Annotated in this window: 53 protein-coding genes, 2 riboswitches and 1 other annotated feature (2 of these 56 cut by a window edge); of the genes, 39 read left to right on the plus strand and 14 right to left on the minus strand. The window is 28.9% G+C overall.

The genetic code is table 11. The features are described 5' to 3' along the window. The 5 genes from BLS77_RS11695 to BLS77_RS11715 form a co-directional block, all read left to right on the plus strand. Positions 1–500, plus strand: the 3' portion of a protein-coding gene (locus BLS77_RS11695; protein ID WP_089969863.1) for a hypothetical protein. 784 nt of this gene lie to the left of the window's left edge; 500 of the gene's 1284 nt are visible here — the last part of the coding sequence; its start codon lies beyond the left edge, outside the window; the stop codon is at positions 498–500. A 55-nt stretch (positions 501–555) separates the two neighbouring features. Beyond that, on the plus strand, positions 556–1095 hold the full coding sequence (locus tag BLS77_RS11700) for a hypothetical protein (protein WP_089969864.1): 540 nt from the start codon (positions 556–558) through the stop codon (positions 1093–1095). Between the two features lie 124 nt (positions 1096–1219). Then, positions 1220–2062 carry a YhfM domain-containing protein gene (locus BLS77_RS11705; protein WP_089969867.1) on the plus strand — a complete coding sequence of 281 codons (843 nt, stop codon included), beginning with the start codon at positions 1220–1222 and terminating at the stop codon, positions 2060–2062. A gap of 3 nt (positions 2063–2065) precedes the next feature. Further along, positions 2066–2908, plus strand: coding sequence for an Mrp/NBP35 family ATP-binding protein (locus BLS77_RS11710; protein ID WP_089969869.1), 843 nt, complete (start codon positions 2066–2068; stop codon positions 2906–2908). Positions 2909–3033: 125 nt separating this feature from the next. After that, the gene (locus tag BLS77_RS11715) at positions 3034–3219 is read left to right on the plus strand and encodes a ferredoxin (protein ID WP_089969872.1); all 186 of its coding nucleotides are present in this window, start codon (positions 3034–3036) and stop codon (positions 3217–3219) included. A 55-nt stretch (positions 3220–3274) separates the two neighbouring features. On the opposite strand, the gene thiT is transcribed toward BLS77_RS11715, so the two are convergent. The 6 genes from thiT to BLS77_RS11745 form a co-directional block, all read right to left on the minus strand. Continuing rightward, complete coding sequence (gene thiT, locus BLS77_RS11720; RefSeq protein WP_089969875.1) at positions 3275–3916, minus strand: energy-coupled thiamine transporter ThiT; 642 nt, start codon at positions 3914–3916, stop codon at positions 3275–3277. A 60-nt stretch (positions 3917–3976) separates the two neighbouring features. Next, positions 3977–4081, minus strand: a riboswitch (TPP riboswitch). Between the two features lie 27 nt (positions 4082–4108). Then, positions 4109–4315: a hypothetical protein gene (locus BLS77_RS11725; RefSeq protein WP_089969879.1), complete on the minus strand. Its 207-nt coding sequence runs from the start codon at positions 4313–4315 to the stop codon at positions 4109–4111. An 89-nt stretch (positions 4316–4404) separates the two neighbouring features. Beyond that, entirely contained in the window at positions 4405–4860 is a 456-nt protein-coding gene (locus tag BLS77_RS11730) for a PadR family transcriptional regulator (RefSeq protein WP_089969883.1), read from the minus strand. Positions 4861–4862: 2 nt separating this feature from the next. Beyond that, positions 4863–5708 (minus strand): DegV family protein, encoded by an 846-nt coding sequence (locus tag BLS77_RS11735; RefSeq protein ID WP_089969887.1) that lies wholly within the window; start codon positions 5706–5708, stop codon positions 4863–4865. A 180-nt stretch (positions 5709–5888) separates the two neighbouring features. Continuing rightward, positions 5889–6734 (minus strand): DegV family protein, encoded by an 846-nt coding sequence (locus BLS77_RS11740; RefSeq protein ID WP_089969890.1) that lies wholly within the window; start codon positions 6732–6734, stop codon positions 5889–5891. Between the two features lie 132 nt (positions 6735–6866). Next, complete coding sequence (locus BLS77_RS11745) at positions 6867–7856, minus strand: DUF3048 domain-containing protein (protein WP_089969894.1); 990 nt, start codon at positions 7854–7856, stop codon at positions 6867–6869. Between the two features lie 255 nt (positions 7857–8111). Here BLS77_RS11745 and nrdD point away from each other — a divergent pair, with 255 nt between their 5' ends. Beyond that, on the plus strand, positions 8112–10229 hold the full coding sequence (gene nrdD, locus BLS77_RS11750; RefSeq protein WP_089969898.1) for an anaerobic ribonucleoside-triphosphate reductase: 2118 nt from the start codon (positions 8112–8114) through the stop codon (positions 10227–10229). A gap of 55 nt (positions 10230–10284) precedes the next feature. Here nrdD and BLS77_RS11755 read toward each other — a convergent pair whose 3' ends face one another. Next, a complete protein-coding gene (locus BLS77_RS11755) occupies positions 10285–12222 on the minus strand; it encodes a Cache 3/Cache 2 fusion domain-containing protein (RefSeq protein WP_089969902.1) in 1938 nt (645 codons plus the stop codon). A 680-nt stretch (positions 12223–12902) separates the two neighbouring features. On the opposite strand from BLS77_RS11755, the gene nifV reads away from it, so the two are divergent. The 18 genes from nifV (at position 12903) to abc-f (ending at position 32172) form a co-directional block, all read left to right on the plus strand. Beyond that, positions 12903–14054 (plus strand): homocitrate synthase, encoded by a 1152-nt coding sequence (nifV, locus tag BLS77_RS11760; protein ID WP_089969904.1) that lies wholly within the window; start codon positions 12903–12905, stop codon positions 14052–14054. Between the two features lie 119 nt (positions 14055–14173). Beyond that, positions 14174–16099, plus strand: a complete 1926-nt coding sequence (locus BLS77_RS11765; protein ID WP_089969906.1) for an aconitate hydratase — start codon at positions 14174–14176, stop codon at positions 16097–16099. Between the two features lie 229 nt (positions 16100–16328). Further along, on the plus strand, positions 16329–16889 hold the full coding sequence (locus tag BLS77_RS11770; RefSeq protein WP_089969908.1) for a metal-binding protein: 561 nt from the start codon (positions 16329–16331) through the stop codon (positions 16887–16889). Positions 16890–17062: 173 nt separating this feature from the next. Further along, positions 17063–18331 (plus strand): CapA family protein, encoded by a 1269-nt coding sequence (locus BLS77_RS11775; RefSeq protein ID WP_089969912.1) that lies wholly within the window; start codon positions 17063–17065, stop codon positions 18329–18331. A gap of 183 nt (positions 18332–18514) precedes the next feature. Then, on the plus strand, positions 18515–19735 hold the full coding sequence (locus BLS77_RS11780; protein ID WP_089969914.1) for a sensor histidine kinase: 1221 nt from the start codon (positions 18515–18517) through the stop codon (positions 19733–19735). Positions 19736–19818: 83 nt separating this feature from the next. Next, positions 19819–20568, plus strand: a complete 750-nt coding sequence (locus tag BLS77_RS11785) for a LytR/AlgR family response regulator transcription factor (RefSeq protein WP_089969917.1) — start codon at positions 19819–19821, stop codon at positions 20566–20568. Positions 20569–20827: 259 nt separating this feature from the next. Beyond that, entirely contained in the window at positions 20828–23098 is a 2271-nt protein-coding gene (locus BLS77_RS11790; protein WP_089969920.1) for a peptidase domain-containing ABC transporter, read from the plus strand. Further along, the gene (locus BLS77_RS11795) at positions 23085–23582 is read left to right on the plus strand and encodes a hypothetical protein (RefSeq protein ID WP_089969922.1); all 498 of its coding nucleotides are present in this window, start codon (positions 23085–23087) and stop codon (positions 23580–23582) included. Before BLS77_RS11790 ends, BLS77_RS11795 begins: the two co-directional genes overlap by 14 nt. Beyond that, positions 23569–24681: an HlyD family secretion protein gene (locus tag BLS77_RS11800; protein ID WP_089969924.1), complete on the plus strand. Its 1113-nt coding sequence runs from the start codon at positions 23569–23571 to the stop codon at positions 24679–24681. Before BLS77_RS11795 ends, BLS77_RS11800 begins: the two co-directional genes overlap by 14 nt. Positions 24682–24867: 186 nt before the next feature. After that, entirely contained in the window at positions 24868–25275 is a 408-nt protein-coding gene (locus BLS77_RS11805) for a hypothetical protein (RefSeq protein WP_089969926.1), read from the plus strand. Between the two features lie 946 nt (positions 25276–26221). Continuing rightward, positions 26222–26503, plus strand: coding sequence for a hypothetical protein (locus BLS77_RS11810; protein WP_089969928.1), 282 nt, complete (start codon positions 26222–26224; stop codon positions 26501–26503). Positions 26504–26521: 18 nt separating this feature from the next. Continuing rightward, on the plus strand, positions 26522–26950 hold the full coding sequence (locus tag BLS77_RS11815; RefSeq protein WP_175490841.1) for a CPBP family intramembrane glutamic endopeptidase: 429 nt from the start codon (positions 26522–26524) through the stop codon (positions 26948–26950). A gap of 108 nt (positions 26951–27058) precedes the next feature. After that, entirely contained in the window at positions 27059–27238 is a 180-nt protein-coding gene (locus BLS77_RS11820) for a hypothetical protein (RefSeq protein ID WP_089969933.1), read from the plus strand. Positions 27239–27429: 191 nt separating this feature from the next. Beyond that, a complete protein-coding gene (locus BLS77_RS19920) occupies positions 27430–27606 on the plus strand; it encodes a hypothetical protein (protein ID WP_175490842.1) in 177 nt (58 codons plus the stop codon). A gap of 253 nt (positions 27607–27859) precedes the next feature. Then, complete coding sequence (locus tag BLS77_RS11825) at positions 27860–28156, plus strand: hypothetical protein (RefSeq protein ID WP_089969936.1); 297 nt, start codon at positions 27860–27862, stop codon at positions 28154–28156. A gap of 146 nt (positions 28157–28302) precedes the next feature. Then, the gene (locus BLS77_RS11830) at positions 28303–28584 is read left to right on the plus strand and encodes a hypothetical protein (RefSeq protein WP_089969938.1); all 282 of its coding nucleotides are present in this window, start codon (positions 28303–28305) and stop codon (positions 28582–28584) included. 257 nt (positions 28585–28841) lie between these two features. Next, positions 28842–29084: a hypothetical protein gene (locus tag BLS77_RS11835; RefSeq protein WP_089969941.1), complete on the plus strand. Its 243-nt coding sequence runs from the start codon at positions 28842–28844 to the stop codon at positions 29082–29084. A 1174-nt stretch (positions 29085–30258) separates the two neighbouring features. Continuing rightward, positions 30259–32172, plus strand: a complete 1914-nt coding sequence (gene abc-f, locus BLS77_RS11840) for a ribosomal protection-like ABC-F family protein (protein WP_089969944.1) — start codon at positions 30259–30261, stop codon at positions 32170–32172. 162 nt (positions 32173–32334) lie between these two features. Here the strand turns inward: abc-f and BLS77_RS11845 are convergent, their stop codons facing one another. Further along, complete coding sequence (locus BLS77_RS11845; RefSeq protein ID WP_089969947.1) at positions 32335–32949, minus strand: class I SAM-dependent methyltransferase; 615 nt, start codon at positions 32947–32949, stop codon at positions 32335–32337. A gap of 282 nt (positions 32950–33231) precedes the next feature. Between BLS77_RS11845 and nrdG the strand changes: the two genes are divergently transcribed. Continuing rightward, on the plus strand, positions 33232–33741 hold the full coding sequence (nrdG, locus tag BLS77_RS11850; RefSeq protein ID WP_089969950.1) for an anaerobic ribonucleoside-triphosphate reductase activating protein: 510 nt from the start codon (positions 33232–33234) through the stop codon (positions 33739–33741). Positions 33742–33790: 49 nt separating this feature from the next. After that, positions 33791–33892: riboswitch (purine riboswitch) on the plus strand. Between the two features lie 169 nt (positions 33893–34061). Then, positions 34062–34634 carry a xanthine phosphoribosyltransferase gene (locus BLS77_RS11855; RefSeq protein WP_089969955.1) on the plus strand — a complete coding sequence of 191 codons (573 nt, stop codon included), beginning with the start codon at positions 34062–34064 and terminating at the stop codon, positions 34632–34634. A 95-nt stretch (positions 34635–34729) separates the two neighbouring features. Here the strand turns inward: BLS77_RS11855 and BLS77_RS11860 are convergent, their stop codons facing one another. Next, positions 34730–35332 (minus strand): TetR/AcrR family transcriptional regulator, encoded by a 603-nt coding sequence (locus BLS77_RS11860; protein WP_175490843.1) that lies wholly within the window; start codon positions 35330–35332, stop codon positions 34730–34732. 249 nt (positions 35333–35581) lie between these two features. Here BLS77_RS11860 and BLS77_RS11865 point away from each other — a divergent pair, with 249 nt between their 5' ends. Continuing rightward, positions 35582–36421, plus strand: coding sequence for a hypothetical protein (locus BLS77_RS11865; RefSeq protein ID WP_089969961.1), 840 nt, complete (start codon positions 35582–35584; stop codon positions 36419–36421). A 356-nt stretch (positions 36422–36777) separates the two neighbouring features. Further along, positions 36778–38259, plus strand: coding sequence for a leucyl aminopeptidase (locus BLS77_RS11870; RefSeq protein WP_089969963.1), 1482 nt, complete (start codon positions 36778–36780; stop codon positions 38257–38259). Positions 38260–38502: 243 nt separating this feature from the next. Here BLS77_RS11870 and asnS read toward each other — a convergent pair whose 3' ends face one another. Further along, a complete protein-coding gene (gene asnS, locus BLS77_RS11875; protein ID WP_089969966.1) occupies positions 38503–39897 on the minus strand; it encodes an asparagine--tRNA ligase in 1395 nt (464 codons plus the stop codon). 63 nt (positions 39898–39960) lie between these two features. Further along, positions 39961–40277 (minus strand) — a binding site (T-box leader). Positions 40278–40369: 92 nt separating this feature from the next. Here asnS and BLS77_RS11880 point away from each other — a divergent pair. After that, on the plus strand, positions 40370–40762 hold the full coding sequence (locus BLS77_RS11880) for a cytochrome b5 domain-containing protein (RefSeq protein WP_175490844.1): 393 nt from the start codon (positions 40370–40372) through the stop codon (positions 40760–40762). 37 nt (positions 40763–40799) lie between these two features. Here the strand turns inward: BLS77_RS11880 and BLS77_RS11885 are convergent, their stop codons facing one another. Beyond that, positions 40800–41498 carry a metallophosphoesterase family protein gene (locus BLS77_RS11885; protein WP_089969973.1) on the minus strand — a complete coding sequence of 233 codons (699 nt, stop codon included), beginning with the start codon at positions 41496–41498 and terminating at the stop codon, positions 40800–40802. Between the two features lie 310 nt (positions 41499–41808). On the opposite strand from BLS77_RS11885, the gene BLS77_RS11890 reads away from it, so the two are divergent. Then, the gene (locus tag BLS77_RS11890; RefSeq protein WP_089969977.1) at positions 41809–42885 is read left to right on the plus strand and encodes a M24 family metallopeptidase; all 1077 of its coding nucleotides are present in this window, start codon (positions 41809–41811) and stop codon (positions 42883–42885) included. A gap of 56 nt (positions 42886–42941) precedes the next feature. Here the strand turns inward: BLS77_RS11890 and BLS77_RS11895 are convergent, their stop codons facing one another. The 3 genes from BLS77_RS11895 to murC all read right to left on the minus strand — a co-directional run bounded on the left by BLS77_RS11895 (position 42942) and on the right by murC (position 46680). Further along, complete coding sequence (locus tag BLS77_RS11895) at positions 42942–44162, minus strand: NupC/NupG family nucleoside CNT transporter (RefSeq protein ID WP_089969980.1); 1221 nt, start codon at positions 44160–44162, stop codon at positions 42942–42944. A 60-nt stretch (positions 44163–44222) separates the two neighbouring features. Continuing rightward, positions 44223–45041 carry a purine-nucleoside phosphorylase gene (locus tag BLS77_RS11900; protein ID WP_089969984.1) on the minus strand — a complete coding sequence of 273 codons (819 nt, stop codon included), beginning with the start codon at positions 45039–45041 and terminating at the stop codon, positions 44223–44225. Positions 45042–45291: 250 nt separating this feature from the next. Beyond that, entirely contained in the window at positions 45292–46680 is a 1389-nt protein-coding gene (gene murC, locus BLS77_RS11905; protein ID WP_089969988.1) for a UDP-N-acetylmuramate--L-alanine ligase, read from the minus strand. Between the two features lie 251 nt (positions 46681–46931). Between murC and purR the strand changes: the two genes are divergently transcribed. The 9 genes from purR to spoVT form a co-directional block, all read left to right on the plus strand. Next, positions 46932–47747: a pur operon repressor gene (gene purR / locus BLS77_RS11910; RefSeq protein WP_089969992.1), complete on the plus strand. Its 816-nt coding sequence runs from the start codon at positions 46932–46934 to the stop codon at positions 47745–47747. Between the two features lie 146 nt (positions 47748–47893). Next, positions 47894–48166 (plus strand): septation regulator SpoVG, encoded by a 273-nt coding sequence (gene spoVG / locus BLS77_RS11915; RefSeq protein ID WP_089969997.1) that lies wholly within the window; start codon positions 47894–47896, stop codon positions 48164–48166. A 207-nt stretch (positions 48167–48373) separates the two neighbouring features. Then, positions 48374–49744, plus strand: a complete 1371-nt coding sequence (glmU, locus tag BLS77_RS11920; protein WP_089970001.1) for a bifunctional UDP-N-acetylglucosamine diphosphorylase/glucosamine-1-phosphate N-acetyltransferase GlmU — start codon at positions 48374–48376, stop codon at positions 49742–49744. Between the two features lie 120 nt (positions 49745–49864). Further along, positions 49865–50824, plus strand: coding sequence for a ribose-phosphate diphosphokinase (locus BLS77_RS11925; RefSeq protein WP_089970005.1), 960 nt, complete (start codon positions 49865–49867; stop codon positions 50822–50824). 221 nt (positions 50825–51045) lie between these two features. Continuing rightward, entirely contained in the window at positions 51046–51732 is a 687-nt protein-coding gene (locus BLS77_RS11930) for a response regulator transcription factor (RefSeq protein ID WP_089970008.1), read from the plus strand. Between the two features lie 194 nt (positions 51733–51926). Further along, a complete protein-coding gene (gene pth, locus BLS77_RS11935; RefSeq protein ID WP_089970012.1) occupies positions 51927–52505 on the plus strand; it encodes an aminoacyl-tRNA hydrolase in 579 nt (192 codons plus the stop codon). A gap of 15 nt (positions 52506–52520) precedes the next feature. Beyond that, on the plus strand, positions 52521–56033 hold the full coding sequence (gene mfd / locus BLS77_RS11940) for a transcription-repair coupling factor (RefSeq protein ID WP_089970015.1): 3513 nt from the start codon (positions 52521–52523) through the stop codon (positions 56031–56033). A gap of 97 nt (positions 56034–56130) precedes the next feature. Continuing rightward, the gene (locus BLS77_RS11945; RefSeq protein WP_089970018.1) at positions 56131–57108 is read left to right on the plus strand and encodes a peptidylprolyl isomerase; all 978 of its coding nucleotides are present in this window, start codon (positions 56131–56133) and stop codon (positions 57106–57108) included. A 170-nt stretch (positions 57109–57278) separates the two neighbouring features. Then, positions 57279–57671 carry the 5' portion of a stage V sporulation protein T gene (spoVT, locus tag BLS77_RS11950; protein WP_089970021.1) on the plus strand. The gene runs 156 nt beyond the window's last position, so only the first 393 of its 549 coding nucleotides appear in the window; its start codon is at positions 57279–57281; its stop codon lies off the right edge, out of view.

Genomic DNA, 57671 nt, shown 5'->3' on the forward strand with positions numbered 1-57671 from the left:
GAGGAAAGTTTGAAGATGATGAAGAAAGTATTCAAACTGAGGAAAAAAAGGAATATAAGGCTCCAGATATATTCGAAGTAAGAGGTAGTGTGGGTGAGTATTTTGAAGGTATTGCAAGAGGCTTCGAAAATTGTAGGGATAAATATCAAGAGATTAAATATTGTAAATGGTATAAAGTGAAAGTAAATGATTTATATGAAATGTGTAATATGTCAAATTACAATAAGTATACAGTTGCATATTATCCAATGTTAAATTACTATCCGTATATTAAAAAATATGGGAAATTTATGCTTGGATATAAATGTGACAAGGAAGGAAATCTTAAATATATCATTTATGGAGTTCCAGGAAAGAGAGAAAAAGATGAACAACCATATGAAGGAAAGACTGGTTTCGTAACATGGATTAGTGATGATGATAAAGATAGAAATGGTATGGGATGTTGGCTAATGTTCTATGATTTTAAAAACTCAACTGTTGTTGTGCCAATGCAATAACATGAGATTTAATAGGATATAGGAAGTACTTATAATTCCTAATGAGCAGATTAGTATGAATAAGAAGCAAATCTATATTTTATCATTACTATTATCACTAATGTTTATTCTTGTATGCATGCAACAGTTTTTCTCGGAAGATATAAAAAAAGTGGCACTGAGAAATAATGGCGTTAATAAGTTCTCTGAATATAAGTTGAATGAAGGAGAATACAAGGTGTTATTGCCTGGGGAATGGATAGTAGAAGAGGGAATGGAGAATGTAGATGAGACGGAGTTAGAGATTAGATTTAATAGTGATAAAATTGAGGGAAATATAACTATACTAAATAATCTTGATAGCATAAATAAAGTAGATATAAGGATATTTCAGAATATAAATAATAAAAAATATTATGAATATAAAAGCAATGGAGTATCCTGGAATGTAATAAATTATGAAGTCAAAGAAAATAGTAATAATTTCAGGAACAAATGCTATTTTAGAGAAGACTCTGAAGGAAAAGTTATCTTGATTAACTTTAAATATGATGATAGCAAATCTAAACCTAGTATTGAAGTTGTTTTTGAAGAGATAGTTGACAACTTTAGATAGTATATGGAATAAAATTTGCCATTGAAGAATTAAAGTATTATAATTTACTTGTAATTAGGAGAAGCTAAATTGCTTCTCCTAATTATTTATAAGAAATTAAGTTACATAAAGGAGACTGGTATAATTGAAAAAAACAAAAAAAGCAGTGGCGGTAGTTGCCACTATATTAATTTCCTTGAATTTTGTAGGTTGTAATACTATTGATAATTTGCAGAAAAAATTAGGTTTTAAAAATGAGTACTTTGAAAAATTTCAAACTCAAAATATAGATCAAATAAGTATCCAAAGTGTACGTGACCCTGCTTTCAAATTTATAGTTACAGAGTCAAAGGCTATAGAAGATATGTATAAATTGCTTTATAGTTCTAAGGAGAGTGAAAATAAAACTGAATTAAGTCCGGATTATATTTTTGAATTTAATATGGGCGATAAAGTTGAAAAGTTTAATTATATAGTTGGAGCTCATGAAGGAAATTTTTATAATGATACTAACATCTTTACGGTATCTAGTAGAGTAGATGAGGGTATAATGAAAAATTTATCATTTATTAGAAAACCTAGAGATTTTGAATATATATATTATAATTCAATATCAAATGTATTAAATTTAAAGAAAAAAGAATTTACTGAAACCCCTCATAAAGTTGGAATAGATATTCAAGGGGATGTAGATTGTTTAAAGTATGTATTTTCAACTGATATTGAAGCATTTTTGAAAAAAGCAAGAAAAACAATACCAGATATAGAATTAGTAAATAACAATGCAAGTGAATTTGATGTTGTGTTAACAGTTAAGAATAAAGGATATGATAGTTCTACATATAAGTCTAAAATATCAGTAGATAATAAAAAAGATAAAATACAAGAAGATTACTATATAAAAGCTAAAAATGAATTTAGGGAATGGAATATAGTAACTAGCGAAGCTAATATATCAAAACCAAATGAATGGTATGAGGAGGAGTAAAAAATGAGTGATTGTTCAAGTTGTCCTAGTAAGGATTCATGTTCTTCAAAGGAGACTAATAAGGTAGAAAGTTGTGGAAAAGTAATTCCAAACTACGGAGATGTAAAAAATATAATAGGAGTAATTAGTGGTAAAGGCGGAGTGGGTAAATCTACGGTTACAGGAATATTAGCTAGTATATTAAGAAAAAAAGGGTATAAGGTTGGAGTTTTAGATGCAGATATAACAGGTCCATCTATGCCTAGGTTTTTTGGGATAAATAAAGAAAGAGCTAAAATGAGAAAAGTAGGAGAAGATGGAGTTGAATATATGCCAGTTTCAACTAAAAGTGGAATTAAAATAATGTCAATGAATCTTTTAATTCCTATAGAGGATGAACCGGTAATATGGAGAGGTCCTGTAGTAACAAGTGTATTAACACAAATGTTTACTGATACAAATTGGGGAGAATTAGATTATTTATTAATTGATATGCCTCCAGGAACATCGGATGTAACATTAACAATAATGCAAAGTTTTCCTATAAGTGAGATGGTTGTTGTTGCAACACCACAAGATATGGTGTCTATGATAGTTAAAAAAGCTGTTGTTATGGCAAACAAGATGAATGTTAAGGTAAGAGGGGTAATTGAGAATATGGCTTATATTAGCTGCCCTGGTTGCAATACAAAAATGAAAGTATTTAGTAAAAAGTCGTCAGAAGAGCATGCAGAATATCTAGGATTAAATTTACTTGGAGAATTACCAATAAATTTAGATTTAACTGAAGCTTTAGAGGCTGGGATTGCAGAAGAATATGTTAGAGATAATGATTTATACTCATTAATATTTGAAGGCTTATATTAGGGATATACATAATAAACGTATAATAAGGCAATAATATCAATGTAATACTAATTGAAGTGAATTTAAAGAAATATTAAATTCTTGATATTTCTTTAAAAATCACTTATAAAGAAAGGAGAATATTTATGAATGCAAGTGTTGATAAGGATACATGTATAGGTTGTGGATTATGTCCATCAATCTGCCCAGATGTATTTGAAATGGATGATGATGGAAAGGCAATAGCTAAAGCTGATGTTCCAGAAGGAAAAGAAGAAGAAGCTAAAGATGCAGAATCAAGCTGTCCGGTTAATGCAATTTCAATAGAATAATACATATAAAAAAGCTACCCATTTTCGGGTAGCTTTTTTAAAAACTATATTAATATTAAAAAACGGTGTCGGTTCCTTTTATAATTCTATTAATAGGTAATAATGACATAATAATTAAGCATATTATAAGTTCTCCTCCAACAGCAACGCCGTTAACAGCTAAAGAGTAAACTGCTGGTGACCAACCTTCAGGAGCAAATTCTCCAAAGAAAGCATAGCCTGAAATAAAGTGACATACAAATCTAAGTGTCATTCCTATAGTAGCTCCTAAAGACATATTGTTTTTAAAGTATCCTGCAAAACCTATAGCCATAAAAGGTAAAGGATAATCAAATAATACTTGAATAGGATGAATTATATAAGGGTTTATTATTAAGCTTATAATACCAAATAAGAATCCAGTTAATAATCCAATTTCAGGACCATACATAAATGCAATAAGTAATAGCGGAATCATGCTACCAAGAGAAATACTTCCACCACCATTTGGTAATGAGTAAATCTTAATCATATTTAAAATAGTAGCAAGGGCTAATGCTATACCTATTCTGGCCATTAATTTAGCATCTAACTTTATCTTTTTGAATTTTATAATTGCCAAAAGGAGTAAGATACCACCTACCACGGTTAAAATTGATAAAGGGTTGCCTAAAAGAGTTGTATAACTCTCTTTTAGGGTTGATATAAAGTTTTCCATAAAAAAATACCTCCTAAAAAATATGCTAGGAGATACCATGGGCGTGAGTATAACTTTATCACGCATCGTATATGGCTTCCCTACGCTGGTATTAACCAAGATCAGGTTTAAAGGGTTAATGATAGTAAATCATCTCTCAGCCTTAAGGCACCCCTAGCACATTGTAAATATAAAATAATTTTACAGTTATTACTAGAAAAAGTCAATTAGTTTATTTTGAGCAATTTCTGCTCTATGATTATTATAAAGACCATAGCTTCCAGAAAGTGAAGCCATATCAATAGATGAACCTATAGAGATGGAAGCATTAAAGTTAGTTAACGGTATAGTTATTATAGTATCATCTTCTAATGAAACAAAAGCTTCGGAATTATTTAAATCAATAATTTTACCTTTCATAAATACACCACCTAAGTATTATTTTTTTCAAGTGCCTTATGATTAGTTTGTGCAAATATAGAAAAGAAATACAAAAAAAAGATATATACTTATAAGTATATATCTTTATATATAATCTTAAAAACCTTGAGAGCTTCTTCTATTCTCGGTTTCATTAAATCTTTCCTAATAATATATTCATTTTGTCCTTTAGGCGTTAGTGAATAAAACTTTTGAAATTTTTTCTTTGGATCATCCCAAATACCCATAACAAATCCTTCTTTTTCAAGCTTCTTTAATAATGGATAAATTCCACCGGTACTAGGCACCCAAAGACCATTTGTACGGTGACCTATTTTTTGAGAAATATCATTGCCATTGGCATGACCTTTTGTTAATATGTGGAGCACGTAAATGGGTAATAAACCCTTAGTAAAGATTTGACCTGAAGACTCTTTACTTTTTTGCAGAGCCTTTAATTCAGATAATTTTTGCATATACTCATCATGAAGCCTTTTTTCCTCTGCTTTAATATCAGATATGTTATTAAAGCTAAAGTTTTGCATAGCTAGTCAACCCTTTGTATAGCTATACCTATCATTCCTCTTCCTGAATGAGCTGCAGACATAGCGCCAACTAATGTTAATTCGACTGATACTACATTATGTAAGTTTCTTAGGTTTTCCATGAACTTAGTGCCTTCTTCTAAAGCATCACCTTGAAGTACCCAAAGTTTACACTTTCCTTCCGTAAGATGTTCTTTAATTATTTCATGAAGTTTTGAAAGAGATTGTTTTCTACCTCTAACTTTGGCAATAGAACAATAAACTCCTGTCTTATCCATTGTAATAATAGGTTTTAAATGTAGGAATTGTCCTATAGCACCAGCGAGTTTTCCTATTCTTCCACCTTTTATTAAGTATTCTAATGTATTTAAAGTATAGTATCCGACTACATTTTCACGTGCTTTAGGAAGATATTCTAATATTTCTTCATAAGATTTACCCGCTTGTACCATTTTGGAAGCTTCTAATACAATAACGCCTTGACAATAGCCTATTATTTTACTATCAAAAATAGTAGATGTTAAATTAGGGTGTCCTTCTAATGCAAGCCTGAAAGCATTAAATGTTCCTGATAGTGCTTTAGATACACTAATAGCAATTACATGAGTGTAACCAGCTGCCTCTATTTGACTAAGAACCCTTTCACAAGTTTTTGGGCTTGGTAGTGAAGTTGTTGGAATTTCAGTTTCTAAAGAATTATAAACCTCTTCAGAAGTTATATTTATTTTATCTTCAAATTCACCATGTGAGTAGATTATTCTTAGCGGCGAAAGATGGATATCGTTTTCTTTCATAGTTTCTAAAGTTAAATCGCATGCACTATCAGTTACTATTGCAATCTTTTGCATAAAAGTTGCCTCCTTAAAATTTAATAAATATGTCTAGATTATAGCATAAAATAAAACTATATCAATAGTGATAAGGTTAGTCATATTAAAAAAAATAACAAGCAAATATATATTTAACATTTACTTGTTATTTTTTAAAAATTATTTAACAAATATTACCGCTTAATATGCAAATTTATTTTAATAAATTTTGTGAATAGCTAATCCTATTAATCCCGGACCAACGTGGACACCTAATGCAGGACTAATTGAAGCTATACCAATTTCTACTATATTCTCTAAGTTTTTAATGCTTTCTAAGTAAGCTCTTCCTTCTTCAAGGGCTCCACCTTGTAGCACTTGAATTTTACATTTACCTTTGCTTAAAGCTTCTTTTAAGATATCAGTAAGTTTTGAAAGAGCTTGTTTTCTACCTCTAGCTTTACAAGCTGTATAGTAAACACCATTATCATCAACACCTATAACAGGCTTTAAATTAAGTAATTCGCCAATAGTACCAGCAACTTTACCTATTCTTCCACCTATCTTTAAATACTCAAGAGTATTTAAAGTAAAGTATGCTGATATTCTTCCTCTAAGTTTAGGAAGATTGGATATTATATTTTCGAATGATTGACCTTCTTTAATAGCTTTAGCAGCTTCTAATACAATCATACCTTCGCCATATGCTAGCATCTTTGTATCATAAACATGAGAAATCAATTTTGGATGATCTTCTAAAGCTAATCTTACGGCATTAAAAGTTCCAGATAATCCACTTGATATAGTAATGGCAATTACATGAGTATATCCTTCTTCTTCTAATTTAGTTAAGACAGAATTTATTTTTTTAGTACTAGGAAGTGATGTTGAAGGAATCTCGATTCCTAATTTTTCATAGACTTCCTCTGGAGTAATAGATACTCTATCTTCAAATTCTCCATAAGAGTAAATAATATTAAGAGGAAGCATATTTATATTATTCTCTTTTAATGTTTCTAATGATAAATCACAACTACTATCAGTTATTAAAGCAATTTTTTGCATAATATTAACTCCTTTGTTACATTTAATTCTATGCAAATATTATATCATAAATTTTATATGCATATCAATAGTGATAAGATAAGATAATTATCACTATTGATATAGTTTAACCAAATTTTAAAAAAAAATCCCTTAATTAAAAGAAATGTCTGTATTGTTATTTACAATATGCCAAATAGTTTTGCCAGGTGATAGGGGAACTATATCTCCATTAATATCATAAAGTATAGTTTTATCATTTTCATCTGACTTTTTCCAGAGTACATTTACATATCTACCATTTGAAAATACATAGCCATCTCCTTCACCTATAAGATCTATATCTAAATGCAAATTATCATCTTGAAGAGATATTGTAGTTTTTTGAATAACTACATTAGCAAAGCTAAGCTGTTTATTAGTAGAAGCGTCTAAAGCTATTTTGCCATCCATTGATTTTTTATATACATTATCTTCATATAAATATGAGGTATCGTAACTTTTGTTCAAATTCAATCTTATATTTGATATAGAAGTTAAAACTTCATTTGAGTAGTAAGCTTTATTAAATTCTGCAAATGGTTTTGGAATTGATAAAAATTTTTTATCAATAATGGAATCTAATATATTTTTAGAAGAGGTGTATAAGTTGTGAGGTGACTTTCTTTTGGGATCTCTCCAAAAATATGATCCGTTAGATAGTTCATTTATACTCATAATAGAGCTATCTTTAGAAATACTAGTTAGAGCATCCACAGATCCTCCGCAGTGAGCAAAAGATAAATTATTTTCTAAAGCTAGCTCTAAAAAATAAGGTCTAATGCTTCGTACAGGTCCAATTATATCAGCACTATCTTTATGAAAAAGAGCCATAAACCTAGGAATTCCGCCTTCTGCAGATGTTTCATAAATAACATCTGCAGATCCAAGTCCACTTTGAGGTCGTGAAGAAGTAGAGTTTTCAATCATAACCATAAATGGTGTATTAGAATTAGTAGATTCTTTAATGTTCTCACCTGTATAAAATGAAGGAACCATGCCATCCATATTAGTAGAGGTTTTAAGGCTAGAATCTTCTTTAGGGGAACACCCAATTAAACTTATAATTATTATTATAGAAAGTAGTGAAAATTTTGACTTCATAGTTATTCTCCTTTATTTTATAATAGATAAAAGAATTTAATAAAAATATATATTATTAACAATATATTACAAGTCATAAGAAAAATATGTCTACAATTAAAAATTTATATTTATATAAAAAAGGTTAAAAAATGAAGATAGAGGGATGTAGTTTGAGGTTAATGAATAGTATGTTACTTTTATCATCTTTGATTAGAAAAAATATATAGAGTATAATAGTAAAATACTATATATTGTGTAACGGGGGTCGAATTAATGCTACATGTAGTGAAAAGAGACGGAAGAGAAGTAAAATTCAATGCAGAGAAGATAGCGATAGCTATTAGAGGTGCTGGGATTGAGGTAGGACAAAAGCTTAAAGAGAGTCAGGTCCTAGATACTGTGCAAAAAGTAATTAGTTATATAGAGGTATCTGGAAAGGATAAGGTAACTGTAGAAGAAATTCAAAATTTAGTGGAGAAAGCATTATTTGATAGAAATTACGAAATAATAGCTAAGGCTTATGATAAATATAGAAAACAAAGAACTCAAGTTAGAGAAAAGAAATCTGACTTAATGAAAGCTATAGAACAAATTGGAGTAGAGACAGATAGAGATAATGCAAATGTAGGAAATAACTTTAGTTCTAAGTTATTAAGAATTGCATCAGAATCTAATAAATGGCATACTCTAGCATCAATGCCAAAGAATTTAGCAAAAGGTCATGAAAATGGAGATTTATATTATCATGATTTAGATAGTTACAACTTAACAACAAATTGCTTGCATATACCAACTAAAGAAATGCTACTTAGTGGATTTAATACTGGGTATGGAACAATTAATGCACCAAGAAGAATAGAAACAGCTGCAGAGCTATCATGTATATTACTTCAATCAACCCAAAACGATATGTTTGGTGGGCAATCCCATCCAGATTTTGATAATGATATGGGTATTTTTGTTGAGCCTACAAGACAAGAAGTTAGAGCAGAACTTAAGGGTTATGGAATTGAAGGAGATAAGTTAGAGAAGTTAGTTGAAGAGAAAGTAAGAACTAGAGTGCATCAAGCTATGCAAGGCGTTGTATATAATCTTAATACTATGCATTCAAGAGCTGGTTCACAAGTTCCTTTTAGTTCTTTAAATCTTGGAATTCCAGATTCTAAAGATGCTGCATTAGTTTGTGAAGTATTCTTGCAAGAGTATGAAAAAGGTTTAGGAAAAGGCGAACAACCAATTTTCCCTAACATTATTTTTAGAGTTAAAGAAGGGGTAAATAGAGAATCAGAAGATGAGTACCATTATCTTTATAAATTAGCTTGCAAGGTAGCAGCTAAAAGAATGAACCCAACTTTTATGAATATAGATGCTGATTTTAATAAAGAATATTACGATATGGGATATATGCCTGCAACTATGGGGTGTAGAACATACTTAATGAAGAATGTAAATGGTGAGCCAGGTTGTAAAGGAAGAGGAAACATTGCTCCAACAACAATTAACCTACCAAGAGTGGGAATACAAGCTAATAAAGATATAGATAAATTCTTTGAAATATTAAAAGCAAGATTAGATATGGCAAAGGATTCACTACTTCATAGATACGGCGTATTAAAGAACCTTAAAGTTAAGGATCTTCCATTTGTTGCAGGTCAAAATTTAATGAAGGGTTCAGAAGATTTAGGTCCAGACGATTCTATAGAACCAATCTTGAAGCAAGGTACTTGGGGAATTGGATTTATAGGACTTGCAGAAACTTTAATAGCTTTAACAGGTAAACATCATGGTGAAGATGAAGAAACAAGAAACCTTGGTGAAAAAATAGTAACATTCATGAGAGAATATACTGATAGAGTAACAGAAGAAACTTCATTGAACTGGAGTTGTTATGCAACACCAGCAGAAGGTTTATCAGGAAAGTTCATTAAACAAGATAAGAAAGCATTTGGTATTATAAAAGGAGTAACAGATAAAGATTACTATACAAATAGTTATCATGTTCCTGTTTATTACTCAATATCAATTAAGCGTAAAATAGATATTGAAGCTCCATACCATAAGATGTGTAATGCTGGTCATATTAGTTACTTAGAAGTAGATGATTGCCCATCAGGTGAAGCTATTATGGATATACTTAACTATGCATATAAGAATACTAATATTAGTTACTTAGGTATTAACTTCCACATAAGATATTGTAAAGATTGTGGAACATACCTTCAAAGTAATGAAAATAAATGTACAAAATGTAGTAGTACAGATATTCAAGGTATTTCAAGAGTAACAGGATATTTAAGCTTGGATGAAAGATTTGGACCAGGTAAATATCATGAAAGACAAGATAGAAGATCACATACAGGAACTGACAAAAATAATTATCAAGTTTTATAAAATATATACCTAGCAGGGTGATTCGTGTTGATCAACACGAATCACCCTGTTTTTATTAATTATATATATCGGAAAATTCAATCTGTATTTTTTCAACATTTGTTTGAATTGTAAAATCTTTTTTTGAATCCTCATTATTAGAATTAGAAACAATCTTAACAGGTAGGCTTATTATAAATTCAGTACCTTCGTTATACTTACTTTTTACATCAATTTTACCGTCATGCATTTCAACTAAAGATTTAACTATAGATAATCCTATACCGCTACCTTCATGATTTCTACTTAATAAAGGGTCTACTTGTTTAAACCTTTGGAAAATTTGTTGTAGCTTATCTTCTGGAATTCCTCTACCATTGTCCTTTACAGAAATTATAACATAATCATTTTTATCATATACAGAAACCTCAATAGTGGCTCCTGCCTTAGTGAATTTAGTAGCATTAGAAATTAAATTAAGTAAAATTCTTTCAATATTTTCTTCATCAAAAGCCATGATTTTTTCTTCTATATCTGTATCAAAAATAATGGTTCTTGACATACTGTTTATATAATCAACAGTTGACAGTGTTATTCCCTCAATAACTTCTACTATATTTTGATTTTCTAAATTTAACTCCATAAATCCAGACTCAAGTTTAGTAATATCTATTAAATTATTTACTAGCCTTAATAACCTATAACAATTTTGTTTTATACTATTTGTGTATTTGTTTAATTTATCAACATTATCTGAATTTTCATATTTGTTTAGATATAAAGAAAATAATTGAGCTGTAGAAAAAATGATATTTAATGGAGTCTTCAATTCATGAGACATATTAGCAATAAATTCAGTTTTTAATCTATCATAGTTAACTACGTCATCTAATAACCTCTTGTTTTCATCCATCATATTATTGAAGCTATTAGATAATATTCCTATTTCATCCATGCTATTTATATCAGAGCGTATAGTCAAATCACCTCTGCCGGCTATTTCCATACATGATTTTAATTTGTTAATAGGATTAACTAAAGACTTGGCCATAAATAAAGCTATAAATGTACCTAATAAAATTATTATTAATCCGCTAAATAATATTGTATATAAAATTGATATAGATGAAGATTTTAAATCATCATAATTAGCGGTGGTAACAATATACCAATCCCAAGGTTCGAAATAATTATAATAAGCTAGTTTATGTATTCCTTTATAGGTGTATTCAATTGTTCCATTTTTATTTGAGATTATTTCTTTAGCAAAATCAAGTTCTCCTATATTTTGACCTTTATTTTTAGGGTGGACAAGTTCAGTTCCTGTTGAATCCATTATATATACATAACCTGTTTTCCCAATTTTAATATCATTTAATGTTTGTTCTAAGTAATCATTAAGCATCTTATTACCTAAGCCTAGTGCCCCTATAACTTTTTTGTTTTTATCCAATAATGGTTTGAATTTTGACATATAACTTTCGCCTTCAAATGTCACTCTACCACTATAATCTTCATTGTTAATTATTTTATTATAGATAGGTGAATCACTAGAGAGGTATGTTCCTATAGCCTTTTTATTATCTTTAATAAGAGTTGTAGACACTCGTATTAGCTTATTATCATTTAACAAATATATACTAGCTATTGCACCTGTAGATGACTTTATATTATCAATAACTGTAGGATCTAATGATAATCTTTGTTTTCCAGCATATAAAATTGGTAAATCATAATTCTCAACTTTTATAGTTTGAGTATCATCTACATTTAAATCACCTAAATTATTTAATAAAGTTTCAGCAGAGTTTAAATCACTGTAGTTTTTATCAGCAAGCAAATTATTTCTTATGCTTGTGGTAGTATTAATCAATTCTGTTATGCGTTGATTTTTTTCTTTAACTTCATTAAAGACTGCATCTTTTGTTTTTTTGCCTATTAAATATCCTAAAAAAGTTACTGAAAATATAATTAATATTAAGTAACTAATAATTAATTTAGATTTAATACTCATATGTTTAAGAGCCTCCTTTTTGTAAATTCAAGAAACATATTATGTAAAATATCAAAAATGTATATAAATATACATTTTTATTCTAATATGTTAATTATAATGCTATTTACAAAATAAATATATAAATATATGTTAATATAATTGTTATTTTAAATAGCTTTTTAAAATCAAAAATTCAAACAAGTAAATATATTTAGTTACAATGAGCGATGCTGTAGTTATTACTATTCAATATGAGTTGTAACAACTATGTATATGCTTTTATCTCTATTAATGAAAATAATTTTAGATACAATAAAGTGACTTTAACTTTTAAATAGCAAAAAAGTAGCTAAATAATAATGCAAGATAAAATAAAAATATTGCATTATAAGGATTGAAACAAAGCAAAATTGTTTTTAAAACAATTAAAATGAATAAAATAAAATAAATCTTGCAATTATTTATAAAATGCATGATAATTTGATTGTTAATAAAAAAAAATTATGATAAAATAATAAATAGGAAATTATAGTTGATACAATAAAAGGGGCCTTAAATATCTTATTTTTACATGAAATTATTTGAATATTCATACAGATAGAAAATTAATATTCGAAAATATTTCATTTAAATAGGAGATAAGTATTTAAAATAGAAATGCAAAGCAATAAGCAATAAGTGTAAAAGGGGGATTTTAAATGTCTGTTAAAAATTTAGAAAATGGTAAGAAAATATATATTGTAGATACTACATTAAGAGATGGGGAGCAGACAGCTGGGGTAGTTTTTGCAAACCAAGAAAAGGTAACAATTGCGTCAATGTTAAGCGATGTTGGGGTTGATCAACTTGAAGTAGGGATTCCTGCTATGGGTGGGGATGAAAAAGAAGCAATAAAGGAAATTGTAAAAAGAAATAAAAAGAGTAGCATAATGGCTTGGAATAGAGCTGTAATTAAAGATATTGAGCAATCAATAGATTGTGGTGTAGATGCTGTAGCTATTTCAATTTCTGTATCGGATATTCACATTAAGCATAAACTTAAAACTTCAAGAGCTTGGGTTCTTGAAAGTATGGTTACTGCTGTAGAATATGCAAAGAAAAATGGTCTTTATGTATCTGTTAATGGGGAAGATGCATCAAGAGCTGATAGGGATTTTTTAGTTGAATTTATTAATATAGCTAAAGCTGCTGGGGCGGACAGGTTTAGATATTGTGATACTGTTGGTATAATGCAACCTTTTAAAATTAGAGAAGATATTAATTACTTGTTTGAAAAAACAGGTTTTGATATAGAAATGCATACTCATAATGACTTTGGGATGGCAACAGCTAATGCAATAGGTGGGCTAATGGGCGGAGCAACGCATGTTGGAGTTACTGTAAATGGGCTTGGAGAAAGAGCTGGAAATGCAGCACTTGAAGAAGTGTTAATGGCATTAATGTTTGTTTATGATTATAAAGGTGATATAGATACAAAGATGTTTAGGGAAGTATCTGAATATGTTTCAAGAGCATCGGGTAGAATTTTGCCAGTGTGGAAGGCTATAGTTGGAGACAATATGTTTGCCCATGAATCAGGAATACATGCAGATGGAGCTATAAAAAATCCTAAAAACTATGAAGCTTTTGACCCAGATATTGTTGGAGCTCAAAGACAAATAGTTATTGGAAAGCACTCTGGTAGAGCAGGAATTATAAATAAATTTAAAGAATATGGAATTGAATTAGATAGTGAATCTTCACAAGTTATATTAGAAATGGTTAGAGAATCTTCAGTAAGAGTTAAGAGAACTCTTTTTGATAAGGAATTAGTTGAAATATATAAAGAATATAAAAGGCTATTAAAATAAAAATTAATTAGATATTAAAAAAATAACAGTCGGGTTGGTAAAATAGAGAATCAGGTGGGCTAGCTATTTTAATAACAATAAGCAATAAGCAATAAGCAATTTATAAGGGGGAAAAAACAATGGGAGATAATTTAGTTACTAAAATACTTAAAAGCCATCTAGTAGAGGGTGAATTAAAAATAGGTGAACCAATAGGGATAAGAATAGATCAAACATTAACTCAAGATTCAACAGGAACTATGGCGTATCTTCAATTAGAAGCTATGGGAATAGACAGAGTAAAAACTAAAAGGTCTGTAGCTTTTATAGATCACAATATGTTACAACAAGGGTTTGAAAATGCAGATGATCATAAATTTATTCAAACTGTAGCATCAAAATATGGAGTTCATTTTTCAAAACCAGGAAATGGTATATGCCATCAAGTATTTTTAGAAAGATTTTCTACTCCAGGAGAAACTTTAACTGGGTCAGATAGCCACACGCCAACAGCCGGTGGCGTTGGAATGCTTGCTATGGGTGCAGGAGGATTGGATGTTGCATTAGCTATGGGTGGTGGAGCTTATTATATAAATACACCTAAAGTATGTAAGATTAACTTAGTAGGCAAGCTAAAACCAATGGTTGCAGCAAAGGATATTATATTAGAAGTACTTAGAAAACTTACTGTTAAAGGTGGAGTAAATAGAGTATTTGAATATGCAGGTATGGGGATAAAAACTTTATCAGTTCCACAAAGAGCAACTATTACTAATATGGGAGCAGAACTTGGAGCAACTACTTCAATATTCCCAAGTGATGAAAGAACTTTAGAATTTTTCAAGGCTCAAGGTAGAGAAGAAGATTGGATAGAATTTATGCCAGATTTAGATGCAGTATATGATGAAGAAGTAACTGTAAACTTAGACGATCTTAAACCTTTAGCTGCAAAGCCCCATAGCCCAGATAATGTTGAAGAAATTTCAAGCATAGGTAAGGTAAGTGTTGATCAAGTTGCAATTGGTAGTTGTACAAATTCTTCTTATGAAGATTTAATGAAAGTATCAAAAATATTAAAAGGTAAAAAGGTTCATCCAGATGTTAGTTTAGTTATAGCTCCAGGTTCAAGACAAGTTATGGAGATGATGGCTAGAAACGGAGCACTTGCAGACATTATTAGTTCCGGAGCAAGAGTCCTTGAAAATTCTTGTGGTCCATGTATTGGTATGGGGCAAGCGCCTGGAACTAATGGGGTATCTCTTAGAACATTTAATAGAAATTTTTATGGAAGATCTGGAACATTATCAGCTAATGTGTATTTAGTTAGCCCAGAAACGGCGGCGGTTTCAGCAATAGCGGGGGTTTTAACTGATCCAACAGAAATTAATATAGACATAACTGTTGAAATGCCAAAGGAATTCTTAATAGATGATTCTATGATATTAGCACCCGCTCCAGTTGGAACAAAAGTAGAAGTTCTACGAGGTCCTAATATTAAACCATTCCCAGTGAACGATAAATTAGGCGAAGTTGTAGAGGGGAAGGTTTTAATTAAAGTTGAAGATAATATAACAACAGATCATATTATGCCTTCAAATTCAAAACTTTTACCATTTAGATCTAATATTCCTTATCTTGCAGATTTCTGTTTTAATACAGTAGATTCAGATTTTCCAAAAAGAGCTAAGGAAAACAATGGTGGAGTTATAATAGCAGGAAACAATTATGGGCAAGGGTCAAGTAGAGAGCATGCAGCACTTGCACCTCTTCATTTAGGAATAAAAGCTGTTATAGCTAAATCATTTGCACGAATTCATAAAGCTAACTTAATAAACAATGGAATAATACCATTGGAATTTGAAAATGAAACAAATTATGATGCGCTAGATAATTTAGATAAACTAGTTATGGAAAATATTCAAAGTGCATTAGACAATGGAATAGTTAAAGTTAAAAACGTTACTAAAGAAACAGAGTTTAATGCTTTGGTTCAATTAACAGAAAAAGAGATAGCTGTAATTAGAGCTGGTGGAAGACTTAACTATGTAAAATCACAAAATAAATAGATTATTTATTTTATTATGACTAAGGTAAAGGAAAGCAATTATTTGCTTTCCTTTATTTTTAGTATTTAAAACAGAGAATGATGGTGTAATTAACCTATCCACTTATACGCTAGGTGTTAGGCTAGAGGTTTTTTATATACCTAAATATATAAAGATGATATACTTGATAAATAAAGATTTAATTTAAAATCATTAACAAAAGATAGAGATAAAAGGAGCACTAAAGAAAATGGCATCTGGGAAGACTCACGATAAAATAACAGTTATAATGTCTCCCTTTGCAGCAGGAATATTCTTTTTAATTAACTTTTCAAAGTCTAAAGATATTGGCAATATAATTGCTTTTACTATTTTAGGAGTGGCTGTTTATATATTTGGTGGATATATGTTTTCAGGAGATGTTGACATAGAGAGCGTAGAATTTAATAGATGGGGACCTTTAAAAGTTATATGGCGTTTGTATCAAAGGCTATTTAGTCACAGAAGTATATTCACACATGGGTTTATATTAGGACCTGCAATAAGAATTTTATATGTTTATGGAATATACTTAATAATATGTGCATTGCTTTATGCTTTGGATGTTATAAACTTATCAACTTCACAACTGATAAAGGCTACTGCTTTATTTATGGAAGAGAATAAACAGTTATCATTTAATATAATAGTAGCTTTGTTTTTAGGATCAGGGTTACATACATTAACTGATTTAATATATAGTTTTTTTAAGAAGATATTTAAAGGCAAGAAAAGACCTCGTAGGGGTAAAAAAAGAAAAAATTATCTGTAAAGAGAATTCCTTAGAAAGTTAAAATTCAACTAATTATAAAAATAATTAGTTGAATTTTTTTATTTTTATTTAAATTGTAAATTTTTACAAAATAATTATGGGTAATAATATATATATTTGATATAATTAAGATAAATTAAATAAATTAAATAAATTGAAAGAAGGGTGTTGAAATGAAAAATAAAAAACTTCTATCAGCAATAATGGGACTTATGTTAGTTGTACTATTAGGACTTAGTGTAGGCAATGTTGATAAGGTACTTGGAAATAAGCCTAAGGAAGATAAAAACCAACAAGAAGATAAAGCTGTTATAAAAAACATTGAGGAACCTGAAGTGGAAAAAACAAAAACTATAGAAATAGTTGCCACCGGTGATGTGTTAATTCATAAAGAGATTTTAGATACTCAATATGACGCTACAAAAGATAGCTATGATTTTAACAATAATTTTCAATATATAAAAAGATACTTAGAAAATGCAGATTTAACAATATCAAATTTAGAAACAACTTTAGCAGGAAAAGAGAATTATGGATACTCAGGATATCCTTCTTTTAATTCACCAGATTCTTTAGCTGATGCAATGAAAATGGCGGGCATTGATGTTGTTGCTAATATGAATAACCATGCTTTAGATAGAGATGTTAAAGGATATAAAAGAACAAGACAAACACTAGTAGATAAAGGTTTTGATGTAATAGGAACAAGAGCAACGGATAAAGATAAAAGGTATGTAATAAAAGATGTAAAAGGAATTAAGATGGGGATAACATCTTATGGATACACTATGACTGCAACAGATAATAAAAGAGGCTTAAATGGAATTGTTATACCAGAAGATATATTACCTTTAATGAATAGTTTTCATCCTGATAATTTAAATTGGGATTTAGAAAATATGAAAGCGCAAATAGCAAATATGAAAGCTGATGGAGCAGAGGTTATTGTATTTTATATGCATTGGGGAGATGAATATGAGTTAGAGCCAAATGCTATGCAAGTGAAAATAGCACAATTTTTAGCTGATGAAAAAGTAGATATAATATTTGGGACACATCCTCATTCCCTTCAACCAATAGATATATTAAAGTCTTCAGATGGAAAAAGTGAAACTCCTGTAATTTATTCAATGGGAAACTTTTTATCAAGTCAAAGAACTGAAAGAATACAAAATCCATATACAGAAGATGGGGTAATAGTGTCAGTTAACATAACTAAAAATTTGGAAAGTAATGAAATTGTAGTAGAAACACCAACTTATATACCAACATGGGTTAACTGGTACGAGAAGAAGGACAAGCTGTTTTATGAAGTTGTGCCTGCAACTATAAATGATGCAGAATATCTTACAGAAGAAGGAAAGAAAAGAGTTGTGGAATCTTACAATAGAACAAAGGGCGTTATAGAAAAGTATAATGAGAAAATAAAAGTAAAAGAATAAAAAGTAGTAGATTTTTGATGAATTAATAGGCAATATATATTAAAAAATTCCACTATTGTGTATAATGTGCTAAAATAGTGCAAATAGTGCAATTGTTAAAACAAGGTATTGGTAAGGGTCGATTATTAATAAAAGAACTATTAATGAAGTAGAGAAAAGGGCGATGGGGGATAAACTAAGGATATGAGAGATATAGTAAATTCATTAACAATTATATTTATTATGATACTTTATAAAGAGCTATTTAAAGTAAATATTAAAGATATATTTAAAATTATATCTTTAATATTAGTGGTAGCTCTTGTTATTAATAGATTTATTGGTTCACATTGGCAAAGTTTTATTTTAATAACATTGATTGAGGTAGGAGTACTTAGTTATGTGCTTAAAAAGAAATTAAATATAAGTTTAGAAAGGTTAATGATATGTAAAACAATTATTTTTATAGTTAGAGGATTATTTTTTGCTAATAATCAATATAATATGGATAATAGAATAGAAATTATTAGGTTCGCTATTGCTTGTGTATTTAGCATTATAGTAATGAAAATCATATTGAAAAAGAAAAAAATTAATGTAGACGAATTAGTAATGGAATATTCTATATGTGGAAGTGTAATTATTAATATCTTAGTTTTATTAACAATAATAAAGTTGATTGATATTGTTAATATAGATTATGAAGTAATATTAATAGAGATATTTATTTTGACATTTTTAATAATATTTTTAAATACGTATTATTATAAATCCTTTTGTAAAATAAAAATAGAAAAGGAAAAAATAGAAAACTCTTATAGATATAATAAAGTGGTAAATGGGTTGATTGAACATATAAAGGGTAATCAGCATGAGTATAAAAATCATCTTAATACAATTACTTCTATTATATATTTAAGTACAGATATAATAGAAGCTAAAAAAGAAGTTAACAAATATATGGAAATTATAAGCCAGGAAGTCGATTTAAATAAAGTGTTATCGATAGATAATATGATAATAAAAGCAATAATATATAGTAAAATATTAGAATGTGAAGAGAAAGGCATAGAATTCACTTTTAATATAAAGGGTGATATTAAAAAATTGAATATTGAAAGTTCCGATTTAACAGTAATACTAAGCAATGTATTAAATAATGCAATTGAAGCATGCGAAAAATCAATTAGAAAAAAAATTCAACTTGAAATAGATATTAATGAAAGAAAACATGTAACAATAAAAAATACTGTGGAAGATATAAATATATCAGAGCTAGGTAGCTTCTCAAAACTAGGGTTTTCGAAAAAGGGTAAAAATAGAGGATATGGGTTATACAATGTAAAGAAAATAGTTGGAAAATATTATGGACAAGTAAATATAGTATTAGAAGATGAGTGGGTAGTTGTTAATATAATCATATAAAAAAATTATAAAATAGACTAGCGTATTGAGTAGCTATTTTTGAAGGTAACTTAAATATTAAAGGGGTAAGATGGGGTGAATCTATGAATATATTAATTGTAGAAGATATTGACGTGCAAAGAAGGGCATTAGTACAGATAATAAAGGCAAGCTTTGAAGATATTAATATTTATTCAGCAGAAAATGCTACTACTGCAATAAGGATTTTAGAAGAAAAAAATATTAATCTATTTATATTAGACATAAACCTAGAGGGTGAATCAGGAATAGATCTTGCGAAAAAAATAAGAGAATATAATAGATATGAATTAACAGGGGTAGTATTTATTACATCAGAAATTATGCATTTACTTAATGCTTTCAAGGATATACATTGTTATGATTATCTAGTAAAGCCTTATAATGAAGATGAAATAAGTAGAATAATAAATGTGTTTTTAAATCACAATAGAGAAATTAAAAATGATGATATAGATGATAATTATACTTTTTTAAACTTGGATAAGGATATAAGGATTAAACTGTATCATAGAGATGTTATTTTTATAGAATATTGTTTAAATAGGTGCAAAGTACATACTAAAAAGAATATATATAAAATAAAGGGTAAGTCATTAAGCAGTTTAGTTGCTGAAATGGATTCTAGAGATTTAGTGCAATCTCATAAATCTTATGTGATAAATATAAATCATATAAATGCTATTATAAAAGATTATGAGAAGCTGTGGAGTATCAATTTTCATGATTACAGTGAAGAAGCAAAGCTTGGATATACATATAAAAATAATGTGCTAAGTTTATTAGCGCGTAAAGAGGTAGATAATAGAAGTTAGAAAATCTTAGAGATATTAAAAAAAGAGAAGTTATAGTAGCTATTAAAAAGATACCACTACAAAATATTTAAGATATTTTGTAGTGGTTTTTTGTTTTAAAACAACAAATTTTAATGTTGAAAAGAAGGGGATAGATATATATTAGGAAGTTTGATGTCAAAAATAGGCGTTTCGATACAATTTAAACATAAAAAGAGAAAAATGTATTACAATGCAATTAAAGATTAGTATGAAGTATTGAAAATTTTAGGGGGACAAAATGTGGAATAAAAGCTATTTAGTAAAACAACATGACATTACAGATTGTGCAGCAGCTTGTTTAGCTACAGTGTGTATGTACTACAAAAAAGAAATTACTATTACAAAGCTTAGGGATATATTAGGAACTGACATAAAAGGAACAACACTTCTAGGGCTAGAAGATGGAGCGAAGAGATTAGGGTTTGATACAAGAGCTATAAGAATTGATAAGGAAGGTTTTCAAACAAAATTTACATTGCCAGCTATAGCACATGTAATTACTAAAGAAGGTTTAAGCCATTTTGTAATAATACATAAAATAAAAGGCGGAGTAGTTACAGTATTAGACCCAGCAAGGGATAAAGAAAAAGTTAGTGTAGATAAATTTTTTGAAACCTTTGATGGAGTAATTGTGGTACTTGTACCTAATAATGAATTTAATCCAGGGAAAATAAAGGGAACTGGAATGTTATCTAAGTTTATAAGCTTGTTAACACCACAAAAAAAGCTGTTTATATATTCAATTTTAGCGTCAGCATTATTGACTATGCTTGGAATAGCATCAGCCTTTTTCAATAAAATTTTAATGGATGAAATATTACCATATCAGCTTAAAAATCAGTTGAATGCATTTATTATAGGATTTTTACTTTTAGGGTTTACGCAAATATCATTAGGTGCCATAAGGCAACATATGTTACTATATCTATCACAAAAAATAGATATTCCTTTATTGCTTGGATATTTTAAACATGTATACAAACTACCTATGAGTTTTTTTGCTAGTAGAAAGGTAGGAGATATATTAACAAGGTTTAGTGATGCATTTACTATAAAAGATATTTTAACTTCTGTTTCATTATCTTTAGTTATGGATATAGTACTTGCAGTAGTTTCAGCAGGGATTTTATATGTTATGAACAGCACATTATTTATAATAGTTTTGATTTTAACATTAGTAAGTGCTGTGTTAATTTATATATTTAAACATCCATATAAAAAGATAAACATAGAGCAAATGGAAGCTGGAGCAAAATTAAACAGTCAAATTATAGAAAGCTTAAAAGGTATTGAAACTATAAAAATACATGCAGCAGAAGAAAAAACAATGGAAAAACTTGAAAGTGATTATATAAGAACTTTAAGAATTTCTTTTAAAGAGGGAGTTTTATCAAATATACAAGGGACTATATCTGGAGGGGTATCAACTATAGGTAATTTAGTGCTTATGTATATAGGTGCAAGAATGATAATGAATGGAGATATTACATTAGGTAGTTTAATGGCATTTACAACTCTTTCAGGATATTTTATGGATCCAATAGGAAGGTTAATAAGCATACAATTAAGTATTCAAGAAGCTAGTATTTCTTTAAAAAGAATATCTGAAATTTATGAAATAGAAAAGGAACAAGATGAAGAAATAGACAAAATAGCAATCGATTCTGTTCATGGAGATGTTAGTTTAAAGAATGTAACTTTTAGATATGGAAGCAGAAAGCCTGTATTAAATGATATATCTATAAATATACCTAAGGGTAAAAAAGTAGCATTAGTTGGAGAATCCGGTAGTGGAAAGACTACCATATCAAAACTTCTTCTAAAATACTACACTCCTGAAGAAGGAGAAATAAATATAAATGACTATAATATTGAAGAATTAGACTTATATAGCTTAAGAAGAAGCTTATCTTATGTGCCACAAAACATAGAGCTTTTCTCAGGAAGTATAAGAGAAAATATAACTTTAGGTTGTGGAAATGCAAGCTATGAGGAAGTAAAAGTAGCTTGTGAAAATGCAGGTTGCAAAGAGTTTATAGAAAAGTTACCAGGTAAATACGATACTTATTTAGAAGAAGCTGGCGGAGGCTTATCAGGTGGAGAAAGACAAAGACTTGCACTTGCAAGAGCCTTTATTAAAAAGCCAAAGTTCTTAATTTTAGATGAAGCAACAAGCAATTTAGATTTTATAAGTGAAGCTAAAATATACAATACCTTATTTGTAAAGGGTAAAGATATTACTATGCTTATAATTGCTCATAGATTATCTACCATTAGAAATTGTGATATTATCTACGTTTTAGATAAAGGAAAAGTTGTTGAAGAAGGAAATCATGAAACACTTTTAAGTAAAAAGGGATATTACTATAAATTATATGTAAGCCAAGTTGGTGAAATAGATAAATCAAAATCTGAAAATGAAGATGATTCAAAAGAAGTTTTAGTAACAAAAAACATTGATGAGAATGAAGTAGTTTTATTTGAGGGGGAAGAGTATGAGTACAGTTGAGAAAATAGTAATAAGAGAAAATAAGGTTTTGAAATTAAATAATGTGTTAGTAAGAGAAATTAGTCAAAATGAACTTATAGATATTGATAAAATAGCTTATATGATGGATAGCTATATAAAATCAAAAGGAACTTCTACTCTAGGACCAATGATAAATTATTCAACTGTAGAAATAGATGAAAGTGGACAACCTAATATAATTATAAAGTTAATGGTTCAGCTTAAAACTTTCATAAATAAAGTGGACTTGCCATATGACACTAAATCACAAATTAGAATTACTAATTGTTTATTTGCAAGATTTAATGAAAAAGAAGAAAATTTACAATTTGCATATCAAAAATTAGGAGTATATGCCTTTGAAAATAATATAAAGCTTAAAGGAGATTCTTATACTGTATTTGTAAAGCAGGAAGAAAATGAATTTGTAGCGGATGTATTTATGGAAACTTTGAAAGGTGGGGAGCTATTTGAAAGTCTATAATTTAAATGAAATAACAGATAGTAAAGTGCTTTATGATAAAAGACCACCAAAGTTTATGAATTATTTAGTTTTAATAGTAACAGTGTTAATAGGAGTAGCTATAATATGGGCTAATAAAAATGTAAAGACATTTATAATAAAAGGCCAGGGAATAGTGGCATCTGAAAAGAAATCATATGTTATGGCGAAAGCACCAGGAGAAATAAAAGAAGTTTTTATAGAAGAAGGCAAAGAAGTGAAAGCTGGAGATGTTCTATTCACAACAAATGGTATAGAAGCAGAACTTCAATTGCAGCAAGTTATAGCTCAAATTAATAATTTTAATAATAGAATTGAATTGTTAAAAGGTGCTGAAAAAAATGCGACTAATGGAACTAATAAGTTCGATAAAAATGATGCTGTAGAAGTGGAATTTTATAATAAATTATCAGAGGCATACGTTGCAAGAAAAGAATTTGAAGTAAATGTACAAGCTTTAAAAGATCAAGGAGCTGACGAAAAGCAAATTAATGAATATATAAAAACTCAAAAAAACAAAGCTAGTGAACAATATTATAAAACAATATCAGCTTTTACAAATGAAAGAAAGCAATATGACTTAGAAGTAGTAAAACTAGAAGCACAAAAAGTAGCCTTAGAAAAAAATAAAGAAGAATTTAAGGTGTTAGCTCAAAGTAGTGGAATTATTCATATTAATTCACCGTTAACAACTGGAATGGTACTCCAAGGTGGAGCTTTAGTTGGGACTATAACAAATAAAGAAGATGAACTTATTATAGAAACAATGCTACCATCTAGTGATAGACCAAGAATCCATAATGGAGATGAGGTTTCAATAATGGTTGGAGGACTTTTACAATCAGAGTATGGAACCATACCTGGAAAGGTACTTAACATAGATGAAGATGCAACCGTAGACAATGAAAAAGGAAATGTATATTTCAAGGCAAAAATTAAGCCTGATAGAACATATCTTGAAGATTCGAAAGGTGAAAAGGTTAATTTAACAATAGGTATGGTAACAGAAACAAGAGTTAAGTATGAAAAGATTACCTATATGAAATATATATTAGAACAAATTGGAGTTAAATTTAATTAGCCATTAGAGGAGATTTAGTTAAATGTAAAATTTTATAATCATAGCGTGCTTAGAGTACAATAAAATCAAATGATTTAATTATGAACTGCATCTATAAATATAAAGGTTTACTTATAAGGTGGTTGTGAAATTTTTACAATGAACTAGAAATCCTTTAAAATATAAATATAAAAGGGGAAATATAAAATGAGTACATTTGCATTAAAAAGAGGATATGAGTTACAATTACCAAATAGTTATGTAGGGATGGACAGAGAAGAAATGGAGTATGTTGATGGGGGTGGAGTTGGACGTAATTGGTGGAATTCTACAAATTCTGTAGGGAATGCCATTGATTGCATAATATATTTGGTGCCTGCACTTAGTGCAATGAATACAGCTATGAAGCTTGGTAGATTAGCATCTGTGGGAAGATCTGTAATGGTAGCGGGAATACAAGGAGCTTTAAAGAAGGCGAAAAAGGATTTTGCTATACAGTTTGCAGTTTCAGCAGTAAATGTATTACTAACTCTTTCTGGAATGTCAGTAGGAAAGGCAATTGCAACGGCTTTAGATAGAGTAGATGGATCTTATGACACATATGTTTTTGCATAGAAATATATAAGTATCAGACATTTATAATTAATGTAGCAAAAATATTTATAAGAGGCTAGAAGTCTATTAATGTGCAAGGTTTTTTAGTAAAAAGGCTAAAATACCTTGCACTTATAAAATTCATACTAGGATTCAAAGTAAGAGTTATATTCAGATAAAAAACATACTCTTAAGATGATATTTTTATTTAGGAACTTTAATATATGAATTCATAGGAAAATGCATCTAATTACTTAAAAGAGAAACTAGTTAGAGCTTCTACACGGCAAAGTATAGATTAATTAATAGTTGACATTATTGTTGATTATGAAGAACTAAATTCAAATAAGGATACAATTAATCCGTTAGCATATGCTAGGCGTTACGTAGTATAAGGAAAGTTGAAGAAGTTTTATATATTAAAAGTTAGATGTGTAGTAATATACAATAGATGTTTTAAGGAGGACTATCCAATATGGATTATTTTAAGTATATACTTATAGCGATAAATTTTTTAACTTTAATTAGTTGTGTTTATGCTATTTGGAAAATAAATAAAGTTCTAAAAAAATTTAAATAGTAGAATAGATATTTTAAAGTGATTATTTATGATACTGTCCTTGTGGCAAGAAATTTAAACTAATGGCAAAGGATCGTTAGAAAGCACCTTTAGGTGCTAGTTCTCTTGGGAACAATATGTGGAAATTAAATTAGAGAAAGCTACGATGAAATTTTATTTTTCAACGTAGCTTTTTCTTTGTTATATAGTTTTGTTGCTAGAAAACATATTTCGATGAAAACGCCAAAGGGGAAGAAAACCTTCAATTTGCATATCAAAAATTAGGAGTATATGCCTTTGAAAATGATATAAAGATTAAAGAGGATTCTTATACTGTATTTGTAAAGCAGGAAGAAAATGAGTTTATAGCTGATGTATTTATGGAAACTTTGAAAGGGGGGGAGCTACTTGAAAGTTTGTAATTTAAATGAAATAACAGATAATTCAGAGATATCATTACTAAGAAAATTAATGATATGTTTGAATTATATATTTGCAATAGTGGGTGGTTATGGTAAAATAGCTAGCTATTTTACAAGTGAAATTGGATCTGGTGAACACGAGACAATTATTTTTGTGCGATTGATGTTATATATAGCCATAATTGTAATTACAGTAATATTAGCATATCCTTTAATAAAAGATTTATTTGAGAAATTCACAAAAGATTGGGTGAATGATTTAGCTTAAATATTTACAATTATGTGTATGTTTATGATGTTAATTATAGTAATTAGTAAAATCAGTGGTATAGATATGAATACATCTTTAAATCAAGTAAAGAATGAAGTATCTTTTAAGACGGATATATTTTATTCTATGTTTGTAGCATTAATATATGCACCTATTGTTGAAGAAGTGGTTTTTAGAGGTGTTGTGTATAAGAGTATAAAAAGAAATTATGGAGGCTTTAAGGCTATCTTAATTTCATCTTTTTTATTTGGAGCTATGCATGTTATGAATAGCTTTAATAACTTGAGTTTTAGTGAACTGATTTACTTTTCAATTTATTTTATCATGGGTATTGCATTGGGTATTTCTTATGAATATACAAATTCAATTTGGGGTTCAATAATTAATCATTTTATATGGAATTTCATTACTTTGATAATTATGTTTATTAAAATAATAATTTGAAAAATTGGTATGGTATAGAGATAAAATAATAAACGTAACTACGGTATTAGGCAGTTAGGATGTTTAATAAGGCTGTTACTTTATATAGTATATGTTAGGAGGGATATTTTGAAAAAGTCTAATGAGTATATTAACATGATAGGGGTTATTCTAATTATCATACTAATGGGAATAAATGAGAACATGATTGGGAAATCATCGTTAGAAAGATTGATAGTTGCTATAATATTGATGGTTATAGGGATTGGGCTAGTAATAATAAATTTAATTAGTATACTTAAGAAATAGATTGCTTTATATAGCTAGGTTAAGTTCCAGTACAGAAAAAAAAGATAGATTCAACATTTAAAATAATAAACTAATAAGAAATATTTTAATAGGTAAGATAGCAGCTCAATTTATAGATAGCCGAGATAGGATAATATATAAGCGCGGATATTGAATTTTAGATTAAGAAAAGAATCAAGGAGAGATTTAAAATGAGGTTAATTATTACAGCAATTGGAATGGTTATTTTGATTATATCATTAAAAAAGTTATTTCAAATAAAAAAAGAATCAATAAAACTTACGGATACAGAGTTTTATAGTAATGAACGTATTATAGAACGAAGAAAATATTTAATATTTGCAATGATAGGTATTTCTATAACGTAAATAATGCAACTAATAAAAATATTTTTACGGTGATTAGATAATATTAGGCATACCTTTTAGTTGTTCAACTACTTTGTATATTGGGAAAAATTGAATAAGTGTGAAAATTAGAAAAAAGTTATATTATAGGGTGATTAAAAACCAGTAGGGATTTTAAAAGGTAGAGATATAATTTAAATGAAATAACAGATAGTAAGGTTCTTAATGATAAGAAACTAGCAAAGACGGTAGTATAGATAGGGGGAGTTTAATCATGTTAGCAAATATGCTGGTTCAATATGTGATAAGTGTAGTAGTTTTCTCTATAATAATAGTTAATTGCAAAAAAGCAGATATTATTACCAGAAACAGGTTGATATTTTTTATATTAGCATTAGTGTTAGTATGTGTTGAGATTATAATTAAATCTATTTTTGGATATAAAAATATAATTCCTACAATAATTATTGGGATTATAAAACCTGTAAATATAAGTATTTTTATCTATTTAATTTTAAATAGGAAAGAAAAAATAATAGCTAATTCAAAGAAAAAAGATTCCCATAATTAGACTATTGGAGTGCGCCAAGAAAGGTTGTAAAATACAATAAAAGCATAGCTATTAGTATTACTTTATGGGTTATAAATATAACGGGTATTATATTTTTTATATATTCAATAGGGATTAATATAATAAGGAATAAGGGGGAAAAGTACTTGAAAGATTATAATAAACAAAATGAGGAAAATAAATATGAAGATAATTTAATTATGATACAAGAAGCAGAACTTAAAGTTAAAAATTTTACTAAGAAAGTAATAGTGTTTAATATTTTACTATTCCTAGTATTATCTTTGATTCATGGGATTATGAGAGCAATGATATTGATGTTATTTAGTATAATGATAAGTATTTTTATAGTGATGGGAGCATATTCGTTCATAGCAATCTCAAAAATAAAAAATCAGATAGAAAAAAGAATACTTGAAAATAAGTAGCAAACGCTCCTAAAATCGCGTTAAAACCCTTGGGGTTTTTTAAATATTTCATGTACAAGCAAAAAAATAGATAAGTAGAAAAAAGTTTGTTATTGTTATAATCTAGATAAATAGCAGGTTTGAAAGTGGGGAGTGAAACGCGCCCTCCATGTGTTTAAATATGTAGGAAAGTATAAGAGCTAAAAATGATGGTCCAGGTTTTTCAATGAATTTTAGTTTAAAAGGTAGTTTCGTAGGAGCTTGGGAAAGGAGATATGATGTATAAGAAAATAATACCAGAAAAGATAATAGTATTTATTGTTATAGTTACAATTGTTTCATCAATAATTACTATATTTAATAATAAAATGCAAGCAATAAGTTCTATAGGGTTTGCATTAATGTTAATTGGAAGTGGGATAAATGGAATTTATTCTAAAAAAAATAATATGATATGGAAATTATCAATTGCATCAGGAATATTAATGATAGTTTTAACAATAGTTGCTGAAATTATTTAGTATAATATTTAATCCAAGAATTCATAATGGAGATGAAGTTTCAATAATGGTTGGAGGGCTTCTACAATCAGAGTATGGAACGATACCTTTAACATAGATGAAGATGCAACAGTAGACAATGAAAAAAGGAATGTATATTTTAAAGCGAAAATTAAGCCTGATAGAACATACCTTGAAGATTCACACCAAAGGCGGACAGCGGCAAGGGAAAAAAGGTCAATTTAACATTAATAGGAGCTATATTAATATTAGTAAAAAAAGATTAGATATTAATATTTATACTAAATTTAAATAATTAATTATGAATTTGATATTCAATGATAAACTTTAATTAGAATACCACAGGTTATAGCTGTGTTTTAAAATAGATTTTAGCTTTGCATGGAAGAATGAATATAAAAAACAAGGGGGCCGTGAAATGCGACACTCTTATTTTTATCTACACGGCAGTTAGCAAGCAGGCTTTTTGATTGTGAAACTACCCCAGCAGGTTGGTATAAAGCTAATAGTTTTAATATTCTATATATAGATGAAATGACATTATTAAATGTATAAGGGCTGGTAGTAATTGTATATAAATATATTTACTTATATTACTTTATATGGTATGATAACCAAAGAATATATTTTAAGGAGGACTGTAAGTTATGACACCAACTAATTGCTAATTTAAATATTAATTTTAAAAAATTAATAATTTGTTCTATAGGAGTATTACTTTCACATATATGTGGAAGGTCTATTTGTTATGCTCTTTTATGGAATTAGCAACTTAGAAGATAACTTACGTTACTAAAATATTTATATTTAATAAGATAAAGAGATTTAATGCCGTATATAGGAGTACTATAGTGTCTAAAAATTTAAACAAATGTTAGTTTTAATTAAGTTGATATTAGTTTTAACTTAAAGTAGGCGCCATTTTTAACAATATTTCATTAAAAGTCTCTAATGATTTTTTTAATTATCTTGATTAAATAGAGTGATTTTGTGTTTTAGACCGTAAGAAGAGAAATCTTCTTATGGTCTTTTTATTTTACTGAAAAATATTTTAATATTTTATTTATGAAATATAGAGTAATAGAAAGTATTTAAGATAGATTTCTAATTTGCTTTGAAAATAATAGAGTTTAGCAAAAAAAATATAAGTAAATAAGGAAAAGAGGAATTTATTATGATGGAATTATCGTTTAACAATGTAAAGAAGTATTTAGATGCAAATCTAGTTCTTGAAAATATATGTTTTAGTATTTATGATACTGAAAGAGTTGGGATAGTTGGAGTAAATGGAAGTGGAAAAAGTACTATATTAAAAATAATAGCAGGGGTAGAAAAGATGACTAGGGATGATGAAGGCTTTATTTCTATACCTAGAGGAAAGTCTATTGGTTATCTTGAGCAAGTTCATAAGTATGATAATAATATTAAGGTAAATGAAATTCTGAAATTAGCATTTAGTGAACTTGAAATTATGGAAGAGAAAATAAAGTTTATGGAAAAGGAGATGAAACACTTACAAGGAGGGGCGTTGGAGAAAACTCTTGAAAAGTATAGCGATATTCAGCAAAGTTATGAGATTCAAGGAGGCTATGAGAAGGAAGAAAAATTAAGTAAAGTATGCACGGGGCTTAATTTTGATGATAGTTTCCTTGATAAAGATTTTAGTATATTAAGTGGAGGAGAAAAGACCACTGTAATACTTGGGAAAATTTTATTAGAAAGCCCAGAAATATTACTCTTAGATGAGCCTACAAATCATTTGGATATGAAGGCTACAGAGTGGCTTGAGGATTATTTAAAGAGTTATAAAGGCATGGTTATTATAGTATCTCATGATAGGTATTTTCTAGATAATGTAGTAGGTAAAATTATAGAAATAGAAGATATGGAATGTGAAACCTATAAAGGGAATTACTCAGAATTTGTAAAGCAAAAGGAAGATAATATGCTTATACAATTTCACCAATTTAAAGAACAACAAAAGCAAATAGCAGCCATGGAAAAGACTATAAAGGATTTAAGAGATTGGGCACAAAGAGCAGATAATAACAAATTCTTTAAAAGGGCAGCAAGTATACAAAAAAAGCTAGATAAAATGCAAAAAATAAAAAAGCCTAAATTTGATAAGCAAAATATTAAGCTAGATTTTAATGATGTAGAAAGATCAGGGAATCAGGTTATAATTGCAAAGAATTTAAGTAAGAGCTATGAGGAAAAGCAGCTATTTAATGAGTCAAACTTATTAATTAATTTTAAAGATAGAGCAGCTCTAATAGGGGGGAATGGAAGTGGAAAAACCACATTTTTAAAAATGTTATTAGGGGAGGAAGCTACAGATGGAGGCAATGTTAGAATTGGAGATAGCGTAAAATCTGCATACTTACCTCAAAATATAACTTTTAAGGATGAAGAATTAACTGTAGTTGATTGCTTTAGAGAAGATTTTATGATACTTGAAGGTAAGGCAAGAGAGTATTTATCAAAGTTTATGTTTTTTGGAAGTGATGTGTTTAAAAAGGTTAATAAGTTATCAGGTGGAGAGCGAGTTAGGCTTAAATTAAGTAAACTTTTGTATGAAGATATAAATTTATTAATACTAGATGAGCCTACTAACCATCTTGATATAGATTCTATTGAAGCACTAGAAGAGTCATTAGAATATTTTAAAGGAACTATACTCTTTATATCACATGATAGATATTTTATAAATAAAATGAGTAGTAGAATAATAGAAATTGATAATAAAACCTTTAAAAATTACTTGGGTAATTATGATTATTATAAAGGAGAAAAAGATAAGCTTAAGGTACAATTTGTAGAAGAGAAAAAGGAAAAAAAGGAAAAAACTAAAGTAATGAGAAAAGTAGATGAGAGTCAAAAGATAGATAAAAAAATAGCTAAGTTGGAGGAACAAATATCTATTTTAGAAGAAAAAATAAGAGAAATAGATGAAGAAATGAGTTCTTTAAAAGATAATTACAGTGAGGTAAATGAGCTTTATATTAATAAAGAAGAGTTAGAAAATCAATTATATAAGATGATGGAAGACTGGGAAACCATTACTATGGATGGTGTTAGTGAAAATTAAAATAGGTTTGAGAATTCGATACTTTTGGTGAAATAACTTTATTAAGAATTGATAGGAAAGACATAATGGTTTTTGTACCACTATGTCTTTCTTATATATTTAAAAGTTATTATATTTCTTTATTTAAATTATACCTGGAAATATTATTCTAATCAGAGATCATTATTTTCGAGTTTTGACCTGTTTTCTTTGTAGTTTTTTAGATAAAGTACTAGTTTTTTCAATTTTAACTTTTTTCTCATTGCGCTTTTCTGCCATAAATACATAGTAGCCATCAATTTCAACTATTACTACGCCTCCAAAAACAGAAATTAATTTATTTTTATACCAATCTTTGCGTTTAGTTACCATGTACATCTTTCCACCAGTAATTAATCTCTTATAACTTTGTTCTATAAATTTTTTAGGAACAGAAAAATCTACGTGATAAGGGGGATTAGATAATATAAGTGAAAAATTATTGTCTGTAATATTATCTAATCCATCGCTTTGTATTATTTGTAAATCTATGATTCCGTTATTTGTAGCATTAGATTTCGATAATTCAACAGCATCAGGTGATAGATCACACATTATTACATTCTCAGCACCTATCAATTTGCTTGCAAATACTCCAACTATTCCATAGCCACAACCTAAATCAAGGATTTTATCATTTTTATTAAATTCAACTTGTGAAAGCATTGCCAAAGTACCTTTATCGATATTAGATGGTGAAAATACTTTATCACTAGTTTCAAATTCTAATTTTATATTATTTAGTTCTAAATTTATCATAATTAACCTCACAAACTTATTTTTATATAAATATTTTTAATTTAATATCTTTTATGATGACTAATGTACAATGCTTTATATTTTTAGGCATTTTCAAAATAAAAGATCATTATATTATTAGATTCTATAAGAATACACCTCATCTTTAAAAATAGAAATAGAAAAAATCAATTTAGTAGTATTATTAGATTTAATGTTTATTTAATTATGATGAGAAAGAATAATTAGATGATATAATGATTAGTAAATACATAATTTTTATATAAGAGAGGATGAGTATTAGTGGAAAAAAAAATAAGATTATCAGGAATAGCATATGAAAGTTTGGTTAATGGACCTGGAATGAGAAGGGTTTTCTTTTCACAAGGTTGCATACATGGGTGCAAGGGTTGCTTTAATGAAGATACTCATAATTTCTCTGGTGGAGAAGATAGAGATATGGACGAGCTTATTAAAGATGTGTTAGAGAATCCCATTCTTAAAGGAATTACTTTTAGTGGTGGTGATCCCTTAGAAAGAGCAGAAGAATTTGCATATATGGCAAAGTCTTTTAGAAAGTCCGGGTTAAATGTATGGAGCTATACAGGATATACATTTGAATATATATTAGAAAATATTAATAAAAGATTAGGGTGGAAAAATCTTTTGGAGAATTTAGATGTTTTAGTAGATGGTAAATTTGATGAAACAAAAACTCAAGATGGGTTAAAGTATAGAGGATCTACAAATCAAAGAATAATTGATGTAAAAGAAAGTTTGAAAAAAGGAGAAGTAGTAACTATTGAATACTAGTCTATTTACTCTTTATTGAAAATTATAAGAAAAAGATGTTATAATTAATAAAAATAAGTTTCAAATTATTCGTATATGCTTGGAAATATGGTTCAAGCGTTTCTACTGGGAAGCCAAAAACATCCTAACTACGAATATATAATTAAGGTTTATAGTTAATTATATTATCTGTAAATCTTCATAATTATATATTTATAGAGATAATATTTGGGTGTTAGTATTCAAAATTAAGATTATAAATATAAGATGACTTCAAAAATAGACTAACATATTAATTAGTTGTTTTGTGAAAGTCCTAATATGAAGAGGGGAAGATTAATATGAAGTTACTAAAAGATAAGATACTTAAAGAAGGTAAAGTAAGAGAAGGGAATATCCTTAAGGTTGATTGTTTCTTAAATCACCAAATGGATATAAAGCTTTTTAATGAAATAGGAAAAGAGTTTAAAGAAAGATTTAAAGATGAAAAGATAGATAAAATACTTACAATAGAAGCTTCAGGAATTGGAATTGCAGCAATAGTATCACAATACTTTGATTTTGTTCCTGTAGTTTTTGCTAAAAAAACAGAAAGTATAAACCTAGATAAGTCTGTTTATGAAGCTCAAGTACATTCATTTACAAAAAAGAAGACTTATAGTGTTAGAGTGGGAACGGACTTCTTATCAAAAGGAGAAAACATACTAGTAATAGATGATTTCTTAGCTCTAGGATGTGCTACAAAAGGCCTTATAGATATATTGAATCAAGCTGAAGCTAATTTAGTTGGTATAGGAATAGTTATAGAAAAAGGATTCCAAACTGGAAGAAAGATGCTAGAGGATAAAGGCGTGAGAGTTGAATCATTAGCAATTATAGAAAGATTTGAAGGTAACTCAGTAATATTTAAATAAAAAATTTTTAAGCCTTTGGATTTATGAAATTCAAGGGCTTAAAAACTTTTTATTTTGTGTTTGAACTTATTTTCACATATATTATAGTGATAAATTTAAGGGGAAGGTTTAGTGAATATGTCTAAAAGTTTTGGTATTCCTTCTCTAATCATTAAATCATATGCTTCTACAATTTCTTCGGTAGATGCTTCATTTACTCCAAGTAAATTCTGAAGTACTAACCCATCAATAGCTCCAATTAATATTGATGCTATGGCAGGTGTTAGTCTACATTTTTTCTTGCCATAAAGTTTTTCTAATATTTCCTCAACGTGAACTATCCATTCGCTATATTTACCTTTAAATTTTTCTCTTAACTGAATTTCTCCTAGTATAGCCTCTTGAGCTAGATAAAATTGAATTCTATTTTCATCAGTCTTTTCAAATCTTTTTAATATATTCTCACTTATTTCTTTAATTGATTGGTCTCTACTTATAACCCCTTCATTTAATTCATTTGATATTCTAGTAGAAACAGAAAGACTTACATTCATAACATCATAAAGTATTTCTTCTTTTGAACTATAATAATGATATATAGCCCCCGTACTTAATCCTGCTTCCTTTGCTATGCCTCTTATTGTTGCACCGTTTATACCATTTTCACTGATGATTTTTTTAGCACCTTCAATTATACGGTCTTTTCCATGCTTTGACACTTTTATCACCTCCGGATTCTATTTATAAATATAATAACATAAAAAATTATTGCTTTTATAAATTAACTAATTTAAAGATATTTTAGAATTTCATTTACATATAAAAAACACTGATTTTTTAATTGACTAAAAGGGTTTCACGGAATATAATGTAATTAAACCGAACGGTCGTTATGTTTAATATTATCATATAATATTAAATTAATGTATAAAAAATCTGTTAATAAAAATTTTAAAGGGGGACTTATAATGGATATTCCTATTTGGAAATATGTAATTTCAATGGGAGCTTACTTTACTTTACTTTTATTTATAGTTGAATACATGAAGAAAAATTATAAATTTGCAGCTATCTTCTGGATTCTTTCTTTACTTACATTTCCACTTTGGCTTATGGGAGGGGTAGTTGGATGGTTCCGTTGGGCGAAAATATGTAGTGTTATATTACCAACTATACTAGTAGGTCTGATCCGTGTATCTTCGGAAGAACAACGCCAAGGGAAATTTTGGAGTTTAATCAGAAAAGATTGGATTGTTTGGTTCCTATATGGAGTACTATTCTTAAATATTGCAGAAGCTACAATGAAAGATGTTGGTTTACTTAACTATGGTAATGCACTTTGTGGATTCTTATTATGTGTTACTATCCCATTCCCAAATGGGAGGAAGTTCTGGAAATTAAGTTCTAAAGATAATAGTGCAGTTGTAGCTTATACAACCGTAGCTTGGAATTTCTTATACACTACTTGGAACTTATGCTTTGTATATGGTGAAAGCCCTAAATACTTTGCAAGTTCGGTTTGTATACTATTAGCAGCTGAAGTATATCCTATTATTAAAGGTAGACCTGAGCTTTATATAACAGCTCGTATTTATACATTAGCTACTCATATGATTGTTAGAGCTTGTTTGCCAAACTTATTCCCAGCAGTAATGGATGCATCATCATGGTTTAATGCAGATGTATTAAGAAATTGGGGACTAGTTAATGCTATAATAATAATTCCTTATACATTCTGGTATATGTGGCAACTACATTCAGGTAAGTCTGAAGTAAGTTTCTTTAGAGGGAATACTCCAGCAATGTAAAATAAAAAATAACCATGCTTAGATTAATCTACGTATGGTTATTTTTTATTTTGAAATTTAAGGATTAGGAAATAAAAAAAAGCGCTTTCGCGCTTTTTAAAAAATGGGGGGATGGGACCTGTACTATACAGGTTTTTGTATCTACCTTTTAAGTATGAACCATATAGGGAATTTATATACATCTAAATTATAAAATATTAAATAAATTATAAATATTTTTTATAATTGTATGAAGGATAATAATTTATTGGGAAAATAGTACATATTATGAGGAAAAAGATATTAACTAGATTATTATTATGGTATAGTAAATTTAATTAATAATAAATATAGACATATATGAAAGGTGGTAAATTATGAAAGTAGGATTTAAAAGTATGACATGCGCTGAAGTGGATGCCTTAGTAGTAAATTTAGTAGAAAATAAATTAACTACACCTAATGAAGCTCTTAATAAATCTATAAAAATGTTAGTAGATAGAGAATTATTCGCTGGAAAAGAGGGGGAAGTTTATACATTTACTAGAGAAAATAATGAAACTTTACAAACAGTAATATTAGTAGGGCTTGGAAAAGAAGAAAATTTATCTTTAGAAGATTTTAGAAAGGTAGCAGGTAATGCTATTAAGAAATGTATAGAATTAAAGTTGAATAAAGTGTTCTTAAGAATACCAGAGGTTAAGACTTTAGAAGCTAGTGAAATAGCAAAGGCTATGACTTATGGAGCGGTTCTTGGTAATTATACTTTTGATAAATATAAGACTTCTAAAAAAGAAGCAAAGGAAATTGAAGTTTCTATAGGAGCCCATGGGGTTAATGATGAGACTGTAGAAGAAATGGTTAAATCTATACAAGAGGGAAGAGAAATTGCTGAAGGTGTTATAATAGCAAGAAATTTAGTTAATGAACCTTCAAATGTTTTATACCCAGAAACTTTAGCAAATGAAGCAATTAAAATTTCAAAGGAAAGTGGATTTGATATAGAAGTATTTGGCTTAGATAAGATAAAAGAATTAAAAATGGAAGCATTCTATGAAGTTTCTAAAGGATCAGAAAAAGAGCCTAAACTTATAGTTATGAGATACTTTGGAAATAAGGACAATAAAGAAGATATATTAGGATTAGTAGGAAAAGGGTTAACGTATGATTCTGGTGGATATTCAATAAAACCTACTGCTGGAATGGATACTATGAAATCTGATATGGGTGGAGCAGCTGCAGTTATTGGTGCTATGTCTATTATTGCAAAGAGAAAACTTAAAATAAATGTAGTTACAGTAATAGCATCTTGTGAAAATTTAATATCTGGAAATGCTTATAAACCTGGTGAAATAATAGGTTCTATGGCAGGGAAAACTATAGAAGTTCTTAATACTGATGCAGAAGGTAGATTAACTTTAGCAGATGCAGTCCATTATATAATTGAAAAAGAAAATGCTAAGGAAATTATTGATGTTGCTACGTTAACAGGAGCTGCTTTAGTAGCTTTAGGTGAAACAACAACAGCCGTAATAACTAATAATAGTGAATTTTATAAAGAACTTAAAGAAGTTTCAGATTACACTGGAGAAAAGGTTTGGGAACTGCCAGCTTTTGATGATTATAAGAAACTTATAAAATCAGACATAGCAGATTTAAAGAATATTGGTGGAAAATTTGCAGGAACAATAACAGCTGGTTTATTTATTAAGGAATTTGTTCAAGATAAACCTTGGTTACATTTAGATATAGCTGGAACATCGTGGTCATCATCAAAAAGTGACTATGGAATTAAAGGCGGAACTGGTGCACCAGTAAGCACTTTATATGAGTTAGCGAAGAAAAAGCAAAGTAAATAATTATGGATAAAAGAAGGTGACTTATATTATAGGTCACTTTTCTTAAGTTAGAGTAATATACATGATAAAAGTAATTAACAGTTTGAAAAAGTTATCCACATAAATCTTTAGTTTAAATTTAATATTGTGGATAATATATAATTAAAAATAGAAGAGGAAAAGTCTGCTTTATAGACTTTTCCTCTTCTATTTAGGTTGTGTTATTAAACTGAGTATTTAAACTAGTTATATATTTTTTTAATACTAGAAATCAGATTGTCCAGTTGTTCTTGGGAATGGTATTACGTCTCTGATGTTTGACATACCAGTAATGTACATTATAAGTCTTTCGAATCCTAAACCAAAACCTGCATGTTTAGTTTCTCCGTACTTTCTAAGTTCTAAATACCACCAGTAATCTTCTTCATTAAGGTTTAAATCTGCCAATCTCTTAGTTAAAACATCAAGTCTTTCTTCTCTTTGGCTACCTCCAATAATTTCTCCGATTCCTGGAACTAATAAGTCCATAGCTGCAACTGTTTTTCCATCTTCGTTTACTCTCATGTAGAAAGCTTTAATATCTTTTGGATAATCAGTAACAAATAATGGTTTCTTAAAGTGTTCTTCAGTTAAATATCTTTCATGCTCTGTTTGTAAATCAATACCCCATTCTACTTTGTAATCAAATTTCTTATCAGTAGCTTTTAATATTTCAACAGCTTCTGTATAAGTAACTTTTGCAAAATCAGAAGATACTACATGGTTTAATCTATCTAATATACCCTTATCTACGAATTGGTTGAAGAAGTCCATTTCTTCTGGACATTCAGCCATAACATAGCTTATAACATATTTCAACATTTCTTCAGAAAGTTCCATATTGTCTTCTAAATCAGCAAATGCTATTTCAGGTTCTACCATCCAAAACTCAGCTGCATGTCTTGCTGTGTTTGAGTTTTCTGCTCTGAAAGTAGGTCCAAAAGTATAAACATTTCTAAATGCTAAAGCAAAACATTCTGCATTTAATTGTCCTGATACTGTAAGGTTAGATTCTTTACCAAAGAAATCTTTGCTATAATCTATAGCGCCTTGCTCAGTTTTTGGAGTTTTGTCTAAATCAAGAGTTGTAACCTTGAACATTTCTCCAGCACCTTCACAATCACTACCAGTTAGGATTGGAGTGTGTGTATATACAAATCCTTTTTCTTGAAAGAATTTATGGATTGCGTAAGCAGCTACAGAACGAACTCTGAACACTGCTGAGAAAGCATTAGTTCTTGGTCTTAAATGAGCTATTGTTCTTAAATATTCAAAGCTATGTCTTTTCTTTTGAAGTGGGTAATCTGATTGTGACATACCTTCAACAATAACTTCTGTAGCTTGAATTTCAAATTGTTGTTTTGAATCCGGAGTAGCTACAAGTGTACCTATAACTTTTAATGATGAGTTTATAGGTAATTTTGATATTTCTTTAAAATTTTCTAATTTGTTATCAAAAACAACTTGAACGTTTTTAAAGAAACTACCGTCGTTAATTTCGATGAATCCAAATGCATTTGAAGCTCTTAGAGTTCTTATCCATCCTGATATTTTGACTTTTTTTGATAAATGTTCTTCAGAATTTCTGTAAAGTGATTTAATTAAAACTACTTTTTCCATAATTGCCTCCTATAAGATATAATAATTTAAAATAAAAAACCTTTCATCCAAGGATCACATAGATCCTGGGACGAAAGGTATATTTTTCGCGGTACCACCCAAATTGTCATATTAAAAACATGACCAACTTAAATTGACACAATAATGTCATTCAATTAATAACGGTTTGAATCCGTCTAAGCCTACTTAAGTGAGACTAAAAAATTTAATTTTGTTAGTCGAAATTACACCTTTGACATAAGGAAAAGGTGATTCGTTTTTCACTTGTTCGGTTAGAAACTCAGAGATGTTATTCACTAAAGGCTTCGTATAAGGCTCTCACCAATCCTTACTCGCTAAGACTACTTCCATATAGGTACTCTTCTCTTCATAGTAATAAAAATATAATATTTCTTAAGATTTTACACTACTTCTATAACATTTGCAACTTTTAAACATAATATACTTCTATAATATGTTATTGGAGGGTTATATGACAAAGAAAAATATATTAGAAAAAAAATTTGAAGAATTAGATATTTTAAAAGAAATTTTATCAACTTATCCAAGTGATTATACAAATAATATAGTAAAGCGAATTGGTGAGGTTAGTGAAGAGATAATTAGTTACTTAGCTATTTCTAAAAGAGCGTTAAAAGAGTTTACTTTAGAGGAAGTAGCTAAATATAATGGTAAGGATGGAATGCCAGCCTATGTTATTATTAATGGAAGTGTTTATGATACAGGTGATGTTGCTGTTTGGAAGGGTGGGGTTCATTTTGGAATATTAGCTGGAAGTGATTTAACAGAAGTTTATAATAGTTGTCATTCAGGGAAAAAAGAAATTTTGGGGAAATTAAGACTTGTAGGAACTTTGAAACAATAGATACTTAAAACTAAAAGCGCTTAGTGGCGCTTTTAGTTTATTCTTGGCCTGTTTCGTAAGACTTAACAATATTTCCAGGGAAATTGAGCATTGTGCAGTCTTTAACGATTTTTTTGTATTCATATTCTAATTCTTCGAATTCAACTTTTATATCATTAGGGCCATTTATATCTAAAATACAATAAGTGGCATTCGGACGACCAATTTTAGGTTTGCCTACGCTACCTACATTTACAAAAATTTTTTCATCGAAATTCTTAAGTGAAGGAATATGTGTGTGTGCACATACCAAAACATCAGAGGAAAAATCTTTCATAATTTCTTTTGTATTAGGACCATCTTCAAAAAGATATTCATTTATAGAGTTAGGACTTCCATGAACAAATTCAACTTTAACACCCTCAAAATTATATTTTAATGTAGTTGGTAATCCACTAAGAAAATATTTGTTTGAAACTCTAATCTCGGAAAGTGCCCAAGGCAGTGCAAATGAGTTTATAGGAGTATCTCTTATATAAGTAAATCCACCATCTACAACTGAGGCATCATAGTTTCCTTTTATACAAGGTAATTCTCTTCTCCTTATTAATGCAATAACCTCGTTAGGATGAGGCCCGTAACCTACCAAATCACCTAAACAAACTATAAGATCAACTTTTTTTTGGTCTATATCTTCTAAAACTTTCATTAATGCATAAAGATTTCCATGTATATCTGAAATTGCTGCAATTTTCATTTAAAGTAACCCCCATTATTTTATTTATATTAGGGACGTTCAAATAAATAGAAAGTCAGTATGCTAGTCTATTTATTTGAATGTTCCTTACTGGATAATTTTTTGTAAGATTCAGCTGAATTTAAGAACTCTTTGATATTTAACATTATAGCACTTAGGAATCTGAAAAAAAATAACAGTTTTTAATTATAGTTATATGGACTAGTTGTTTTTTAAAATATGTATTTAATATAGTTATAAGTACTATATAGATATTGTTTTTATTTTGAGGTATATTATATAGATAGTAGAAGAAAAAGGAGGAAAAATTATGAAGATAAATAGGGTAAGTAATGTTATAAAAGAGATGGAAAAGCAAGGGTTAAATCAAATGGTTGTAACATCAGCAGCATCAATATTTTATTTAACTGGTAAGTGGATTTCTGCAGGTGAAAGAATGGTGGCTTTATATTTAAATATAAATGGGAACCATAAGCTTATAGTAAATAAATTATTTCCTATATATGAGGATTTAGGGGTGGATATAGAATGGTATACGGACATAGAAGATCCTATAGAAATTTTATGTAAAATAGTAAATAAGAAAGAAGATTTAGGTATAGATAAAAATTGGCCAGCGCATTTCTTAATAAATATTATGAATAGAGAGGGTGCAAAGGGGTTTGTAAATTCTTCACCTATAGTTGATAGATTAAGAATGATTAAAGATAAAGAAGAAATTATACTTATGAAAAAATCATCTAAAATAAATGATAGAGTAATTACGGCTCTATGTAATAATTTAAAAGAAGGATATTCAGAAAAATATTATTGTAATCTTTTAGCAGAATTATATGAAAAAGAAGGTGTAAATTCATTTTCATTTTCACCAATAATAGCAACAAGTCCAAATGGTGCAGATCCTCATCATAAATCTGGAAATGAAACTTTAAAGAAAGGTCAAAGTATAGTTATAGATATTGGTGGAGTTTATAATTATTATTGCTCAGATATGACTAGAACAGTATTCTTTGGGGAAGAGCCAAATGAAAGACATAAAGAAATATATAACATTGTAAAAACTGCAAATTTAAAAGCAATAGAGAATGTAAAAGAGGGTGTTAAATTCTCTGATATAGATAAGGCTGCAAGAGACCATATAGAAAAGGCTGGATATGGAGAGTTCTTTACACATAGAACTGGTCATAGTATTGGAATTGAAGGTCATGATTTTGGAGATGTAAGTTCTATAAATCATGAAGAAGTTAAAGCTGGAATGATATTCTCAATAGAACCCGGAATATATCTTAAAGATGATTTTGGGGTAAGAATAGAAGATTTAGTTTTAGTTACTAAAGACGGATGTGAAATTCTGAACTCAGTGTCAAAAGAAGTAACAATTATATAAAAATAAAAAAAAGAAGTTTAGATTTAATTAAAAATCTAAGCTTCTTTTTAGGTCATTTAAAATAATATTCCGGCTATTGTACCAGTTAAACAAGTTGCTAAAACACCACCAACTAAGGCTTTAAAACCAAGTTTTGCAATTGTTGGTTTCTTTTCTGGTGCTAAACCACCAATACCTGCTATTTGAATTGCTATTGAACTGATGTTAGCAAACCCGCATAGCGCATAAGTTAAGATTAATATTGTTTTTGGTTGTAATCCACCAGATTTTACAAAGTTAGCTAATTCTGAATAGGCAACAAATTCGTTAAGTATTACTTTTTGACCAAGTAAGCTACCAGCTGCTGATATATCTGTGAAAGGTATTCCCATTAAGTAAGCAAGAGGGGAAAATACTTTTCCAAGAATCCATTGGAAGCTTAATTCAGGGAATCCAAATAATCCGCCAAATGCACCCACTAAGAAGTTAAGTAATGCAAGTAGTGCAATGAAGGCAAGTAACATAGCTCCAACATTTAGAGCAAGGCCAAGACCATCACTAGCACCATTTGCAGCAGCTTCAACAACATTTGAAGCTGTATTTTCTACAGTGATATTTGTTGAGTTTTTAGTTTCACTTTCCTCTGTTTCAGGAACTAATATCTTAGCCATAACAAGCCCTGCAGGCGCCGCCATTATACTAGCAGCTAAAAGATGACCTGCATTAACTCCCATTGCAACATAACCAACCATAACACTACCAGCAACAGTACACATTCCGCCTACCATAATTGCCATAATTTCTGACTTTGTCATACTTTTAATGAATGGTTTAACTAAAAGTGGCGCTTCTGTTTGACTAAGAAAAATATTTCCTACCGCACTTAGAGTTTCAGAACAACTTGTTCCAAGTAGTTTGCAAATAAATTTAGCTATAAAATTAATTATAAATTGCATTACTCCAAGGTAGTATAAAACTCCCATTAAAGCTGAGAAAAATATTATCGTAGGTAAAACTTGAAGCACAAATACAAAACCTATTGATTTAGTATCCATAAGAGGTCCAAATAAGAAGTTAGACCCTTCAAGTGTGAAATCTAATAATTTAGTAATTGCATTACTAGCACCTTGAAAAACTTTTTGTCCAAATGGAATTTTTAAAATAAGAACTGCAAATACTATTTGAAGTCCAAGACCTGTTAAAACAAGCCTCCAGTCAATTTTCTTTTTGTTATCAGAAAGTAAAAAAGCTATACCTAAAATAACAATTATTCCTAAAATACCTATAAATCTATTCAATTTTAATTCTCCTTTTTCTTCTGTGTTTTTATTGGGTTTATCAGTAGTTGGGTATGAGTTTTAAATTACAGATATAATTTCATTCATAAGTGTAATAAATTTATCACGAACCATAGTTGAAGTTTCCATAACTTCTTGATGGTTAAGTGGCTGAGCTAATATTCCAGCAGCCATGTTAGTAAGGCAAGAGATACCAACTGTTTTTATTCCACAATGATTTGCTATTATAACTTCTGGAACCGTTGACATACCAACTGCATCTGCCCCTAAAATTCTAAGCATTTTAACTTCAGCTGGAGTTTCATAAGTTGGACCACTCATCATAGCATAAACACCAGATTTTACATCTAAGTTTAATTTTTCAGATATTGCTATTACTTTGTCTCTTAATTCAGGATTATATGCATTAGACATATCTGGGAAACGCGCACCGAATTCTCCAAGGTTTCCTCCTATTAAAGGATTATTTCCTGAAAAGTTTATGTGATCTGTTATAACCATTAAATCACCAGGTTTATAACTAGCGTTAACAGCTCCAGCAGCATTAGTTACTATTAGTTTGCTAACACCTATTAGTTTCATAACTCTAACAGGGAAAGTTACTTCGTTATAAGAATAACCTTCATAATAGTGGAACCTTCCTTGCATAGCAACTACGCATTTTCCATTTAACATACCGATTACAAGACGACCTTCGTGGCCTTCAACAGTAGAAACTGGAAAATGAGGTAAGTCTTCATATGGATAAAATTCTGGGTCTTCGATAGAATCTGCTAAAGATCCTAAACCAGAGCCAAGTATTAATCCAATTTCTGGTTTATATTTGGTATTTTCAATAATAAATTTTGATGCAACATGAAGTTGTTTTGATAAATCCATTAAAATCACTCCTTAGATATATTTTTTAGTAATTTTATAATCATATTTGTATAAAATTAATCCAATTCATAGTAAATTATAGAATAAAATTAATGAAAAAGAAATAAAAACACATAAAGTTTATAGAAAAAAATTAATATGTCAATAAATATAGGGTAAAAATACATATGATCAATAATTATACAACAAATAAAAGAAGTGAAGATTCCTTCAATAAAGGATCTTCACTTCTTACTTTAAATGGTATATTCTAAAGACTTCCATTTTTATTTAATAAAATATCGGCAATTTTAACAACGTCTCCTGCACCTATTGTTAAAACTAAATCATTATCAGAAACTTTTGATTTAAGATATTCTGCAGCTTCTTCATGACTATGAACATTTATACAGTTAACGCCTTTTAATCTTAAAGCATCACCAAGCTCTTCAGAAGAAACGAGACCTGTATCTTTTTCACGAGCAGCATATATATCCATTAATAGAAGTTCATCAGTATCTGAGAAACATTCTGTGAAATCATTGAATAAAGTTTTTGTTCGTGTATAAGTATGTGGTTGGAATACGGAGTAAATTTTATTGTTTGGAAGTAATTTAGCAGTGCTTAAACTAGCTTTAATTTCTACTGGATGATGAGCATAGTCATCAATTATAGTAGCTCCGTTAAATTCACCTTTATATTCAAATCGTTTGTGAGCACCAGTACATTCAAGTAAGCCTTCAATAATTGAACTTGATGGAACATTAAATATTAGTGATACACAAATTGTACATAGTGCATTTAAAATATTATGCTTTCCTGGAGTGCTAAGAGTAACTTCGAATAGATCTTTATTATCCCTAGAAACAGTGAATGTTGCACATCCTTTATTATTAAAGATAATGTTTTTAGCTCTAACATCTCCACTTTCTATACCATAGCTTAATGTGTTGCATTTAGCATCTTTTAGTATTTCAGCAACTTTTTCATCGTCTGAATAACCAATTAAATATCCATCTAATGGAATTATATCAGCAAATTTTTTGAAGGTTTCTTGTATGTGTGCTAAATCTCTATAATAATCAAGATGATCAGCATCAATGTTTAATATAGTTCCTATGAAAGGATAAAATCTTAAGAAAGATTCTTTATATTCACAGGCTTCAGTTAGGAAATATTCACTTTTACCTATTTTGAAGTTTCCACCTATAACGTCAAGGTCTCCACCAACTAAAATTGTAGGATCTAAATCTGCTTTTAAAGTTACATGTGAAAGCATAGAGGTACATGTAGTTTTACCGTGAGTACCAGCAACTGCCACATTGAATTTATGACCTTTCATAATTAATCCTAAGAATTCAGCTCTATCCATAAGGTCTATATTATTTTTTTTAGCCTCTAATATTTCAGGATTATCTGATGGAATAGCAGCCGTATATACAACAAGATCAACCTTTTTTAGGTTTTCACTTTTATGACCTATGTATATTTCAGCTCCAGTAACTTTTAATTTATCTGTAATATCAGATTCTTTTGAGTCAGAACCGGATACTTTGAATCCGTTGTGTAATAGTACTGCAGCAAGACCGCTCATACTTATACCGCCAATACCAATAAAATGAACTTTTTTATGTTGATCTTTATTAAAATCGAAAGACAAAATATCAACCCCTTTGTTAATTAATACATTTATAATTATATACAAAAATAACAAAATAAACACAACAAAAACAAGTATTTTTAATATTTTATGTAAAAAATATCTTAAATGGTATAAAAAAAGTGATATTAAAGCAACAACCCTTTAAAATATGTTGATATTAATAAGGATATGGAATAAAATATGAATATTAGATAACAAAAATATAAAAATAATTCGGAAAATAAAAAGGTGTACAGGTGATATAGATTATGGAAAAGTTAAGTAGAAATAGTAGAGTGGTAGCAATTACAAAGATTTTAATGGAAAATTCAAATAGAATTATAGGGCTTAACAACTTTTCGGAGTTATTAAATGCGGCTAAATCAACAATAAGTGAAGATATCGTTATTATTAGAGAAGTTTTAGAAAAATTACAAATGGGTAGGATAGAAACTATTGCAGGCGCAGCTGGAGGAATTAAATATATTCCAGGTATTGGTCAAGAAGATAGCAAAAAATTTGCAAATGAATTATGTGAATTATTAAGAGATGAAACAAGAATAGTTCCAGGTAATTTTATTTATATGACAGATTTAATGTATAATCCTAAAATAATAAGCAAAGCTGGAGTTATATTATCATCTATGTTCAAAGCATCAGAAGTTGATTATATAGTAACAGTAGAAACAAAAGGTATTCCTTTAGCTTATGAAGTTGCAAGAAATTTAGGTGTTCAATTAGTGATAATAAGAAGAGACAACAAAGTAACTGAAGGTTCTACAGTTACAATAAATTATGTTTCAGGAACTAGTGGAAGAATACAACAAATGTCTTTATCTAAAAAATCTATGAAACCGGCAAGTAAATGTGTGTTTATAGATGATTTCTTAAGAGCTGGGGGAACGGCTAAGGGAATTAAAAATCTACTAAAAGAATTTGATAGTGAATTAGTAGGAATTGGTGTTTTAGTAGATAATGTTGGAGTAAATAAGAAAAAGACATCAGAATACTTATCAATAGTGGAGCTACAACATATAGAAGAAACGGATACTTTAGAGGTTAATCCATCAAAGCTTATGTCATAAATAATATATTTTTCAGGAATACTACACCTTGATTATTGGAAAATTAAGAATTTTGATAAAATTCCAATAAATATTTGTATAAAAAAAGGAAATTGGAAACTTTTATAGAAATATAGTAGTTATAAACAACTGGGGGGTGTAGTGGGATGATAATTACAGATGTTAGAATTAGAAAAATATCTGCTGAAGGCAAAATGAAAGCTATAATATCTATTACTTTTGATGGCGAATTTGTAGTGCATGACATAAAGGTTATAGAAGGACAAAATGGGTTATTTATAGCAATGCCAAGTAGAAAAACACCAGATGGCGAATTTAAGGATATTGCACATCCTATAAATCCAGACACTAGAGAAAGAATACAAACATCAATTCTAGAAGCTTATGAAAAAGCGGTTTTACAAGATGTAACAGAATAATTATAAATTATTTTTAATGAAAGGAATCCATTCCTTTCATTTTTTTTTGAAATAATATGAGTAAAAGTTTGAAGAAAAAATTATTTAATTACTTCTATAAGGTTGAAATACTATTGTTAATGAAATATAATGGTAAAGAATGTAGACGAACGTTTTTTTAAAAAAGAATAAATTTGTCCTTAAAATGTTTCGTGAAAAGGAGATTTTATGTATAAATGTGCTTTAATTTTAGCAGCAGGTCAAGGAAAAAGAATTAAATCCGATTTACCAAAGGTACTACATAAAGTATCAGGGAAAGAAATGGTTAATCATGTTATAGATACTATGAGAAAAGTTGATATAGAAGATATTAATGTAATCATAGGAAAAGGATCAGAGCTAGTAAAAGAGAAAACAAGTTCTAGAAATGTTACTTATTCTCTTCAAGAAGAGCAATTAGGAACTGGCCATGCAGTTAAGTGTGCTGTGGATTTCCTAAAAGGTAAAAAGGGAACAGTTGGAATTTTCTGCGGAGATGCACCATTAATAAAAAATGAAACAGTAAAAAAATTATTAAATGAACATATAGAAAAAGGGAATAGTGCTACACTATTAACTTCAATTCTTAAAGATGCAACTGGATACGGAAGAGTTATAAGAGAAAATGATGAAGTGTTAAAAATAGTTGAACATAAGGATTGTAATGAAGATGAACTTAAAGCAAAAGAAATGAATGCAGCAATGTATTGTTTTGATATAGAAGAATTATTAGAATGCTTAAATAAGATTACTAATAATAATGAGCAAGGTGAATATTATCTAACAGACGTTATTGGAATATTAAAAAATAATGGCAAGAAAGTTGGAGCAGTAGTTACAGACTATGAAGAAACAATTGGAGTTAATTCAAGAGTACAACTTGCAGAAGCTGAAGAAATATTAAGAAACCGAATAAACTTAAGACACATGGAAAATGGAGTTACTCTAATAGATCCAAAAGGCACATATATTGGAGAGGACGTTGAAATAGGAAAGGATACAATAATTTATCCTGGAAATGTAATTGAAGGTAAGACAATTATAGGGGAAAGATGTATATTATATCCTAATTCAAGAATTAATAATAGTTGTATAGCTAGTGAAGTAGAAATACAATCATCTGTTATTATCGAGAGTACAATTGGAGATAATACTACAGTAGGACCATTTGCATATATAAGACCAGATTCAGTTATAGGTAAAAATGCAAGAATTGGAGATTTTGTAGAAATTAAAAAATCTACTATAGGAGACAATACAAAGGTTTCACATTTAACTTACATTGGAGATGCAGAAGTAGGTTCAGGATGTAACTTTGGATGTGGTACTGTAGTTGTTAATTACGATGGGAAAAATAAAAATAAAACTCAAATTGGAGATAATAGCTTTGTTGGATGCAACACTAATTTAATTTCACCAGTTAAAGTTGGAAACAATACTTATATAGCAGCAGGTTCAACTATAACAAATGAAGTTAAAGAGGGAGACCTTGCAATTGCAAGAGCTAAGCAAAGAAACATTGAAGGTTGGGTAAATAGAAGAGGTCTTACTAATAAATAGTTATTTATATATAAGGCATTTAAAGAAATAACAAGTCAAGGTGCGCGACGTATATTGGCTTATTATTTTTAAAGATGCCTTATAATAAAATCCCCATAAATTAAGGAGGTCTTCACAATTATGATAACTCATGGAAAAAACATTAAAATATTTACAGGAAATTCACATCCGGCTTTAGCTCAAGAAATTGCGGATATAATAGGAGTACCATTAGGTAAATCTAAGGTTTCAACATTTAGTGATGGAGAAATTTCAGTTGATATTGATGAAACAGTTAGAGGTGCAGATGTATTTGTAGTTCAATCAACAAGTTCACCAGTTAACAATAATTTAATGGAACTTTTAATAATGATAGATGCATTCAAGAGAGCATCAGCAGGTAGAATAACAGTTGTTATGCCTTATTACGGATATGCAAGACAAGACAGAAAGGTTAAGTCAAGAGATCCAATAACAGCAAAACTAGTAGCGGATCTTTTAACAGCAGCTGGAGCACATAGAGTATTAACTATGGATTTACATGCATCTCAAATACAAGGATACTTTAACATACCTGTTGACCACCTTCTAGGATCGCCAATATTATCAAACTACTTTGTTGAAAAGGGTCTTGAAGATGTTGAAGATGTAGTAGTAGTTTCACCAGATTTAGGTAGTGTTACTAGAGCAAGAAAATTTGCAGATAGATTACACGCACCAATAGCTATCATAGATAAGAGAAGACCAAAAGCTAATGTTTCAGAAATAATGAACATAATTGGAGACATAGAAGGAAAACAATGTATACTTATAGATGATATGATAGACACAGCAGGAACTATTGCAAATGCAGCAAATGCACTTATGGAATTAGGTGCCACTAAAGTATATGCATGCTGTACTCATGGTGTATTATCAGGGCCAGCATTTGAAAGAATAAATAACTCAGCAATAGAAGAATTAGTAATGCTAAATACCGTAAAGTTACCAGAAGGAAACGACTTAACTAAGTTTAAATCTATATCTGTAGCTCCGTTATTTGCAGAAGCAATTCAAAGAATTTATGATGATGAACCAATAAGTAAATTATTCGAATCATAGTACATATATTTACGTATAAGGCATTTGAAAAAAATAGATTAACAAATTAGTCTATTATTTTCAAAATGCTTAAACTATAAGAAAAGACCTCTAAATAAGTATAACTTTTTAGAGGTCTTTTTATAATTAACATTTGTTGAATAAGGGATATGAAAAAGAATAGATTAGCATCTGACTAGTTAATTTCTTAAGTTCCTAATACAATAAGGATGGTGTTGCAGATGAAAGCAAAATCAGCAAAAGTTTTAGTAGTAGATGATGATGAAAATATATGCGAAGAAATTAATATGTATTTAAAGAGTGCTGGATATGAAACTAAGAAATGTGGGAATGGGAACGATGCTTGTATAGCTTTTGAGGAGTTTAAACCAAAATTAGTCTTATTAGATATAATGTTACCAGGAATGGATGGAATAGAGGTTTTAAAAAGTATTAGAAGAAATTCAGAAATTCCTATAATTATGATAACAGCTAAAGGGGATACATTTCATAAGGTTTTAGCTTTAGAACTTGGAGCTGATGATTATGTAGTTAAGCCATTTGAACCAAAAGAGCTATTGGCAAGAGTAAAGGCAGTAATAAGAAGATACAATTATGAAAGAGTTGATAATGAACTTATAAAATTCAATGATTTGGAGATTGATTTAAGTTCATATAACGTAGTGTATAAAGATCAAGCTGTTAAAATGCCACCTAAAGAATTTGAATTACTACACTATTTATCAATTAATAAAAATAAAGTTTTTACAAGAGAACAATTGTTAAGTGAAGTTTGGGGATATGATTATCCGGGAGATTCAAGAACAGTTGATGTTCACATAAAGCGATTAAGAGAAAAGTTAAGTGGTGGACAAAATTGGGAAATAAAAACTGTTTGGGGTATAGGGTATAAATTTCAGGTGGAATAAATGAAAAAATAACAAATTAAAATAATCTTTTATTATTCTGCAAAACTAGTATAATATAAATAGGTTAAAGTTAAATTAAATATACTATTAGGGAGTTGAGAAAAAGAATAGAAGCGTAATTGTTATTTTTTCAAGATCCCTTAAGCAAATTAGAATGTGGATATATTTAATACTTAAGAAAAGGAGAAATGAATATGTTTCTAATAGTTGGGCTTGGAAATCCAGGTAAAGAATACGATAATACTAGACATAATATAGGCTTTGAAGTTATAGATTATATCGCAGATAAGTATAATATAGAGTTAAATAGGGTAAAATTTAAAGGAATATATGGTGAAGGCTTTATACAAAATAAAAAAGTTGTATTATTAAAACCTACTACTTATATGAATTTAAGCGGAGAAAGTATAAGAGAAGTAGTTAATTTTTATAAACTAGAAGAAGAGGAAGTTATAGTCCTTTATGATGATATAAGTTTAGAAATCGGAAGACTTCGTGTAAGAGAAAAAGGAAGTGCAGGAGGGCATAATGGTATTAAAAGCATTATTGCAAATCTTTCTACAGATATTTTTCCGAGGATTAAAATAGGTGTAGGACAACCTAAGGGCGATCTAGTAGCTCATGTATTGGGTAAATTTAGCAAAGAAGAAATAGAAGTGCTTAAAGAAAGTATGGAAGCATCAGCGTTAGCTGTTGAAATAATATTAAAAGAAGATATTAAAGAGGCTATGAATAAACTAAATGGGTTCAAAGCAAAGACGATTATAGGTTGAGGATGGTGTGATTTGATGAGATTAAAGGGATTAATTAAACCCTTAGAAAACAGCGATAAATTTAAAGAAATAATAAAGGATATAAACAGCAATAGACATCCTGTTAATATATATGGTGTTTCTGAATCTGGAAAAAGTTATATTTTAGATGGAATATACGAAAATCTAGAAACGCCAGTAGTAATTGTTACACACAGTGAGATGGCAGCAAAAAACCTTTATGAAGATTTAAGTTTTTATACAACAGATGTGTACTACTTCCCAACAAAAGAAGTAGTTTTCTATAATATAGACGCTATTTCTGGGGATCTTAGATGGGCAAGGTTAAAAGTTATAAAAGAAATGTTAAATAATAAAAAGAAAATTATTATTACTTCAATAGATGCTTTTGCAGCGGTATATACGCCTAAGGAGTTATATAAAAATTACAGCTTTACATTGAAAACAGGGGATGAAGTTAATTTTAAAGATTTATCTAAAAAACTTGTGGAAAGTGGATATGAAAGAGTGGAAATAGTAGAAGTAAAAGGTGAATTTTCTTTAAGAGGAGGGATATTAGATGTTTTCCCTCCTAATTCAGCGTATCCATTTAGAGTAGAACTATTTGGTGATGAAATAGATTCAATGAGAACTTTTAATATCCAATCTCAAAGAAGTATAGAGAAAATAAGTGCTTTTGAAATATTCCCAGCTAAAGAGATAATTATAGCTGAAGAATCTCTAACTAGAGCTAAGGAAAAAATAACAAAAGAATTAGAAACAGTTAAAAATGAGATTTCTAATCCAAAATCAGAAATAATACAAAAGTTACAAATGAATGTAAATAGAAACTTAGAAAGTTTAACAGAAAATTTAAGTTTTGAAACTATGGATAGTTATTTACCTTATTTTTATGAAAAACCACAGGATTTATTTAGTTATTTAGAGGGATATACATACATTGTAGATGATGTAAAAAGATGTGAAGGTAAATTGGATAGTTTATATTTTGAATTTAATGAAAATTATTCAGCATTTTTACAAAGGGGAGATATACTTCCAAAACAAGTTGATTTATTAATTGGGAAAGATGAATTAGTAGAAAAACTTAAAAGTAAAAAGATAATAACATTAGATACTTTTGCGACTAAAAATGAATTAATAAATCCATTATCAATTATTGGTTTAAATCAAATAACACTTCATAACTATCAAGGACAACTTGAATTGTTAATTGAAGATATACAGGATAAAAAAAGTAAGGGTTATAAGACATTAATACTGGCAGGAACTAGAAGTAGAGGAGAGAGACTGGCCTCAACTTTAAGAGATAGAAATATAGAAAGTGTATATAAAGATGATGTTTCATCTATAGAATTTGGAGAAGTTGTAATAACTTTTGGGAATTTATCTAGTGGATTTGAATATCCAGATTTAAGATTAAGTGTAATATCAGATAAAGAAGTTTTTGGTGTGGCTAAGAAAACGGTAACTAAAAAAGCACAAAAAAGAAAAGGTATTGCAAAAATAAAGAGCTTCGCAGAATTGAAGCCAGGAGATTATGTAGTTCACGCTAGTAATGGAGTTGGAGTATATAAGGGTATAAAGCAAATAACTGTTGCAGGAAGCACTAGGGATTATTTAGATATAGTTTATGATAAAGGTGACAAACTTTATGTTCCGGTTGATCAATTAGATTTAGTTCAAAAGTATATTGGTAGTGAAGGCAGATCACCTAAAGTCAGCAAACTAGGTGGAGCAGAGTGGCAAAAAGCTAAACAAAAGGTTAAAAAATCTATAAATGAAATTGCTGAAGATTTAGTGAAACTTTATGCTGCTAGATCTATATTAAAAGGTTACAAATATAGTAAAGATACACAATGGCAAAGACAATTTGAAGACGAGTTCCCCTTTGAGGAAACTCCGGATCAATTAACTTCAATTGAAGAAATAAAGGAAGATATGGAATCAGATAAACCAATGGATAGATTGCTTTGTGGTGATGTTGGATATGGGAAAACTGAAGTAGCTATAAGAGCTGCTTTTAAAGCGGTTATGGATGGAAAACAGGTAGCATTTTTAGTACCAACAACAATACTTGCAGAACAACATTATAAAAACTTAATTAAGAGATTTTCAGATTTTCCTGTTAAAATTGATATGGTTAGTAGATTTAGAAGTGTTAAAGAACAAAAAGCTACATTGCAAGCAGTTAAAGAAGGGAATATAGATATATTAATTGGAACTCATAGATTAGTATCGAAGGACATTGTATTTAAAGATTTAGGAATTCTTATAGTAGATGAGGAACAAAGATTTGGAGTTGCTCAAAAAGAAAAGATTAAATCATTAAAGAAAAATGTTGATGTATTAACTTTAAGTGCTACACCAATACCAAGAACTCTTCATATGTCGTTAACAGGGGCAAGAGATATCTCTGTAATAGAGACTCCTCCAGAAGAGAGATACCCAATTCAAACTTATGTAGTAGAACAAAATGATCAACTTATAAGAGATGCTATTTTAAGGGAAATTAATAGAGATGGGCAGGTTTACTTTGTTTATAATAGAGTTGAAAGCATACAAGTTATGGCAACTCATATTCAAGAATTAGTTCCAGAATGTAAGGTTTGTATTATACATGGACAGATGACTGAAAGGCAGTTAGAAAAAGAGATGGTTAAATTTATGAGTAATGAGTACAACGTATTAGTATGTACTACTATTATAGAAACCGGAATAGATATTTCTAATGTAAATACTATGATTGTTCATGATTCAGATAAAATGGGGCTTTCTCAGCTTTATCAATTAAGAGGAAGAGTCGGAAGAACTAATAGGATTGCTTATGCTTATTTTGTTTACACAAAAGATAAAGTGTTAACTGAAATAGCAGAAAAAAGACTTAAAGCATTAAAAGATTTCACAGAACTTGGTTCAGGATTTAAAATAGCTATGAGAGACCTTGAAATAAGAGGCGCTGGAAACATGATGGGATCATCCCAACATGGTCATATGGCAGCTATTGGATATGATTTGTATTGTAGAATGCTTGAAGATGCAATTAAAATAATAAAGGGCGAAATTGAAAAAGAGCCTGTACAAACAACTGTAGATATTAAAGTAGATGCATATATTTCAGCAAACTTTATACAAGATGAAATTCAAAAAATAGAGGTTTACAAGAAAATTGCAGCCATTGAGAGTTTAGAAGAGTATATGGATGTTAAAGAAGAACTTGAAGATAGATATTCAGATATTCCAGACCCTGTATATAACTTAATGGACATAGCATATATAAAAAGCAGAGCTAAATTGTTATCTATAGAAGAGATAAAAGAAACTCCAAAAGAAGTTAAATTTAAATTTGCTGAAGGATTTAGAGATATTAATAGTATTTATAAAGTATTATTAGAAAAATATAAAGGAAAGGTATTCCTTATGTTTGGTAATAATCCATATTTCTCAGTTAAATCCAGTGAGGTGAAAAAAGACGAAGCCTTAGGATTCTATAAAAACATGTTAGATGAAATAATAAAAAATAGTTAATTTTAGTATATTAATTTGAATTAATAAACTAAAATTGATATACTAATATTATGTAAAATTTCAAGCAACAAATTTAAAAAAAAGTGAGGGAACATGTGTGAATAAGATAAAAAAAGTTCTAGCTATAGCAATGATAGGAACATTAGCATTTTCAGTAGTTGGATGCAAAATGATTCAAAAGACTCCGGAGGCTATCCAAAAGACCGTGTTAGCAAAGGTTGGGGATCACAAAATTACAAAAGGTGATTTAGATAAAATAACAAAACCTGTTTTAAGCCAAGGTGCACAACAATATGGAGAAGGTTTTGAATCAAAGCCAGAATTTGCCGAACAAATAAAGGGATTAAAAAAACAAGGTATAGAAGTTTTAGTTGAAGAAGAAATTTTTATGCAAAAAGCTAAGTCTTTAAATTTAATTCCAGAACAATCTGAATTAGACAAGAAGGTTGCAGAAATAATCGATCCTCAAAAAGAATCAGTAGGTGGGGATGAAGGATTTAAAAAGGCTTTAGAAGGAATGGGAGTAAGTGAAGAAGAGTATAAAAAAAGTATTGAAAGAACTGTAATAAGAGATCTTGTTACAGAAGATATGACAAAAGATATAAAAGTAACAGATGAAGATGTAAAAAAATATTATGATGAAAATCCTAATAACTTTACAGGCGCAGATGTTTCTCATATTCTAATTGCAGATGAGACAAAAGCTAAAGAAGTAAGCGAAAGAGCGGCTAAGGGTGAAGATTTTGCAGCGTTAGCTAAAGAATTCTCAGAAGATCCAGGAAGTAAGGAAAAGGGTGGATCACTTGGTTTTACAACGTATAATACTGATAAATTAGTTCCTGAATTTGTAGCTGCAATGAGCGTTCTTAAGGAAGGTGAAATTTCACAACCAGTAAAGAGTCAATTTGGGTATCACATAATTAAAGCTACTGGAGTAAAAGTAACACCTTTTGAAGAAGTTAAAGATGCTGCTAAGGATACAATAAAAGGCGAACAAACAAATAAAATTAAAACTGAAAACTTAGCAAAATGGAAAGAAGAACTTAAAGTTAAAATTTACGAAGATAAACTTTAATTTAATAGTAGGAATATTAAAGAACTCGACAAAGTCGGGTTCTTTTTTGCATGAAAAAATAGAATATTTAAATTAATTATATAAATATTGGCTATATGTGTATAAAATTTCTAAGAAGTCAAATAATAATAATGCAATTAGTTATTAATAAATAAGGGAGGAAACTTAAAATGAAGGCAACAGGAATTGTTAGACGTATTGATGACCTAGGTAGAGTAGTTATACCAAAAGAAATAAGAAGAACATTAAGGATTAGAGAAGGGGATCCTTTAGAAATATTTACTGATAGAGAAGGTGGCGTAATATTAAAAAAATATTCTCCTATTGGTGAATTAACAGACTTCTCAAAAGATTATGCAGATAGCTTGCAACAAGCTATTGGACATATAATTATTATAGCAGATAAGGATGCATTTATAACTGCTAGTGGAGCGCCTAAAAAGGAGTATGTAGAAAGAAAAGTAAGTCCAGAATTAGAGAAGATTATGGAAAATAGAAAACCTGTAATAATTATTGATCCAGCAAAAACTATTCCATTACATAATGATGAGGAAGACGGTAAA

The sequence above is a fragment of the Clostridium gasigenes genome, from assembly GCF_900104115.1.
In the GTDB taxonomy this organism is placed as follows: Bacteria; Bacillota; Clostridia; order Clostridiales; family Clostridiaceae; genus Clostridium; species Clostridium gasigenes.

What these genes read in the sequence shown, in the direction of transcription:
- BLS77_RS11700 (WP_089969864.1), top strand. Translation starts at nt 556, where the DNA reads ATGAATAAGAAGCAAATCTATATTTTATCATTACTATTATCACTAATG.
- BLS77_RS11710 (WP_089969869.1), top strand. Translation starts at nt 2,066, where the DNA reads ATGAGTGATTGTTCAAGTTGTCCTAGTAAGGATTCATGTTCTTCAAAG.
- BLS77_RS11715 (WP_089969872.1), top strand. Translation starts at nt 3,034, where the DNA reads ATGAATGCAAGTGTTGATAAGGATACATGTATAGGTTGTGGATTATGT.
- thiT (WP_089969875.1), bottom strand. Translation starts at nt 3,916, where the DNA reads ATGGAAAACTTTATATCAACCCTAAAAGAGAGTTATACAACTCTTTTA.
- BLS77_RS11725 (WP_089969879.1), bottom strand. Translation starts at nt 4,315, where the DNA reads ATGAAAGGTAAAATTATTGATTTAAATAATTCCGAAGCTTTTGTTTCA.
- BLS77_RS11730 (WP_089969883.1), bottom strand. Translation starts at nt 4,860, where the DNA reads ATGCAAAACTTTAGCTTTAATAACATATCTGATATTAAAGCAGAGGAA.
- BLS77_RS11735 (WP_089969887.1), bottom strand. Translation starts at nt 5,708, where the DNA reads ATGCAAAAGATTGCAATAGTAACTGATAGTGCATGCGATTTAACTTTA.
- BLS77_RS11740 (WP_089969890.1), bottom strand. Translation starts at nt 6,734, where the DNA reads ATGCAAAAAATTGCTTTAATAACTGATAGTAGTTGTGATTTATCATTA.
- BLS77_RS11745 (WP_089969894.1), bottom strand. Translation starts at nt 7,856, where the DNA reads ATGAAGTCAAAATTTTCACTACTTTCTATAATAATAATTATAAGTTTA.
- nrdD (WP_089969898.1), top strand. Translation starts at nt 8,112, where the DNA reads ATGCTACATGTAGTGAAAAGAGACGGAAGAGAAGTAAAATTCAATGCA.
- BLS77_RS11755 (WP_089969902.1), bottom strand. Translation starts at nt 12,222, where the DNA reads ATGAGTATTAAATCTAAATTAATTATTAGTTACTTAATATTAATTATA.
- nifV (WP_089969904.1), top strand. Translation starts at nt 12,903, where the DNA reads ATGTCTGTTAAAAATTTAGAAAATGGTAAGAAAATATATATTGTAGAT.
- BLS77_RS11765 (WP_089969906.1), top strand. Translation starts at nt 14,174, where the DNA reads ATGGGAGATAATTTAGTTACTAAAATACTTAAAAGCCATCTAGTAGAG.
- BLS77_RS11770 (WP_089969908.1), top strand. Translation starts at nt 16,329, where the DNA reads ATGGCATCTGGGAAGACTCACGATAAAATAACAGTTATAATGTCTCCC.
- BLS77_RS11775 (WP_089969912.1), top strand. Translation starts at nt 17,063, where the DNA reads ATGAAAAATAAAAAACTTCTATCAGCAATAATGGGACTTATGTTAGTT.
- BLS77_RS11780 (WP_089969914.1), top strand. Translation starts at nt 18,515, where the DNA reads ATGAGAGATATAGTAAATTCATTAACAATTATATTTATTATGATACTT.
- BLS77_RS11785 (WP_089969917.1), top strand. Translation starts at nt 19,819, where the DNA reads ATGAATATATTAATTGTAGAAGATATTGACGTGCAAAGAAGGGCATTA.
- BLS77_RS11790 (WP_089969920.1), top strand. Translation starts at nt 20,828, where the DNA reads ATGTGGAATAAAAGCTATTTAGTAAAACAACATGACATTACAGATTGT.
- BLS77_RS11795 (WP_089969922.1), top strand. Translation starts at nt 23,085, where the DNA reads ATGAGTACAGTTGAGAAAATAGTAATAAGAGAAAATAAGGTTTTGAAA.
- BLS77_RS11805 (WP_089969926.1), top strand. Translation starts at nt 24,868, where the DNA reads ATGAGTACATTTGCATTAAAAAGAGGATATGAGTTACAATTACCAAAT.
- BLS77_RS11815 (WP_175490841.1), top strand. Translation starts at nt 26,522, where the DNA reads ATGTTTATGATGTTAATTATAGTAATTAGTAAAATCAGTGGTATAGAT.
- BLS77_RS19920 (WP_175490842.1), top strand. Translation starts at nt 27,430, where the DNA reads ATGAGGTTAATTATTACAGCAATTGGAATGGTTATTTTGATTATATCA.
- BLS77_RS11825 (WP_089969936.1), top strand. Translation starts at nt 27,860, where the DNA reads ATGTTAGCAAATATGCTGGTTCAATATGTGATAAGTGTAGTAGTTTTC.
- BLS77_RS11835 (WP_089969941.1), top strand. Translation starts at nt 28,842, where the DNA reads ATGTATAAGAAAATAATACCAGAAAAGATAATAGTATTTATTGTTATA.
- abc-f (WP_089969944.1), top strand. Translation starts at nt 30,259, where the DNA reads ATGATGGAATTATCGTTTAACAATGTAAAGAAGTATTTAGATGCAAAT.
- BLS77_RS11845 (WP_089969947.1), bottom strand. Translation starts at nt 32,949, where the DNA reads ATGATAAATTTAGAACTAAATAATATAAAATTAGAATTTGAAACTAGT.
- BLS77_RS11855 (WP_089969955.1), top strand. Translation starts at nt 34,062, where the DNA reads ATGAAGTTACTAAAAGATAAGATACTTAAAGAAGGTAAAGTAAGAGAA.
- BLS77_RS11865 (WP_089969961.1), top strand. Translation starts at nt 35,582, where the DNA reads ATGGATATTCCTATTTGGAAATATGTAATTTCAATGGGAGCTTACTTT.
- BLS77_RS11870 (WP_089969963.1), top strand. Translation starts at nt 36,778, where the DNA reads ATGAAAGTAGGATTTAAAAGTATGACATGCGCTGAAGTGGATGCCTTA.
- asnS (WP_089969966.1), bottom strand. Translation starts at nt 39,897, where the DNA reads ATGGAAAAAGTAGTTTTAATTAAATCACTTTACAGAAATTCTGAAGAA.
- BLS77_RS11880 (WP_175490844.1), top strand. Translation starts at nt 40,370, where the DNA reads ATGACAAAGAAAAATATATTAGAAAAAAAATTTGAAGAATTAGATATT.
- BLS77_RS11885 (WP_089969973.1), bottom strand. Translation starts at nt 41,498, where the DNA reads ATGAAAATTGCAGCAATTTCAGATATACATGGAAATCTTTATGCATTA.
- BLS77_RS11890 (WP_089969977.1), top strand. Translation starts at nt 41,809, where the DNA reads ATGAAGATAAATAGGGTAAGTAATGTTATAAAAGAGATGGAAAAGCAA.
- BLS77_RS11900 (WP_089969984.1), bottom strand. Translation starts at nt 45,041, where the DNA reads ATGGATTTATCAAAACAACTTCATGTTGCATCAAAATTTATTATTGAA.
- purR (WP_089969992.1), top strand. Translation starts at nt 46,932, where the DNA reads ATGGAAAAGTTAAGTAGAAATAGTAGAGTGGTAGCAATTACAAAGATT.
- spoVG (WP_089969997.1), top strand. Translation starts at nt 47,894, where the DNA reads ATGATAATTACAGATGTTAGAATTAGAAAAATATCTGCTGAAGGCAAA.
- glmU (WP_089970001.1), top strand. Translation starts at nt 48,374, where the DNA reads ATGTATAAATGTGCTTTAATTTTAGCAGCAGGTCAAGGAAAAAGAATT.
- BLS77_RS11925 (WP_089970005.1), top strand. Translation starts at nt 49,865, where the DNA reads ATGATAACTCATGGAAAAAACATTAAAATATTTACAGGAAATTCACAT.
- BLS77_RS11930 (WP_089970008.1), top strand. Translation starts at nt 51,046, where the DNA reads ATGAAAGCAAAATCAGCAAAAGTTTTAGTAGTAGATGATGATGAAAAT.
- pth (WP_089970012.1), top strand. Translation starts at nt 51,927, where the DNA reads ATGTTTCTAATAGTTGGGCTTGGAAATCCAGGTAAAGAATACGATAAT.
- mfd (WP_089970015.1), top strand. Translation starts at nt 52,521, where the DNA reads ATGAGATTAAAGGGATTAATTAAACCCTTAGAAAACAGCGATAAATTT.